The organism is Paracoccus marinaquae (assembly GCF_018860165.1).
GTDB lineage: Bacteria > Pseudomonadota > Alphaproteobacteria > Rhodobacterales > Rhodobacteraceae > Paracoccus > Paracoccus marinaquae.
In genome coordinates this window covers 57,672-111,086 of record NZ_JAHKNG010000010.1, presented here as the reverse complement: position 1 = coordinate 111,086, position 53,415 = coordinate 57,672, and the positions used below count along the sequence as shown (strand labels likewise).

The 53,415-nt window shown below is 67.5% G+C and carries 51 protein-coding genes (1 of these 51 cut by a window edge); 32 read left to right on the top strand and 19 right to left on the bottom strand.

Annotation, left to right across the window (positions count from 1 at the left end):
- Positions 1-258 precede the first annotated feature (258 nt).
- The 11 genes from KNW02_RS08125 to coxB all read right to left on the bottom strand — a co-directional run bounded on the left by KNW02_RS08125 (position 259) and on the right by coxB (position 10,876).
- Entirely contained in the window at positions 259-1,893 is a 1,635-nt protein-coding gene (locus KNW02_RS08125) for an FMN-binding glutamate synthase family protein (protein WP_216032763.1), read from the bottom strand.
- A gap of 74 nt (positions 1,894-1,967) precedes the next feature.
- Positions 1,968-3,371 (bottom strand): FAD-binding oxidoreductase, encoded by a 1,404-nt coding sequence (locus KNW02_RS08120; protein WP_216032762.1) that lies wholly within the window; start codon positions 3,369-3,371, stop codon positions 1,968-1,970.
- Positions 3,372-3,446: 75 nt separating this feature from the next.
- The gene (locus KNW02_RS08115; protein ID WP_216032761.1) at positions 3,447-4,028 is read right to left on the bottom strand and encodes a GNAT family N-acetyltransferase; all 582 of its coding nucleotides are present in this window, start codon (positions 4,026-4,028) and stop codon (positions 3,447-3,449) included.
- Positions 4,028-5,302 carry a M16 family metallopeptidase gene (locus KNW02_RS08110; protein ID WP_256447697.1) on the bottom strand — a complete coding sequence of 425 codons (1,275 nt, stop codon included), beginning with the start codon at positions 5,300-5,302 and terminating at the stop codon, positions 4,028-4,030. Before KNW02_RS08110 ends, KNW02_RS08115 begins: the two co-directional genes overlap by 1 nt.
- Positions 5,299-6,675, bottom strand: a complete 1,377-nt coding sequence (thrC, locus tag KNW02_RS08105; protein WP_216032760.1) for a threonine synthase — start codon at positions 6,673-6,675, stop codon at positions 5,299-5,301. Before thrC ends, KNW02_RS08110 begins: the two co-directional genes overlap by 4 nt.
- A 10-nt stretch (positions 6,676-6,685) precedes the next feature.
- Positions 6,686-7,357 carry an SURF1 family protein gene (locus tag KNW02_RS08100; protein WP_216032759.1) on the bottom strand — a complete coding sequence of 224 codons (672 nt, stop codon included), beginning with the start codon at positions 7,355-7,357 and terminating at the stop codon, positions 6,686-6,688.
- An 87-nt stretch (positions 7,358-7,444) separates the two neighbouring features.
- Positions 7,445-8,245, bottom strand: a complete 801-nt coding sequence (locus KNW02_RS08095; RefSeq protein ID WP_216032758.1) for a cytochrome c oxidase subunit 3 — start codon at positions 8,243-8,245, stop codon at positions 7,445-7,447.
- Between the two features lie 26 nt (positions 8,246-8,271).
- Entirely contained in the window at positions 8,272-8,835 is a 564-nt protein-coding gene (locus KNW02_RS08090; RefSeq protein WP_216032757.1) for a cytochrome c oxidase assembly protein, read from the bottom strand.
- Positions 8,832-9,047 carry a hypothetical protein gene (locus tag KNW02_RS08085; RefSeq protein ID WP_216032756.1) on the bottom strand — a complete coding sequence of 72 codons (216 nt, stop codon included), beginning with the start codon at positions 9,045-9,047 and terminating at the stop codon, positions 8,832-8,834. The genes KNW02_RS08090 and KNW02_RS08085 overlap by 4 nt, the downstream gene beginning before the upstream one ends.
- Entirely contained in the window at positions 9,047-9,964 is a 918-nt protein-coding gene (cyoE, locus tag KNW02_RS08080; protein WP_216032755.1) for a heme o synthase, read from the bottom strand. The genes KNW02_RS08085 and cyoE overlap by 1 nt, the downstream gene beginning before the upstream one ends.
- Before the next feature lie 24 nt (positions 9,965-9,988).
- Positions 9,989-10,876, bottom strand: coding sequence for a cytochrome c oxidase subunit II (gene coxB / locus KNW02_RS08075; protein ID WP_252733548.1), 888 nt, complete (start codon positions 10,874-10,876; stop codon positions 9,989-9,991).
- A 212-nt stretch (positions 10,877-11,088) separates the two neighbouring features.
- Here coxB and tldD point away from each other — a divergent pair, with 212 nt between their 5' ends.
- From tldD to topA, 3 genes are all read left to right on the top strand, one after another.
- Entirely contained in the window at positions 11,089-12,510 is a 1,422-nt protein-coding gene (gene tldD, locus KNW02_RS08070) for a metalloprotease TldD (protein WP_216032753.1), read from the top strand.
- Between the two features lie 93 nt (positions 12,511-12,603).
- Positions 12,604-13,767, top strand: a complete 1,164-nt coding sequence (gene dprA / locus KNW02_RS08065; RefSeq protein ID WP_216032752.1) for a DNA-processing protein DprA — start codon at positions 12,604-12,606, stop codon at positions 13,765-13,767.
- 142 nt (positions 13,768-13,909) lie between these two features.
- On the top strand, positions 13,910-16,567 hold the full coding sequence (gene topA, locus KNW02_RS08060; RefSeq protein WP_216032768.1) for a type I DNA topoisomerase: 2,658 nt from the start codon (positions 13,910-13,912) through the stop codon (positions 16,565-16,567).
- A 1-nt stretch (position 16,568) separates the two neighbouring features.
- Here the strand turns inward: topA and KNW02_RS08055 are convergent, their stop codons facing one another.
- Positions 16,569-17,288 (bottom strand): prephenate dehydrogenase, encoded by a 720-nt coding sequence (locus KNW02_RS08055; protein WP_216032751.1) that lies wholly within the window; start codon positions 17,286-17,288, stop codon positions 16,569-16,571.
- 265 nt (positions 17,289-17,553) lie between these two features.
- Between KNW02_RS08055 and KNW02_RS08050 the strand changes: the two genes are divergently transcribed.
- From KNW02_RS08050 to folD, 16 genes are all read left to right on the top strand, one after another.
- The gene (locus tag KNW02_RS08050; RefSeq protein WP_216032750.1) at positions 17,554-18,258 is read left to right on the top strand and encodes a CoA transferase subunit A; all 705 of its coding nucleotides are present in this window, start codon (positions 17,554-17,556) and stop codon (positions 18,256-18,258) included.
- Positions 18,258-18,545 (top strand): hypothetical protein, encoded by a 288-nt coding sequence (locus KNW02_RS08045; protein ID WP_216032749.1) that lies wholly within the window; start codon positions 18,258-18,260, stop codon positions 18,543-18,545. The genes KNW02_RS08050 and KNW02_RS08045 overlap by 1 nt, the downstream gene beginning before the upstream one ends.
- 1 nt (position 18,546) lies before the next feature.
- Entirely contained in the window at positions 18,547-19,173 is a 627-nt protein-coding gene (locus KNW02_RS08040) for a 3-oxoacid CoA-transferase subunit B (RefSeq protein WP_216032748.1), read from the top strand.
- A gap of 157 nt (positions 19,174-19,330) precedes the next feature.
- Complete coding sequence (locus KNW02_RS08035; protein ID WP_216032747.1) at positions 19,331-20,293, top strand: hypothetical protein; 963 nt, start codon at positions 19,331-19,333, stop codon at positions 20,291-20,293.
- 47 nt (positions 20,294-20,340) lie between these two features.
- Entirely contained in the window at positions 20,341-20,931 is a 591-nt protein-coding gene (locus KNW02_RS08030; protein ID WP_216032746.1) for a hypothetical protein, read from the top strand.
- Between the two features lie 61 nt (positions 20,932-20,992).
- The gene (gene ybgC / locus KNW02_RS08025; RefSeq protein ID WP_216032745.1) at positions 20,993-21,388 is read left to right on the top strand and encodes a tol-pal system-associated acyl-CoA thioesterase; all 396 of its coding nucleotides are present in this window, start codon (positions 20,993-20,995) and stop codon (positions 21,386-21,388) included.
- Positions 21,389-21,507: 119 nt separating this feature from the next.
- A complete protein-coding gene (gene tolQ, locus KNW02_RS08020) occupies positions 21,508-22,203 on the top strand; it encodes a protein TolQ (RefSeq protein ID WP_216032744.1) in 696 nt (231 codons plus the stop codon).
- A 4-nt stretch (positions 22,204-22,207) separates the two neighbouring features.
- On the top strand, positions 22,208-22,660 hold the full coding sequence (locus KNW02_RS08015) for an ExbD/TolR family protein (protein ID WP_216032743.1): 453 nt from the start codon (positions 22,208-22,210) through the stop codon (positions 22,658-22,660).
- 3 nt (positions 22,661-22,663) lie between these two features.
- A complete protein-coding gene (locus KNW02_RS08010; protein ID WP_216032742.1) occupies positions 22,664-24,514 on the top strand; it encodes a protein TolA in 1,851 nt (616 codons plus the stop codon).
- Positions 24,515-24,573: 59 nt separating this feature from the next.
- Positions 24,574-25,893, top strand: coding sequence for a Tol-Pal system beta propeller repeat protein TolB (gene tolB, locus KNW02_RS08005; RefSeq protein ID WP_216032741.1), 1,320 nt, complete (start codon positions 24,574-24,576; stop codon positions 25,891-25,893).
- A 40-nt stretch (positions 25,894-25,933) separates the two neighbouring features.
- On the top strand, positions 25,934-26,464 hold the full coding sequence (gene pal, locus KNW02_RS08000; protein ID WP_216032740.1) for a peptidoglycan-associated lipoprotein Pal: 531 nt from the start codon (positions 25,934-25,936) through the stop codon (positions 26,462-26,464).
- On the top strand, positions 26,464-27,375 hold the full coding sequence (locus KNW02_RS07995; protein WP_216032739.1) for a tetratricopeptide repeat protein: 912 nt from the start codon (positions 26,464-26,466) through the stop codon (positions 27,373-27,375). The genes pal and KNW02_RS07995 overlap by 1 nt, the downstream gene beginning before the upstream one ends.
- Before the next feature lie 10 nt (positions 27,376-27,385).
- Entirely contained in the window at positions 27,386-28,621 is a 1,236-nt protein-coding gene (gene tilS / locus KNW02_RS07990) for a tRNA lysidine(34) synthetase TilS (protein ID WP_216032738.1), read from the top strand.
- Between the two features lie 57 nt (positions 28,622-28,678).
- The gene (gene ftsH / locus KNW02_RS07985; protein WP_216032737.1) at positions 28,679-30,568 is read left to right on the top strand and encodes an ATP-dependent zinc metalloprotease FtsH; all 1,890 of its coding nucleotides are present in this window, start codon (positions 28,679-28,681) and stop codon (positions 30,566-30,568) included.
- A gap of 157 nt (positions 30,569-30,725) precedes the next feature.
- Positions 30,726-31,043, top strand: a complete 318-nt coding sequence (locus tag KNW02_RS07980; protein WP_252733546.1) for a chorismate mutase — start codon at positions 30,726-30,728, stop codon at positions 31,041-31,043.
- Positions 31,024-31,899, top strand: a complete 876-nt coding sequence (folD, locus tag KNW02_RS07975; RefSeq protein WP_216032736.1) for a bifunctional methylenetetrahydrofolate dehydrogenase/methenyltetrahydrofolate cyclohydrolase FolD — start codon at positions 31,024-31,026, stop codon at positions 31,897-31,899. The genes KNW02_RS07980 and folD overlap by 20 nt, the downstream gene beginning before the upstream one ends.
- Before the next feature lie 48 nt (positions 31,900-31,947).
- On the opposite strand, the gene ruvB is transcribed toward folD, so the two are convergent.
- The 4 genes from ruvB to ruvC are packed head-to-tail and all read right to left on the bottom strand — an operon-like array spanning position 31,948 to position 35,021.
- Positions 31,948-32,979 carry a Holliday junction branch migration DNA helicase RuvB gene (gene ruvB, locus KNW02_RS07970; RefSeq protein WP_216032735.1) on the bottom strand — a complete coding sequence of 344 codons (1,032 nt, stop codon included), beginning with the start codon at positions 32,977-32,979 and terminating at the stop codon, positions 31,948-31,950.
- Complete coding sequence (locus KNW02_RS07965) at positions 32,976-33,812, bottom strand: M48 family metalloprotease (RefSeq protein WP_216032734.1); 837 nt, start codon at positions 33,810-33,812, stop codon at positions 32,976-32,978. The genes ruvB and KNW02_RS07965 overlap by 4 nt, the downstream gene beginning before the upstream one ends.
- Before the next feature lie 4 nt (positions 33,813-33,816).
- Entirely contained in the window at positions 33,817-34,518 is a 702-nt protein-coding gene (gene ruvA / locus KNW02_RS07960; RefSeq protein WP_216032733.1) for a Holliday junction branch migration protein RuvA, read from the bottom strand.
- Positions 34,515-35,021: a crossover junction endodeoxyribonuclease RuvC gene (gene ruvC / locus KNW02_RS07955; protein ID WP_216032732.1), complete on the bottom strand. Its 507-nt coding sequence runs from the start codon at positions 35,019-35,021 to the stop codon at positions 34,515-34,517. Before ruvC ends, ruvA begins: the two co-directional genes overlap by 4 nt.
- 152 nt (positions 35,022-35,173) lie before the next feature.
- Here ruvC and KNW02_RS07950 point away from each other — a divergent pair, with 152 nt between their 5' ends.
- From KNW02_RS07950 to KNW02_RS07925, 6 genes are read left to right on the top strand one after another with little or no spacing between them, the layout of a single operon-like run.
- On the top strand, positions 35,174-38,017 hold the full coding sequence (locus tag KNW02_RS07950) for a monovalent cation/H+ antiporter subunit A (protein WP_216032731.1): 2,844 nt from the start codon (positions 35,174-35,176) through the stop codon (positions 38,015-38,017).
- A complete protein-coding gene (locus tag KNW02_RS07945; RefSeq protein ID WP_216032730.1) occupies positions 38,017-38,415 on the top strand; it encodes a Na+/H+ antiporter subunit C in 399 nt (132 codons plus the stop codon). Before KNW02_RS07950 ends, KNW02_RS07945 begins: the two co-directional genes overlap by 1 nt.
- Entirely contained in the window at positions 38,412-40,010 is a 1,599-nt protein-coding gene (locus KNW02_RS07940) for a monovalent cation/H+ antiporter subunit D (RefSeq protein WP_216032729.1), read from the top strand. Before KNW02_RS07945 ends, KNW02_RS07940 begins: the two co-directional genes overlap by 4 nt.
- Positions 40,007-40,498 carry a Na+/H+ antiporter subunit E gene (locus tag KNW02_RS07935; RefSeq protein WP_216032728.1) on the top strand — a complete coding sequence of 164 codons (492 nt, stop codon included), beginning with the start codon at positions 40,007-40,009 and terminating at the stop codon, positions 40,496-40,498. Before KNW02_RS07940 ends, KNW02_RS07935 begins: the two co-directional genes overlap by 4 nt.
- Complete coding sequence (locus KNW02_RS07930; protein ID WP_216032727.1) at positions 40,495-40,764, top strand: K+/H+ antiporter subunit F; 270 nt, start codon at positions 40,495-40,497, stop codon at positions 40,762-40,764. Before KNW02_RS07935 ends, KNW02_RS07930 begins: the two co-directional genes overlap by 4 nt.
- A 12-nt stretch (positions 40,765-40,776) precedes the next feature.
- Positions 40,777-41,187: a Na+/H+ antiporter subunit G gene (locus KNW02_RS07925; protein WP_216032726.1), complete on the top strand. Its 411-nt coding sequence runs from the start codon at positions 40,777-40,779 to the stop codon at positions 41,185-41,187.
- Between the two features lie 51 nt (positions 41,188-41,238).
- On the opposite strand, the gene dnaE is transcribed toward KNW02_RS07925, so the two are convergent.
- Both dnaE and KNW02_RS07915 read right to left on the bottom strand, forming a co-directional pair.
- On the bottom strand, positions 41,239-44,709 hold the full coding sequence (gene dnaE / locus KNW02_RS07920) for a DNA polymerase III subunit alpha (RefSeq protein ID WP_216032725.1): 3,471 nt from the start codon (positions 44,707-44,709) through the stop codon (positions 41,239-41,241).
- A 78-nt stretch (positions 44,710-44,787) separates the two neighbouring features.
- Positions 44,788-46,392 (bottom strand): GMC family oxidoreductase, encoded by a 1,605-nt coding sequence (locus KNW02_RS07915; protein ID WP_216032724.1) that lies wholly within the window; start codon positions 46,390-46,392, stop codon positions 44,788-44,790.
- Between the two features lie 143 nt (positions 46,393-46,535).
- Between KNW02_RS07915 and KNW02_RS07910 the strand changes: the two genes are divergently transcribed.
- The 6 genes from KNW02_RS07910 to KNW02_RS07885 all read left to right on the top strand — a co-directional run bounded on the left by KNW02_RS07910 (position 46,536) and on the right by KNW02_RS07885 (position 51,818).
- On the top strand, positions 46,536-46,700 hold the full coding sequence (locus tag KNW02_RS07910) for a hypothetical protein (RefSeq protein ID WP_216032723.1): 165 nt from the start codon (positions 46,536-46,538) through the stop codon (positions 46,698-46,700).
- Positions 46,700-47,881: a vWA domain-containing protein gene (locus tag KNW02_RS07905; protein WP_216032722.1), complete on the top strand. Its 1,182-nt coding sequence runs from the start codon at positions 46,700-46,702 to the stop codon at positions 47,879-47,881. The genes KNW02_RS07910 and KNW02_RS07905 overlap by 1 nt, the downstream gene beginning before the upstream one ends.
- A complete protein-coding gene (locus KNW02_RS07900) occupies positions 47,878-48,477 on the top strand; it encodes a DedA family protein (protein WP_216032721.1) in 600 nt (199 codons plus the stop codon). Before KNW02_RS07905 ends, KNW02_RS07900 begins: the two co-directional genes overlap by 4 nt.
- 61 nt (positions 48,478-48,538) lie before the next feature.
- Positions 48,539-49,228: a M48 family metallopeptidase gene (locus KNW02_RS07895; RefSeq protein WP_216032720.1), complete on the top strand. Its 690-nt coding sequence runs from the start codon at positions 48,539-48,541 to the stop codon at positions 49,226-49,228.
- Between the two features lie 56 nt (positions 49,229-49,284).
- A complete protein-coding gene (locus KNW02_RS07890; protein WP_216032719.1) occupies positions 49,285-50,472 on the top strand; it encodes a hypothetical protein in 1,188 nt (395 codons plus the stop codon).
- Positions 50,469-51,818 (top strand): cytochrome P450, encoded by a 1,350-nt coding sequence (locus tag KNW02_RS07885; protein WP_216032718.1) that lies wholly within the window; start codon positions 50,469-50,471, stop codon positions 51,816-51,818. Before KNW02_RS07890 ends, KNW02_RS07885 begins: the two co-directional genes overlap by 4 nt.
- Positions 51,819-51,885: 67 nt before the next feature.
- Here KNW02_RS07885 and KNW02_RS07880 read toward each other — a convergent pair whose 3' ends face one another.
- A complete protein-coding gene (locus KNW02_RS07880) occupies positions 51,886-52,347 on the bottom strand; it encodes an Lrp/AsnC family transcriptional regulator (protein WP_216032717.1) in 462 nt (153 codons plus the stop codon).
- A gap of 123 nt (positions 52,348-52,470) precedes the next feature.
- Here KNW02_RS07880 and KNW02_RS07875 point away from each other — a divergent pair, with 123 nt between their 5' ends.
- Positions 52,471-53,415: the 5' portion of a Leu/Phe/Val dehydrogenase gene (locus tag KNW02_RS07875; protein WP_216032716.1), read on the top strand. 114 nt of this gene lie beyond the right edge of the window; the window shows 945 of its 1,059 coding nt (coding positions 1-945); its start codon is at positions 52,471-52,473; its stop codon lies beyond the right edge, outside the window.

The window sequence follows — 53,415 nt, the reverse complement described above, 5'->3', positions numbered from 1 at the left end:
TCCTCTCCCGGATTTGAAGCCATACCGCCTCTGGCGGCTTCAAATCCGGGAGAGGAGATCATCGACAAAAACGCTGAAGCGGACCGGCTGAAAGCCGGTGGTTTGTATCCGATACATGGAAAATCAAAGCCCCGGATTCTCGCCGGATCTCGAACCTTTTGGGAGCCGTCAGAGGGCCAGCCCCCCGCACCCCCCCGGGATATTTTCATGAAGAAGAAGCCGGGTCAGGGAGGAAAGTCGGTTCGCTGCGGCGCGGGCTCAGCCCGCCATGGCGAAGCTGTCGATCTGTGCCCGGTCCCAGTATTTGGCGAAGGCCGGGTGGGCCGAGGCTTCCGAGAGCAGCACCCCGGGCGCCAGCCAGTCATAGAGGCTGGCCGCCGAGCGCACCTCGCGCGGGCTGGTGCGGATCATCAGGTGATGCGGCGTGAACTGGTCGGGATGCTCGAGGCCCGAGCTTTCGCAGGCCTCCTTCAGGGCATGCATGGTGGCGGCGTGAAACCGCGCCGCGCGCTCGGCCTTGTTGGGGACCACCAGCGCACGATAGCGGTCGGGGTCCTGCGTGGTGATCCCGGTCGGGCATTTGCCGGTATGACAGGACTGCGCCTGAATACAGCCGATCGCGAACATGAAGCCGCGCGCCATGTTCACCGAATCCGCCCCGAGCGCCGAGATCCGGCAGATATCGAAAGCCGTGATGATCTTGGCCGAGGCGACCAGCTTGATCCGGTCGCGCAATCCCACCCCGACCAGCGTGTTGTGGACCAGCATCAGCCCATCGCGCAGCGGCGCGCCCTTGTGATCGGCAAATTCGACCGGTGCGGCACCGGTGCCGCCCTCGCCGCCGTCGACGACGATGAAATCGGGGGCAATTCCGGTTGCATGAAAGGCCTTGGCGAGCGCGAACCATTCCCATGGGTGGCCCACGCACATCTTGAGGCCCACCGGCTTGCCACCCGCCAGGTCGCGCAGCCGGGCAATGAAGTCGCACAACTGGCGCGGGGTGGAAAAGGCCGAATGCGAGGACGGGCTGACGCAGGCCACGCCCACGGGCACGCCGCGCGCCTCGGCGATGGCCTCGGTCACCTTCGGACCGGGCAGAATGCCGCCATGGCCGGGCTTGGCGCCCTGGCTCAGCTTGATCTCGATCATCTTCACCGCATCATCGGCGGCGTTTTCGGCAAAGCTGCCGGGATCGAACTTGCCGTTCACGTCACGGCAGCCGAAATAGCCCGAGCCGATCTGCCAGACCAGATCGCCCCCCATCCGGTGATAGCGCGAGATCGAGCCCTCGCCGGTGGTATGGGCAAAGCCGCCCGCCCTGGCGGCCCTGTTCAGCGCCTCGATCGCGTTGGGCGACAGGGCGCCATAGGACATCCCCGAAATGTTCACGACAGAACTGTCATAGGGGCGCGTGCAATCCGGCCCGCCAATCCGGATGCGGAAATCCTGGCTGTCGAGGGATGTCGTGGCCAGGGCATGATTCAGCCATTCATATCCGTCGCTATAGACATCATGCAGCGTGCCGAAGGGGCGAACGCCCTCGATCCCCTTCGAGCGGCGATAGACCACGGCACGCTGTTCGCGCGAGAACGGTGTCTCGGCATGATCGTCCTCGACGAAATACTGCCGGATCTCGGGGCGGAAATGCTCCAGCAGATAACGCATCCGCGAGGACAGCGGATAGTTCCGCATCAATGCGTGCTGGGTCTGGATCAGATCGTAGATCCCGGTCAGCGTACCGGCCAGCCCCAGCAGCGCGACGACGGTCCCAAAGACCGGTGCCGGCCCGGTCAGGGCATATCCCAGCGGCATCATCAGGATGGCGATGACAAAGGGCAGATAACGTTCATAATACCGGGCGCGTTCCGACACGCGGGTGAAGCGCAGGCGCATGATCTCCTCCCGTTCCTTCGACGACCATGCCCCAATATCATCCGAATATTAAGGAAAAATAGCAGCCGGGATGCCTATGGGGCCAACACCGCGCCGGGATTCATGATGCCGGACGGGTCCAGCGCCGCCTTGATCGCGCGCATCGCGGCCAGTTTCGCCGGATCCCCCCAACGCTGCAGGTCGCCGGTCTTCAGGCGCCCGATGCCATGTTCGGCCGAGAACGAGCCTCCGCGCATCACGACCATCTCGTGGATCTTCCGGGACAGATGACGGCGTTGCGCCTCATAGGCCTCGCGCCGCCTGCCACGGGCCGGAAACAGGTTATAGTGCAGGTTGCCGTCGCCCAGGTGACCGAAGCAGTTGATGCGCATGTCGCCCTCGCCGGCCAGCATCTCGCCCGCATCGCGGATGAAATCCGCAAGCTCGGACAGCGGCAGGCTGATATCGTGGCTGGCGATGGCACCGACGGCGCGGTTGGCCAGCGGGATATGCTCGCGCAGCGCCCAGAGGCCGGCGGCCTGCTGACCCGACTGCGCGATCACGCCGTCGCTGATCAGCCCGGCTTCCGAACCGGCCAGATACAGCCCCTCAAGCGCCTCGCCCGCGCCCAGACCGGCCGGCAGGCCGACCTCGACCAGAACCAGCCAGTCCGGCAAAGGATCGAAGGGTTGCCGCATCTGCGGGAAATGTTCGGCCAGAAACTCCAGCCCTTGCCCGGCGATCAGCTCGAACGCCGTCACCCCGCCCGCCATTCGGCCCTGCGCCAGTGCCAGAAGACCCAAGGCGGCCGGGGGGCTTTCCACCACCAGCATGGCCACGCCGGTCTCGGCCGGCAGCGGCGCCAGCGTCAGGGCCGCCGCAGTTATGACGCCCAGGGTTCCTTCGGCCCCGATCAGCAGGTCACGCAGGTCATAGCCGGTATTGTCCTTCCGAAGGCGCCTGAGGTCGCGCATCACCTCGCCCGTGGGCAGCACCGCCTCGATCCCCAGACACAGGGCCCGCGCATTGCCGTGACGCAGCACATTGACCCCGCCGGCATTGGTGGACAGCACGCCGCCGATCTGCGCTGTGCCCTGCGAGGCCAGCGACAGAGGAAACTGCCGCCCCACCCCGCCGGCCGCCTCGCGCACCTGCTGCAGCGTCGCACCGGCCTCGGCGACTAGCACCCCCTCATCGGCAAAGACCTCACGGATCGCGCTCATCCGCTCCAGCGACAGAACCAGGGGCGCGGGCCCCTCGGGCATCACCTGCCCGCCGACCAGCCCGGTGCCGCCGCCGCGCGGCACGATCGCCACCCGCGCCTCGGCACAGGCGCGCACCACCGCAGCGACCTCTTCGACATCGCGCGGGGCGGCCACCAGCCCCGCCTTGCCGAAGAACCGGCCCCGTGGTTCTTCCAGATAGGCCGGTGCGATCTCGCGCAGCACCCCCCCGGGCAGCCTCGCCGCCAGCCGCTCATCCGCCGGATTCAACGCCATGCCCTCGCCCTCTTTCCAAATACCTCGGGGGTCCGGGGGCGGCGCCCCCGGCCGTCGCGGGACGCGAAACCGCCTTCAGCGGGCCTCGCTGCGCCCCCGCCTGTCGCTGCGCAGATTGGCGTAAAGAACGTGGTTGCGCCAGCGCCCGCTGATCTGCAGATAGCTTTGCGCCACGCCCTCATACTTGAAGCCCGAACGTTCCAGCACCCCGCGCGAAGCCGCGTTCTCGGGCAGGCAGGCGGCCTCGACACGCGACAGATCCAGCGTGGAGAAGGCGTGATGCACCAGTGCGCCGATCGCCTCGCGCATATAGCCTTGGCGGGCGAAGGGCTGGCCGATCCAGTAGCCGATGGTGCCGGTCTGGGCCGGGCCGCGGCGGATATTGTCCAGCGTGATCGCGCCCAGCAGGACCCCGTCGCGGCGCAGCAGGAACAGCGGCAGCGCGGTGCCGCCCTTGCTGGCGCGGGCGGCCCAGTAGACGCGGTTGGTAAAGCTCTTGCGGGACAGGTGATCGGGCGCCCAAACCGGCTCCCACGGGGTCAGGAAGTCCCGGCTTTCGACCCGCAGCGCCGTCCAGGCGGAGAAATCCGAATGCGCCGGCAGCCGCAGCACGATCCGCTCGGTCTCCAGCCGGACCGCACGCCGCCGCGAGAACATCAGGCGGCAAGCCTTTCGGCCAGGACCTCGCGCGATGGCGCGGACTTGACCGGGCCATACAGCGCCAGCGCCGGACGGGCGCCACCGACCAGCCGTTCGGCATGGGCGCGCACCTCGGCGAGGCTGACCGAGGCGATGCGTTCGGCCACCTCGGCCGGATCCATCACCCGGCCCCAGATGGCCAGGACGCGCGCGATCCGCTCGGCCTGCGAGGACGGGCTTTCCAGCCCCATCAGCAACCCGGCGCGCAGCTGCGCCTTGGCGCGCGCGATCTCGGCCTCGCTCAGATCATCGGTGGCGCGGCGGATCTCGTCGATGGTCAGATGGGCCAGATCGGCGATGTCCTCGCTACCGGTGCCGGCATAGATGGTCATCATCCCGGTATCGTCGTGAAAGCCCGATTGCGCGAAGATGGTATAGCAGAGCCCGCGTTCCTCGCGGATCTTCTGGAACAGCCGCGAGGACATGCCGCCCCCCAGAGCCGCCGAGAAGATCTGCGCCGGGTAGAAATCGGGCGCCAGATAGCCCGGCCCCTCAAGTGCCAGCGCGAAATGCGCCTGTTCCAGCTTCTTCACCCGCCGCATCTCGCGCCCCTGCCAGACCGCGCCCTCGCGCGGGCGCTGCAGGATCGGCACCAGATGGCCGAAGGCCGCCTCGGCCAGCCGCAGGATCCGGTCGTGATCGACCGCGCCCGCCGCCGCCACGATCATCTGGCCGGGGCCGTAATTCTCGGCCACGAAACCGGCCAGATCGGTGCGCCCGAAACCGCTGACCCGTTCGGCCGGGCCGAGAATGGTGCGGCCGATGGGCTGGTCGGGATAGGCGGCCTCTTGCAGCCAGTCGAAGATGATGTCGTCTGGCGTGTCCAGCGCCTGACCGATCTCCTGCAGGATCACGCCGCGCTCGACCTCGATCTCGCGCTCGTCGAAGACCGGGTTCAGCACGATGTCGGAGATCACGTCGAAGGCCAGATCAACATCGCCCTCCAGCACCCGGACATAATAGGCGGTCGCATCGCGCGAGGTATAGGCGTTGATGAAGCCGCCGACATCCTCGATCGCCTCGGCGATCTGCAGCGCGCTGCGGGTCGCGGTGCCCTTGAAGGCCATGTGTTCAAGGAAATGCGCGATGCCGTTCTGCTCGACCCGCTCATTCCGCCCGCCGGCACTGACCCAGACACCAAGTGCTGCGGAATGCAGCCCCGGCATGTTGCGCGTGGCGACGCGCAGCCCGTTCGGCAGGGTGGTCAGGCGCAGATGGGGATCGGTGGTCAATGGGTTCTCCGTTCGAGGATCAGCGATTTCAGTGCGGCAATGTCGTTCTCGACCCGCGTCACCCGTTCGGGCAGGTCGAACAGCCCGGCCATATGCGGCGGCAGGCCGGGTCGGATCCCGATGGCCTGTTCGACGGCATCGGGGAATTTCGCCGGATGGGCGGTGGCCAGCGTCACCATCGGCACGCCGGGTTCCAGATGCTGCCGGGCCACCGCCACGCCGACGGCGCTGTGCGGGCACAGAGCCTCGCCCGTCTCCTCGCGGATGGTGCGGATCATGGCCAGCGTTTCCGCCTCGGCCACCCGCCCCGAGACGTATTGCTCGCGCAGGGCCTGCAACGCACCCTGACTGATGGTGAAACCGCCCTGTTTCAGCTCGTCCATCAGCTGCGTGATCGCGGCGGCATCGCCGCCATAAGCCCAATAGAGCGCGCGCTCGAAATTCGAGCTGACCTGAATATCCATCGACGGGCTGATCGAGGGCTCGACCGTGCCGATCCGGTATTCGCCGCTGCCAAGCGCGCGATGCAGGATATCGTTCTGGTTGGTGGCAACGATCAGGCGGCGGATCGGCGCGCCCATGGCGCGGGCAATGCTGCCGGCGAAGATGTCGCCGAAATTGCCGGTCGGCACGCAGAAATCCATCTCGCGCATCCCGAGGCTGGCGGCGGCGGTGAAGTAATAGACGATCTGCGCCACTACCCGCGCCCAGTTGATGCTGTTGACGCCGGCCAGGCCGACCTGATCGCGGAAGCCGTGATCGTTGAACAGATCCTTCAGCCGCGCCTGGCAATCGTCGAAATGCCCGCTGACCGCCAGCGCATGGACATTGGCGGCATCCGGCGTGGTCATCTGCCGGCGCTGGACCTCGCTGACCCGGCCATGCGGGAACATGATGAAGACATCTACATTGTCGATGCCGCGGAAGGCCTCGATCGCGGCGCTGCCCGTGTCGCCCGAGGTAGCGCCGACGATGGTGATCCGCTGGCCCGAGCGTTTCAGCGCGATCTCGAACAACTGGGCGATCAGTTGCATGGCGAAATCCTTGAAGGCCAGCGTCGGCCCGTGGAACAGTTCCAGCAGGTGATGGCCGGGGGCCAGTTGCACCAGCGGCGCCTTGGCGGCATGTTCGATCCGGGCATAGGCGCGGTCGATGGCGCCGCGCAGTTCCGCATCGGTAAAACTCTCGCCGGTGAAGGGGCGGATCACGCGGAAGGCGACCTCGGCATAGGGCAGCCCGTCCAGATCATCGAGGCCCGAGAAGGCCGGCACCGTCTCGGGCAGATACAGACCACCGTCGCGCGCCAGCCCCGACAGCATCGCCTGTTCGAAATTCAGCACCGGGGCCTGCCCCCGGGTCGAGACGTAACGCATCGCCGTTCCTTCAGTATTTCCGCTGCCTGATACGCCAGATCAGACCGACTGTCATCCCTGCCCAGGCCACCGCGATCAGGAACCACTGCGCGGCATAGGAAAGGTGGTTGTTGGGTATCCCCTCGATCGCGACCGGGATGGGCTCGACCCCCTGCGCATCGCCCTGCACGAAACTGGCCACGACCAGAATCGGCAGGGTATCCAGCGTCTCGGCCATGGCCGGCACGTCGCGGGCAAACCAGATATTCTCGTCCAGATTGGGCGCAGGGGTCGCCTCGCCCCGCTCCTCGGGCCAGTGCAGGTTGCCCTGGATCAGCAGACGGGTCGGCCCACGTTCGGCATGGCGGTCCTGTTGCGGCACGAAGCCGCGATCCAACAGGATCGCGCGGCCGTCATCGGTGATGAAGCGCGACACGACCTGATAGCCGCCGCCCTGCTCCTTGGTGCCCGACAACACATCGATCTCGTTACCCGTCGTCGTGCCGCTGACGGTGACCGGCATGTATTTCATCGACGGATCGACCTCGGCCGGCAAGGGCACGGCGGGCGCGTCGATGCGCGACTGAATCTCGGCCAGCATGCCCTCCTTCCAGTCCATCCGGCGCAGCTGCCACAGGCCCAGATTGATCAGGATGGCGCAGCCGAGAACGCCGAGGATCAGGGGAAACAGATAGCGACGCATGAGCGAACGGAGCCTAAGGAATGCCGGCGGGGCAGAAACGAAAACGCGCGGGGAAGCCCCGCGCGCCGTGATGGGGAGAAAGGAAGATCAGCTGCCCCAGATATAGACCGCGCCGAACAGGAACAGCCAGACCACGTCGACGAAGTGCCAGTACCAGGCGGCGGCCTCGAAGCCGACATGCTGTTCCTGGCTCATCTGGCCTTTCAGCATCCGGAACAGGCAGACAGCCAGGAAGATGGTGCCGATGATGACGTGGAAGCCGTGGAAGCCGGTCGCCAGATAGAAGGCGCTGGCATAGGCGGTATCGGCAAGGCCGAAGGCCGCGTGGCTGTATTCATAGGCCTGCAGGAAGGTGAAGCAGATGCCGAGGATGACGGCAACGATCAGCCCGTTGATGGTGGTCTTGCGGTCGTTCTCGTGGACCAGCGCGTGGTGCGCCCAGGTCACGGCGACGCCCGACAGCAGCAGGATCAGCGTGTTGATCAGCGGCAGATGCCAGGGATCGAAGGGAACGATCCCTTCGGGCGGCCAGACGCCATCCTTGATCGGGCTGTCCGGCCCCATCGGGTAGAGGACGTTCTTGAACCAGTTCCAGAACCAGGCGACGAAGAACATCACCTCGGAAATGATGAACAGGATGAAGCCGTATTGCAGGCCGATCCGCACCACCGGCGTGTGATCGCCGGTCTCGCCCTCATGGATCACGTCCGCCCACCAGCTGTACATGACATAGAGCACGCCGGTCAGGCCGATCAGGAACATCCACGGGCCATTGTCCTGCATCCACATCACCGCGCCGAACAGCATGATGAAGGCGGAGAGCGCGCCAATGAAGGGCCAGATGGACGGCTTGAGGATGTGATAGTCGTGATTCTTAGCGTGCGCCATATGCGTGTCCCCGTCGGCTGCTGGCTTCAGTTGACATTCTCGGCCGCGGCGGCGTCAAGCGCCGCCTGTTTCGGCTCGGTCCGGTGGAAAGTGTAGGACAGGGTGATATCCCTGACCCAGTTCGCGTCGCGGTCGTCGACCAGTTCGGGATCGACAAAGAAGCTGATCGGCATCTCGACCCGCTCGCCCGGCTCCAGTGTCTGTTCGGTAAAGCAGAAACACTCGATCTTCTGGAAGTAATAGCCCGAAACCTCGGGCGCGACATTATAGCTGGCGCTGCCGGTGATGGTCTCGTCGCTGTTGTTGACCGCCTCGTAAAAGGCCAGCCCGTTCTCGCCGATCTTCATGTCCATCCGGGTCTGCATCGGCCGGAAGGTCCAGTCGAGGCTGGGATCGACATTGGCGTCGAAACGGACACGGATCACCTCGTCCAGCACCACATCGGAGGCCTTTTCGGCCACCTGCGTCGTGCCGGCGAAACCGGTCACCCGGCAGAACCAGTTGTAGAACGGCACCGCCGCCCAGGCCAGCGCGCCCATGGTCACGACGACACCGACCAGCGCCATAACGGTACGGGATTCGCGGCTCATTCCCCGGCCTCCTCTGCTGCGGGCAGGGCGTCCTCGCGCGGCAGTTCCGACACCCGCGGCTGATGGTCATAGGCTTCCATCATGTCGCCCTGCTTCACCTTGACCACGGTCAGGCCGAAGACCAGCACCACGAACCCGGCCAGCACCAGCCCCAGCCCGACATTGCGCGAGCGGCGGCGGCGGTGAAGTTCATGCTCGGTCTGCATCGGCATCACCATGTCCCGACCCAATCCTGCGCCAACAGCGCCAGGAAATGCAGGAACAGATACATCAGCGACAGCCTGAAGACCCGCTTCTCGACCGCATAGCCATCGGCGATGGCCGCATCCTCGTCGCGGCGCAGGATCTGCCAGCCGCCGCGGATGAACAGCGCGTTCAGCACCACCGAGACCGTCAGGTAGAGCGGACCACCGATCGAGGTCAGGCCCAGCCAGATCGCGAAGGGCGCCAGCACCAGCGTATAGGCAAAGATGTGGCGGCGGGTGGTGGCGCGACCATGGGTAACGGTCAGCATCGGCACGCCGGCCTTGTGGTAATCCTCCTTCATGAACAGCGCCAGCGCCCAGAAATGCGGCGGCGTCCAGAAGAAGATCAGCGCGAACATCAACAGCGATTCGATGCTGATGCCGCCGGTCGCGCAGGCCCAGCCGATCATCGGCGGGAAGGCCCCGGCCGCACCGCCGATGACGATGTTCTGCGGCGTCCAGCGTTTCAGCCAGATCGTGTAGACGACGGCGTAGAAGAAGATGGTGAAAGCGAGGAAACCGGCGGCGAACCAGTTCGCGACCAGCCCCAGCATCATCACGGCAAGGCCCGACAGGCCGATGCCGATGGCCAGCGCCTCGTCCCGGGTGACCCGGCCCGAGGGAATCGGCCGGTTGCGGGTGCGCAGCATCACCGCGTCGATATCGGCGTCATACCACATGTTCAGCGCGCCCGAGGCGCCGCCGCCAAGCGCGATGAACAGCACCGCGCAGAAGGCGATGAAAGGATGCACGTCCACCGGGGCAACCAACAGCCCGACCATGGCCGTGAAGACCACCAGCGACATCACCCGGGGCTTCAGCAGCGCGACATAGTCGCCGAACTCGGCCTCGGGGGCGCCTTCATATGCGTGGATATCGGTCATCGCGCGTTCGTTTCGTCAGGCCGGTCAGTTGGCCGCGGCCAGTTCGACCTGAGCGTCCGTCAGGCCAAGGGCGGCCTGCTGGTCTTCGGGCATGGTGCCGCCCTGCTCGGCCACCCAGGCGGCGTATTTCTCGGGGGTGACGGCCTTGACCACGATCGGCATGTAGGCGTGGTTGATGCCGCAGAGTTCGCTGCACTGGCCGAAATAGACGCCTTCCTGTTCGACATTGAACCAGGCCTGGGCGATTCGGCCCGGCACGGCGTCCTGCTTGATCGCGAAGGCCGGCATGGCCCAGGCGTGGATCACGTCATTGGCGGTGATCTGCAGCAGCACGGTCTTGCCGACCGGCACCACGACCGCGGTATCGGTGGCCAGCAGATGCTCGTCCTCGGCATAGCCGTATTCGGGCAGTTCTTCCTTCGTCAGCATGATCGAATCGAAGCTGAGGCCGTTATCGGGATATTCGTAGGACCAGTACCACTGGTTGCCGATGGCCTTGATGACAAGGTCGGGATCGGCAGGCATTTCCTGGCTGCGGAACAGCGCCGGCAGCGAGAAGGCACCGATTACGACCAGGATCAGCACCGGAACCAGGGTCCAGGCAATCTCGATCGGGGTGTTATGGGTAAAGCGGGCCGGAACCGGATTGGACCGGCTGTTATAGCGCAGGATCACGATCAGCAGCAGCAGGCAGACGAAGACGGTGATGACGGCGATGATGATCAGGACGAAGTGATCCAGCCATTGCTGGTCCCGCGCGATCTCGGTCACGGCCGGCTGGAAGCCGATGCCTTTCGCATGGGGTTTGCCGATCACCGGCAGGTCACCCAGAACATCCTGCGCCAGAGCCGTGCCGGCCACCATGCCCGCCATGGCGGACCCCGTAGCTGCCGCGACTGCACGGCGAATCATCGCATTTGCCATCATTCCATCCCGTTGCGTTGGTGAGGCCGAACCGGCCGCAGAGGCTGACCTCGGGCCGCCCCTTTCCCTTTCACATGGCTCGTTCTATGACCATATTACATGCCCCCGGGCAAGTGATAGGTGGGAAATAGGAACGAATTTCGCCCACTGTCCCTGTCGCGACGCCTTGATCGCCGCCCTCAAACCAAGGAGTCCCCGCCATGAGCCGCGACCGTTTCGACCCCTTCGCCCGCTTTCTGGACCGCGATCGGGCGATGGCGATCCTGCGTGATGCGGTCGCCGGCGCAGACGACGGCGAGCTGTTCCTCGAGCGCGCGGTCGCCGAGACGCTGGTCTTCGATGACGGCCGGCTGCGCAACTCGGGCTACACGGCCGAGCAGGGATTCGGTCTGCGCGCGGTGCGGGGCGAGGTGACGGGCTATGCCCATTCGACCGAGATAACCGAGGCGGCTCTGCGCCGCGCCGCCGAGACGGCGCGACTGGCGGTGGGCGCGGGCGGCGGCCGGCTGGCCGGGCCGGCGCCGAAGACATCCGCGCACCTCTACGCCGCCGCCGACCCGGCCGAGGGCATCCCGGTCGCCCGCCGGATCGAACTGCTGCGCCAGATCGACGACTATGCCCGCGGCAGGGATCCGCGCGTCGTTCAGGTCACCGCCTCTATCGCCTCGTCCCTGCAGGAGGTCGCGATCCTGCGCCCCGAGGGCGATCTGGTCACCGATATCCGGCCGATGGCCCGGCTGAATGTCGCGGTCATTGTCGAAAACAACGACCGCCGGGAATCGGGCAGCAATGGCGGCGGCGGCCGTGTATCGCTTGCCGGGCTGATGGAACCCGCCCATTGGCAGGCCGCCGTGGACGAGGCGCTGCGCATCGCGCTGGTCAACCTGCGCTCGGTTCCCGCGCCCGCCGGGGTGATGGACGTGGTCCTGGGCTCCGGCTGGCCCGGCATCCTGCTGCACGAGGCGGTGGGCCACGGGCTGGAGGGCGATTTCAACCGCAAGAAGGCCAGCGCCTTCGCCGGGCTGATGGGCCAGCGCGTCGCCGCGCCCGGCGTCACCGTGGTCGATGACGGCACCATTCCCGACCGGCGCGGCAGCCTCTCGGTCGATGACGAGGGCACGCCCCCGGCCCGCAACGTGCTGATCGAGGACGGAATTCTGGTCGGCTACATGCAGGACCGCCAGAATGCCCGGCTGATGGGCGTCGCGCCGACCGGCAATGGCCGCCGCGAGAGCTTTGCCCATGCGCCGATGCCGCGCATGACCAATACCTACATGCCCGGCGGCGACGCCGATCCGGCGGCGATTCTGGCCGACTTGAAGGATGGAATCTACGCGGTCGGCTTCGGCGGCGGGCAGGTCGACATCACCAACGGCAAGTTCGTCTTTTCCTGCACCGAGGCTTACCGGGTCAGGAACGGCCAGCTTGGCGACCCGATCCGCGGTGCCACGCTGATCGGTGACGGCGCGACCGCCTTGCAGCAGATACGGGCCGTCGGCAACGACATGGCGCTGGATCCGGGCATCGGCAATTGCGGCAAGCAGGGGCAATGGGTGCCGGTCGGGGTCGGTCAGCCGACCCTGATGATCGGCGGGCTGACCGTGGGCGGCTCTGCCACCTGAACCTTCGCCTTTTCCGCATATGGGTCAGCGGCGCTAACCTGGTCTTAACCATTTCCGCGTTATGCCTCGTTTCCGGATGAGACGGAGGCAGGCATGGATACCGGTTACGTTCCTTTTGACACCCCCAACAGTTCCCCCCCTTCAAAGGAAGACGACCTCGGCTTCCTCCGGCTCATCCGATCACGCCGTGTCGGACCGGCGACCTTCCACCGGCTGGTGGCCGAACATGGCAGCGCGGCGGCGGCGCTGGAGGCCCTGCCCGGCATCGCTGCGGAAGCCGGGGTGACCGATTACGAAACCTGCCCCGAAGCCGTCGCCGCGGCCGAGCTGGAGGCAGGGCTAAAGCTTGGCGCACGGCTGATTCGTTGCGATTCGCCGCTCTATCCGCCGACGCTGCGCGACATCGACGGGGCCCCGCCGGTGCTGTGGGTCCGGGGCGACCCGGCCTGGCTGGCGCATAACCCGGTCGCGGTGATCGGGGCGCGCAATTCATCGTCCCTGGGGCTGCGCATGGCACGCGGCATGGCCGCGGGGCTGGGCGAGGCCGGATGCAGCGTCGTCGCGGGGCTTGCGCGCGGCGTCGATACCGCCGCCCATAACGCCGCCCTGCCCACCGGCACCGTGGCGGTGCTGGCCGGCGGGGTGGATGTCATCTACCCGGCCGAAAACGCTGTACTGGCCGCGCAGATCGCCGAACAGGGCGCGCTCGTCTCGGAACAGCCGCCGGGAACCGAGCCTGCGGCACGCCATTTCCCGACCCGGAACCGAATCATCTCGGGGCTGTCGCGGGCGGTGGTGGTGATCGAGGCCGCGCATCGTTCGGGCACATTGATCACGGCCAAAAGCGCGCTGGATCAGGGCCGCGAGGTGATGGCGGTGCCGGGGCATCCGATGGATGCCCGCGCGGCCGGCTGCAATCAGTTGATCCGCGACGGCGCGTTGCTGGTCCGCAGTTCCTGCGACGTGATCGAGGCGCTGGCTCGCCACGGCGCGGCCCTGCCCGCCCCCCGTGCCGGAACGATCTCCCCGACCCATGTTCAGGCCAGCCCGCCCCCGGCACCCCGGCTGCGCGACGAGGGTGGCCCCGTGCAACTGGAAACGCGGATCCTGTCGCGGCTGACGCCCAGCCCGACCGAGGAGAACGACCTGATCCGCGATCTGGGCGTTCCCGCCGCCAGTGCCAGCGCCGCAATCCTGTCGCTGGAGCTGCAGGGACGCCTGACGCGGCTGGCCGGAGGGCGGCTGGCGCTGAGCTGACGCCGCCCAGAGATCCCGCCTCGGGGCCAGTGCGATGGCCGATGAATTGCAACCTTGGCGCGATCCGCGTGATCGCGCCCCGTTGACACGCCCCCGCCTCGCACCCATGTTGCCGCCCCATTGAGCGGTCCCCGAGGTGAATATGCCCGTTGTCGTCGTCGAATCCCCGGCCAAGGCCAAGACCATCGAGAAATATCTCGGCGGCGATTATCGTGTGCTGGCCAGTTTCGGGCATGTTCGCGACCTGCCGCCCAAGGATGGCAGCGTCGATCCAGATCACGATTTCGACATGAAATGGGAGGTCGCGTCCGACAGCAAGAAGCACCTCAAGGCGATCAAGGACGCGCTGAAGGACGACCAGAACCTGATTCTCGCCACCGACCCCGACCGCGAGGGCGAGGCGATCAGCTGGCACCTGCTGGAGGCGCTGGCCCCGGCCCTGAAGAAGGGCAGCGAGGTCAACCGCGTCACCTTCAACGCCATCACCAAATCCGCCGTCAGCGAGGCGATGAAGCAGCCGCGCCAGATCGACCAGGCGCTGGTCGATGCCTATCTGGCCCGCCGCGCGCTGGACTATCTGGTCGGCTTCAACCTGTCGCCGGTCCTGTGGCGCAAGCTGCCGGGCGCGAAATCCGCCGGCCGGGTGCAATCGGTCTGCCTGCGCCTGATCGTCGACCGCGAGATGGAGATCGAGGCCTTCAAGGCCCGCGAATACTGGTCGGTCCATGCCCGTCTGGCGACGCCGGGCGGCGATGAATATGACGCCCAGCTTGTCTCGCTGGCGGGCTCGAAGCTGGAACGCTTCGATCTGCCCGATGCCGGGAAGGCCGCGATGGCGGTCAGCGCCGTCTCCAGCCGCGATCTCAGGGTCACCGGCATTACCGCCAAGCCGGCCAGCCGCAACCCCTGGCCGCCCTTCATGACCTCGACCCTGCAGCAGGAGGCCAGCCGCAAGCTGGGCATGGGCGCCAAGGCCTGCATGTCGGCGGCGCAGCGGCTGTATGAGGCGGGGCTGATCACCTATATGCGGACCGACGGCATCGACATGGCGCCCGAGGCGGTGATGGCGGCCCGCGACGCGATCAAGGCCAAGTTCGGCGAGGAATACCTGCCGAAATCCCCGCGCATGTACAAGAACAAGGCCAAGAACGCGCAGGAAGCGCATGAATGCATCCGCCCGACCGACATGATGCTGTCGCCCGACCGGCTGAAGGTCAGCGCCGATGACCAGCGCAAGCTGTACGATCTGATCTGGAAGCGGACCCTTGCCAGCCAGATGGAAGCCGCGCGGATGGAACGCACCACGGTCGAGATCGCCAGCTCCGACCGGCAGGTGGGCCTGCGCGCCACCGGCCAGGTGATGCTGTTCGACGGTTTCCTGCGCGTCTACGATCAGGGCCGCGACGATGACGAGGGCGAGGACAGCGCCCGCCTGCCGGCCATCACCGAGGGCGAGGCGGCCCGGCTGGTCGGCCGCGCATTCGAACCCGAATTCGCCAGGGCCCGCGACAAGGACGGCAGCGCCCCCGCAGCACCGCAGGACCTGCGCGCCGCACCTGCCCTGCTGATGAACGAGGCGGCCAGCGCGGCCGCGCGCCAGCATTTCACCCAGCCGCCGCCCCGCTATACCGAGGCCACGCTGGTCAAGCGCATGGAGGAGTTGGGTATCGGCCGACCCTCGACCTATGCCAGCATCGTCACCACGATTCAGGACCGCGATTACGTCCGCAAGGACAAGAACCGGCTGATCCCCGAGGACAAGGGCCGGTTGGTGACCATCTTCCTGGTCGAGTATTTTCCCCGCTATGTCAGCTATGATTTCACCGCCGATCTGGAAAACGAACTGGACGAGATCAGCGCCGGCGACCGCATGTGGCGCGACGTTCTGGGCCGGTTCTGGAAGGACTTCTCGAAGGCGCTGGAAGGCACCAGCGACCTGCGCATCGGCGAGGTTCTGGAGGCGATTGACGAGGCGCTGGCCCCGCATCTCTATCCGCCGCGTGCCGATGGCGGCGACCCGCGCGAATGTCCGGTCTGCGGCGCAGGGCGCCTGAACCTGAAGACGGCACGTTCGGGCGGAGCGTTCATCGGCTGCTCGAACTATCCCGAATGCCGCTATACCCGCCCGCTGTCGGCACCCGATGGCGAGGAAGCCGTGGGCGACCGGGTTCTGGGCCGTGACGAGGGCGACGAGATCAGCCTGAAGACCGGCCGTTTCGGCCCCTATGTCCAGCGCGGCGAGGCCAGCGAAGACAATCCCAAGCCACCCCGCGCCTCGATCCCGAAGGGCTGGGACGCGGCCGGCATCGATCTGGACCGGGCCCTGCAACTTCTGTCCCTGCCCCGCCCGGTCGGCCCGCATCCCGATGACGGCCAGTTGATCGAGGCCGGGATCGGGCGCTATGGCCCCTATGTGAAGCACGGGCCGAAATACGCCAATCTGCCGGATGTGGACGAGGTCTTCACCATCGGCATGAACCGCGCCGTCGAGGTTCTGGCCGCCAAGCAGAGCCGCGGCCGCGCCGCCGCCGCAGCGCCCCTGCGCGAGTTGGGCGAACATCCGGACGGGGGTGCAATCCAGGTGATGAATGGCCGCTATGGTCCTTATGTCAAATGGGAAAAGATCAACGCCACCCTGCCCCGCGATGTCTCGCCCGACGAGATCACGCAGGAACAAGCGCTGGCACTGATCGCGGCCAAGGCGGCGAAATCGCCGAAGAAGGCGCCGCGGAAACCCGCCGCCAAGAAACCTGCGGCGAAGAAGGCTTCGACGAAGAAGACGGCCAAGGCCGCCGAATAGGTCAGGCGGCCTCGCCATCGGCGATGCCGGCGGCGGCGGCCAGAAACCGCCGCCGCACCGGGCCGGCATGGGGATTACCGGTCAGGATCGCCTGCAACAGTTCCGGCGAATCGGCTTGCACCATCGCCGCCGCCTCGGCCAGCCGGCGAAAGCTGGCGGTGGTCAGCCGGTCCGGCAGCGGCCCCATTTCGCCAAGCCCGCGCGCGATCAGATGGGTCAGGCCCTGCACCACCGCCATCTCGCGATCGTGCTGGTCGGGCGTCGTGCAGAGGACCCGCAGGCCCAGCCGTCGCAACAGCGCCCCCGCCCGGCGGTGCCCCTCGCCGCGCAGCGGGCACCATGCGATGCGATGCCCGGCGAGGCCATCGCGCGTGCTTTCGGGGCCGAACAGCGGGTGGCTGGCGACAATCTGGACGTGATCCGGCAGGATCTGCTGCATCAGTTCGGCGGGCCGGATCTTGACCGAGGCGACATCGACGACCAGCGCCCCCGGCAGAAGATGCGGGGCGATGGTGCGCAGGACGACCTCGAGACGGGACAGGGGCACCGCCAGCACGATGATCTGGCAGCGTGCCGCCTCGGCCAGACCGACCTGCGGCAGGTCGTTGGCGCGCGTGACCGGATCGCAGACGCAGATCGGCAGGTGATCGCGCAGATGGCGGGCGATCAACTGGCCGAAAGCACCGAAACCGATGATGGCGAGACGGGGTTGGGACGACATGGGACGACCTTTCGGAACTTGCGCAAGGTCGTGGTTCTGTCTGTTGCCAACCGCCGGTCCCCGCGCGGTTGACATGCATCTGCCCCCGCTATGTCAGCGGGCGGTAATAGGCGGCAAAGGCGGCAGGGTTCAGCTTCATAGCGACCAGATGGGCTGTTGCCCCCGGCGAAGTCAAGTCCGCATGCGGCCACCTGTGGCCCGATTGACACGGGGGAACCCGCAGGCCATGACTTGCGCCGATACTGCATTCATGAGGGGAGGACCGATGAAAAAGGTCTATGCGAATGCCGACGAGGCGCTGGACGGCCTCTTGCGCGACGGAATGTTCATCTCGGCCGGGGGATTCGGGCTGTGCGGCATTCCGGAACTGCTGATCGACGCGCTGGTGAAAAGCGGCGTGAAGGATCTGACCATCGCCAGCAACAATTGCGGCGTTGACGGGTTCGGCCTCGGCAAGCTGCTGGATACCCGCCAGATCAGGAAAATGATCTCTTCCTATGTCGGCGAGAACGCCGAATTCATGCGGCAGTATCTGTCGGGCGAGCTTGAGCTGGAATTCAACCCGCAGGGCACGCTGGCCGAGCGGATGCGCGCCGGCGGCTGCGGGATTCCCGGCTTCTACACCAAGACCGGCGTCGGCACCGTCATTGCCGATGGCAAGGAGGTGAAGAATTTCGACGGGCAGGATTACATCCTCGAACGCGGAATCGTCGCCGACCTCAGCATCGTGAAGGCCTGGAAGGCCGACGACACCGGCAACCTCGTGTTCCGCAAGACCGCGCGCAACTTCAACCCGCCCGCCGCCATGTCGGGCAAGATCTGCGTGGCCGAAGTCGAGGAGATCGTCCCGCGGGGCAGCCTCGACCCCGACCTGATCCACCTGCCGGGCATCTATGTGCACCGCATCATCCAGGGGCAGCACGAAAAGCGCATCGAACAGCGCACCACCCGCAAGCGTGAGGAAGCCTGATGTTTCCCGACGATCACGATGAGATGGGCGCGGGCGAGACTGCGATCGCCTATGCGGATGATTTCCTCGACGCCGCCGTCGCCAAGCTGGATGCGACCTTCGGTCAGGATTACGCTCGCGCCAACCCGGCCCTTGTCGCGGGCTACGTTCAAGCCTGCGCAGCCAATTTGAACTCCTTCATGTTGGCGGCCTCGAACCTTCCGGCCGGGATGGAAGACATGCTGTCCGCGATGCTCGATCAGGCCGCCAATGAAGAGCCCGCCCCCAAGCCTAAACGGAGGAAATGACATGCCCTGGGATCGTAACCAGATGGCCGCGCGTGCGGCGCAGGAACTGGAAGACGGGATGTATGTGAACCTCGGCATCGGTATCCCGACGCTGGTGGCCAACTATGTGGGCGACAAGGACATCACCCTGCAATCCGAAAACGGCATGCTGGGCATGGGCCCCTTCCCCTTCGAGGGCGAGGAAGACCCGGATCTGATCAATGCCGGCAAGCAGACCATCACCGAACTGGCCCGGACCAGCTATTTCGACAGCGCCACCAGCTTTGGCATGATCCGTGGCGGCAAGATCGCGGCGGCGATCCTTGGCGCGATGGAAGTGGCCGAGAACGGCGATCTGGCGAACTGGATGATCCCCGGAAAGCTGGTCAAGGGCATGGGCGGCGCCATGGATCTGGTCGCGGGCGTCGGCCGGGTGGTCGTGGTCATGGACCACACCAATAAGCACGGCGAATCGAAGGTGCTGAAGGAATGCACCCTGCCCCTGACCGGCAAGGGCGTGGTGAACCGGATCATCACCAATCTGGGCGTGCTGGACGTGGTGCCGGGCGGCCTGAAGATCGTCGAGACCGCCGATGGCGTGACCGAGGACGAGTTGCGCGCCGCGACCGAGGCGACGATCGTCAACTGAACCGCATGACCGGCACGGGACACGGGCGGGGGCTTCGGCCCCCGCCTTCGTTTTGCCTTCTGAAAGTAAGGTTCAACAAGCCAGGCCCGCTTGCCAAGGCCGCGACAACCGGGCGAGATTGCCAAGGGGAACAGGCAGCCGGCTTACGGAGGACGACATGCGCATGACCATCCTTGCCGCGACGGCGGCGCTGATCGCGCCCGCCCAGCCGGTTTCGGCCACACCGGCCGAACTGTCGCGGTTGATGAGCGATTACGTCCGCGCCTGTATGCTGGCCGGGTCGCACAATGTCGTGCCGACAATGATGCAGGTCATCAACGATCTGGATGGCGACGGCCAGCCGGAATTCCTGCTGGACGCGAACCGCGCCTGCGACGCCCCGACACCGATCTGCGCGGGCGACGAACCCGACGGATGCAGCATCAGCTTCTGGCTGTCCTCGGCGGAACAGCCCAGTTGGCAGGGGACCGGTCTGGCCGCCGGGATCGTCGGCGACGCGCTGGTGGTCAGGCAGGCCGGCCCGGATTGCGAGGGCGGCGGGGAATGCTATCGCCCGGTGTTCCGCATCGTCCCCGCATCGACAGCACCGGGCCGACCGGATCAACCGGGCGAACAGCGGGTTTCGGACGCCGTGCTGCCCTCATCGGCAGCGCCTGCGACCTCCCCGCGTCCTCCGCGTCCCGAAAATGGCCCGCGGGCCGAGGGCGCGCAGCCGCAGGAAACCGCAGTCACCGGAACCGGGCTGCCGCCGGCGCTGCAGGCCTCGACCGACGAGATGATCGCGATCTGCAACGATGTCGGCGGCGGCGGATCGGGCGTGCGGGACGATCCGGCCTATCTTCAGAGTGCCGACCTGAACGGCGACGGCGTCACGGATTATGTCCAGTATGTCGGCGGCATCGAATGTGTCGGCGCCTATTCCTATTGGGGCGGCTCGGCGGGCTTTCCGGCCACGGTCTGGCTGTCGGGGCCGGGTGGTCATGCCGAACACCCGCTGGGCTATTCGCAGGATGTGCCGCAGATCCGGGACGGCGCGGTGCGTACCTTCCTGCATGGCCAGCTGTGCGACCCGCCGCGGATCGGCGCGGACGGCTGCGAGAAGGTGACGCAGTTCCGCTGATCGCCCGGCGGCTGGACGATCCTGAACCCTCGGGATAGGGCTGCGCCATGACCCAAAGCCTCGCCCCCGATCAGATCGCCGCGCTGTTCACCCGCAAGGACGGCTCGTTCCTCTGCGCCCGCTGGGGGCGGCCGGTGGCGCCGGTGATCTTCGGGCTGGCCGATGAAAGCCTCGACATCTTCCGCGCCGCGATCCGGGCGGGTTTCGCCCATGCCGGCCACCCGGTCACCGAAACCGATCCCGAGATGGGCAGCAACCTGATGCTGTTCTTCATGCGCGACTGGACCGAATTGCCGGATATCCCCGATCTGGACCGGCTGACCGGCCTGCCCGACCTGCCGGCGCGGCTGGCCGGATCGGCTGCCGACCAGTACCGGCTGTTCCGCTTTGATCCCGATGGTGGCATCCGGGCATGCCTCTGCTGCCTGCGCATGTCGGGCGCGCTGGCCGAGGCCCATCCCGCCACGCTGGCCGAGACGCTGGTGATGCGCAGCGCGCTGAGCTTTGCGCGCGACATCACCCCTTCGGCCGAGCTGGCGGCGCTGATCCGCGCCGCCTATGACCCGGTCCTGCCGGTGGCGGCGACCGATCCCAGCCACGCCCTGCGGCTGGCGGCGCGCATCGCGGCGGGGTCGTGACCGAAGCCGACCAGGGCCACGGTGATTGCGCAGGCTCATGCCGCTGCCTAGGATGCGCGGCATGAGCCACCGCCATGCCCTTCGCGTCTATTACGAGGACACCGATCTCGCCGGGATCGTCTATTACGCCAATTACCTGAAATTCATCGAGCGCGGCCGTTCGGAATGGCTGCGCGACCTGGGTTTCGATCAGGCGGCGATGAAGGCCGAGACGGGCCAAGTCTTCGCCGTGCGCCGCGTCGAGGCGGATTACCTGCGGCCGGCACATTTCGACGACCTGCTCGAGGTGACCACCGCGCTTGCCGACTGGACGGCGGCGCGGATAATCCTCGATCAGATGGTGCTGCGGGGGGACGATCTGCTGTTCACGGCGCGGGTGACGCTGGCCTGTCTGGACGCGCGCGGACGCCCCAACCGGCTGCCCGCGGCGCTGGCGGCGGTCCTGCAGCCGGGCTGACGGCAACGCCACCGCGCGCGAATATGTGACGGCATTGTGTTGCGGCAGGGGGTGAAACCCCTGCTAGAGAAGGGCTAGAAGGCCCGGCAAAACGGCCCAGTGAAGATGAGGCAGTGACGATGGAACCCATTCAGGCCGCGCAGGCCCTCGATTTTTCGCTGATGGCGCTGTTCGCGCGCGCATCGCTGACCGTCAAGATCGTGATGATCCTGCTGGTCATCGCCTCGTTCTGGGGCTGGGCGATCATCATTCAGAAACACCTGACCTTCGCCAACGCCAAGCGCGAGGCCGGGCGCTTTGACCGCGCCTTCTGGTCGGGCGAGCCGCTGGACGACCTCTATGACCGGCAGGGCGAAAACCCCTCGGGCGCGTCCGAACGCATCTTCGCCGCCGGGATGACCGAATGGCGGCGCAGCCACCGCGACGACGGCAGGCTGATCCCCGGCGGCGTACAGCGGATCGACCGGGCGATGAACGTCGCCATCCAGCGCGAGGAATCGCGGCTGTTCCGGGGCCTGTCCTTCCTGGCCACGGTCGGCTCGACCGCACCCTTCATCGGGCTCTTCGGCACCGTCTGGGGTATCAAGACCGCCTTCGAGGGCATCGCCATGTCGCAAAACACCAGCCTCGCCGTCGTGGCCCCCGGCATCGCCGAGGCGCTGCTGGCCACCGCGCTTGGCCTGCTGGCCGCCATCCCGGCGGTGATCTTCTACAACAAGCTGTCGGGCGATGCCGAACGCGTGGTCGGCAACTGGGAAAGCTTCGCCGACGAATTCTCGACCCTGCTGTCGCGACAGCTGGACGGCGAGGCCTGAGCCGATGGCCGATGTCGTCAAGCGGGTCAGGCGCAAGGGGCGCGGGCACCGGCGCAACGCGCCGATGTCGGAAATCAACGTCACCCCCTTCGTCGATGTGATGCTGGTGCTGCTGGTGATCTTCATGGTCGCGGCGCCGCTGATGACGGCGGGCGTGCCGCTGAACCTGCCAAAGACCGCGGCGACCGCCGTGCCCAGCGACCCCGAGGAGCCGCTGGTCATCTCGATCCCGGCCGAGGGGCAGGTCACCCTGATGAACGAGCCGGTCGCGGATGACGAGGTGGTCGGACGGCTGCGCGCGGTGCTGACCGAGCGGCAGAGCGACCGGATCTTCCTGCGCGCCGACGGCGCCATCCCCTATGCCCGCGTGGTGCAGGTGATGGGGGCGCTGAACGCGGCCGGTTACACCAATATCGTGCTGGTCACCGATACCGGCGGCCCGCGCATGGATGGCTGATCCATGGACGAACGAGAGCGGCGCATCGGCTGGTGGGTTTCGGGGATCGCGCATTTTGCGCTGATCGTCTGGGCCCTTCTGGGCGCCGTGCTGCTGCGCCCGCAGCCGTCGATGCCGGTACGGATGACCGAGGTGGCGACGATGAGCGGGGCCGAGTTCGAGGCCTATGCCGCCGCAGCGCGCGGGGCCGGCCCGGTCGCCCGCGAGGCGACCTCGGTCGCGGCCCTGCCCGAACCGGCCCCGGACGAGACGACCGACGCGGCCCCCGCCGAAGCCAGCGCCCCGGATGCCGAGGATGCCGCGCAGGAGCTTTCGCCGCCCGACGCGCCCGAGCCGCGCCCGGATCTCAGCGATTTTGAGACCCGCCGGCTGGTCGATGTCGCCAGCGACCTGCCGCGCGCGACCGAAACGCCCGAAGTCGGCGAAACCGCCCCGGCCGTCCCGGCGGCGACGGCCCCGCCCGCCCCGGCGGTGCAACCCTCGCGTCCCGCCGCGCCGGCACAGGATCCGACGGCCGAACCGGTCGCGCCCCGCTCGGCCCTCGCCCTCGATCAATCGGCACGACCGCTGGACCGGCCCGACGGGCTGGTGGCGCGCCGCAACGCCCGTATCGCGGCACAGGAGGCCGCAGCCGAGGCCGCGCGGCTGGAAGCCGAACGGCAGGAAGCGGAAGAACAGGCCGCCGCACAGCGTCGCGAAGCCGAAGCCGAAGCGGAGGCCGCGCGTGAGGCGGCCGAGGAACGGGCCGCGGAACAGGCACGCCAGGAGGCCGAACGGCAGGCGGCCGAGGCCCGCGCCGCAGAAGAAGAGCGCCGGGCGGCAGAACAGGCGGCGCGCGAGGCCGATGAGCGGCGCGACGCGGAAGCCAGGGCCGAGGAACAGCGCCGCGAAGCCGCCGAGGCCGCACGCGCAGCGGAAGAACGCAGGGCCGCGGAAGCCCGCGCCGAAGAGGAACGGATCGCCGAGGAAACCCGCCGCGAGGAAGCCCGCCGCGAGGAAGAGCGTCGGGCGGCCGAACGGGCGGAACGGGAAGCCGAGGAACGCCGGGCCGCCGAGGAACGCGCCGAAGCCGAACGCCGTGCCGAGGAAGCCCGCCGCGAGGAAGAACGGCAGGCGGCGGAACGCGAAGCGGAGCGGCGCCGGGCAGCCGAGCAGGCCGCGCGCGAGGAAGAGGAGCGGCGGGCGGCCGCCGAACGCGAGGAAGCCGACCGCCGGGCGCTTGAGGACGCGCTGCGCGAGGCGCGCGAGGCCGAAACCGGAGCGGGCGGCGACAGCACGGCCGCGACCGGCGAGACCGCGGGCGGCAACCGCCAGCAGATCGAGGGCGGCAGCGGCGCCTCGGCGGCGCAGGATCCCCTGGCCGCCGCCTTGTCCGGGGCACTGTCGCAGGGCGCGGCGGAACCCGAGGCCGATATCCCGGCGCCCGCCCCGATGCAGCTGGCACCGACGCCGATCACGCCCAGACCGCTGCCGGATCCCGATCAGCGGTCCGAGGCAGCGACGGAAGACGGGGGGGCTGCGCCGCTTGGCCAGCCCCTTTCGCTGTCCGAACGCGACGGCTTCCGCATGGCCATCCAGCAATGCTGGAATGTCGGCGCGCTGTCGGTCGAGGCGGCGCGGATGGATATCTCGGTCGAGTTCCGCATGGCCCCCGACGGCAGCCCGGATCCGGCCAGCATGCGGCTGGTCGACCAGCGCGGCGGCTCGCAATCCGCAGCGCAGAACGCTTTCGAGGTCGCGCGGCGCGCGATCATCATGTGCGGGCGCGCGGGCTATCCGCTGCCGCCCGCAAAATATGGCCGCTGGCGCGAGGTCATCGTCGATTTCCGCCCCGACGGCATTGGATTCGACTGATGGCGCATAGGCAGCGAAGCCGACTTTTGCCGCGGCGCCAATCCGGCTAGAGAGGACCCATGTTCCGCAACCTGACCATTGCTTTCGTCCTTGGCCTGACCGCCGCCCCGCTGGCCGGCCTGCCCGCGCTGGCGCAGGACGCCCCCTTGCGCATCGAGATCACCGATGGCGTGGTCGAGCCGATGTCGATCGCCCTTCCGGCCTTTTTCGGCGATGCCGAGATCGCCGGGAAGATCCGCGCGGTCGTCGCCGACGATCTGACCGGCACCGGCCTGTTCCGCGAAATTCCGGCCGAGGCACAGATCGCCCGCCCCGACAGTTTCGCCGAGGCCGTCGCCTATGAGGACTGGCGTGCCATCGACGCCCAGGTGCTGGTCACCGCCGAGGTCGCCCGCTCGGGCGAGGGCATCAGCGTCAGGTTCCGTCTCTTCGACGTCTTCGCCGGCCAGCCTCAGGGCGACGGCATGCAGTTCGACGCCCGCGCCGCCGACTGGCGCCGCGCCGCGCACAAGATCGCCGACCAGATCTATACCCGGCTGACCGGAGAGGCCCCCTATTTCGACAGCCGCGTCGCCTTCGTGCAGGAAACCGGCCCCAAGAACGCGCGGATCAAGCGCATCGGCGTGATGGATTACGACGGTGCCAACATCCTGTGGATGACCGACAGCTCGTCGCTGGTGCTGGCGCCGCGGTTTTCGCCCGATGGCAGGTCGCTGCTCTATACCAGCTTCGACAGCGGGTTCCCGCAGATCCGGGTGATGGACGTGGCCACGGTGGCCTCGCGCCCGCTGACCCAGGGCGGCGACAGCATGGCCTTCGCGCCGCGCTATTCGCCCGACGGCCGCTGGGTGGTCTATTCGCTGGAACAGGGCGGCAATACCGACATCTGGCTGATGGACGCGGCCACCGGCGCGCAGCGGCCGCTGACCGATGCCCCGTCGATCGAGACCTCGCCCAGCTTCAGCCCCGACGGTCGGCGGGTGGTGTTCGAATCCGACCGCTCGGGCACGCCGCAGCTCTATATCGTCGGCATCGAGGGCGGCGAGCCCAGCCGGATCAGCTTTGGCGAGGGACGCTATGGCACCCCGGCCTGGTCGCCCAAGGGCGATCTGATCGCCTATACAAGACAGGTCGGCGAACGGTTCCATATCGGTGTCATGCGCACCGACGGTTCGGGTGAGAAAAACTTGACGGAATCTTTTCTTGACGAGGGTCCAAGCTGGGCGCCCAATGGCCGGGTGGTGATGTTCACCCGGGTCACCCCGGGTGGCAGCGGCCAGCCGCGACTGCATTCCGTCGACATCACCGGCCGCAACATGCGGCCGCTGGACCTTGACTTTGCCGCCTCGGACCCGTCTTGGGGTCCGCTGATGCCGTGAAGATGACGCCCGAAGCACGATGTGCCCGAAGGATGCCGCAATGAATGTCTGGACAAAGCTCGTTTCCGCCGCCTGTCTGCTGACCGTAGCCGCCTGCGCCCGGCCCGAACCGCCGCAGCAGGTCTTTGATCCCTATGCCAGTACCGGCACCGGCGCGCTGTATCAGGGCGACCTCGCCGGCGGCACCTTGGGGGGCGAGGCTTCGGCCCAGTATTTCGACACCCAGATCGGCAACACCGTGCTGTTCCCCGCCGGCCAGACGACGCTGACCGCCGAGGCACGGGCGATCCTGGCGCGTCAGGCGGGTTGGCTGGGCCAGCACCCGAATTTCTCGGCCGTGGTCCAGGGCCATGCCGAGGAAACCGGCACCCGCGAATACAATCTTGCGCTCGGCGCGCGCCGGGCCAGCGCGGTGCAGGAATATCTGATCGCCCAGGGCGTCGCCGCACCGCGCATCCGGACGCTGAGCTTTGGCAAGGAACGCCCGGCCGAGACCTGCTCGGACGAGGCCTGCTATGCCCAGAACCGCCGCGTGGTGACCGTCGTCAGCGACAGCGGGGCCGGATCGTGATGCGACGCACCGCCGCCTTCCTGCTGTCGGCGATGCTGGCACTGCCGGTCGCGGCTCAGGAGCCGACCCTGGCCGACCTGCGCGCCCAGCTTTCGGTGCTGAGGGGGGATCTGCAATCGCTGCGGACCGAACTGGTCGCGTCGGGCGCGGTCGGATTTCAGGCCGCGGGCGGCGAACTCGCCATCGACCGCATGAACGCGATGGAAAGCCAGCTGATGCAGCTGACCGACCGGATCGAGCAATTGCAGAACCGCATCAACCGCATCGTCGAGGACGGCACCCGCCGGATCGGCGACCTCGAATTCCGCCTGTGCGAGATGGACGAGACCTGCGATCTGGGCGCGCTGACCTCGCCGGAACTGGGCGGAATGGCCGCAGGCGGTGCCACCGCGCCGCAGGTGCTGCCGTCCTCGCCATCCCGGCTGACGCCGGCGACGGACCCGGCCACCACCGCCGCCGAACAGGCCGATTTCGACCGCGCCAGCGAGGCGCTGGACAATGGCGATTTCCAGCGGGCAGCGCAGCTTTTCGGCGAGGTGGCCAAGAACCATGCCGGCGGGCCGCTGACCGCCGAGGCACTGTATCTGCGCGGCGCCGCGCTGGACAGCGCCGGCGATCCCAAGGGCGCCGCAGCGGCCTGGCTGGAAGGATTTGCCGCCTCGCCCGATGGGCCGCGCGCCGCCGACAGCCTGCTGGGCATCGCCCAGGTGATCGCTGCGGACGGCGATGCGATGGCCTCCTGCCTCTACCTGGCCGAGATTCCGGCCCGGTTTCCCGGCAGCACGCCCGCCGCCGAGGCCGAGCGGCGCATGACCGTGCTGAATTGCGGCGGCTTCGATCTCGGGGGCGCGGGCGGGGATCTTGGTGATCTGGACCCCGAGGCAGAATCCGACCTGGCCGAATACGAGTGACCGGGCGGCCATGACCGCGCCGCAGACCAATCCCGCCGCCCGCATCCGTGCAGCACTGGATCGGTTGGCGGGTGATCGGCCCGCGCTCGGGATCGCGGTTTCGGGCGGCGGTGATTCGGTCGCCCTGATGCACATCGCGGCCGGCTGGGCCCGCGCACGCAGGGTGATGGTGGCGACCGTCGATCACGGGTTGCGCGCCGAAAGCGCGGAGGAGGCGTGGGCGGTCGCCCGCGAGGCCGCAAGGCTGGGGCTGCCGCATGAGACGCTGCACTGGCAACGCGCGGACGAAACCGGCAACCTGATGGCCGCTGCCCGCGACGCGCGGCTGCGGCTGCTGTCGGACTGGGCGCGACGCCAGCAGCTGCCGGCGGTGGCGCTTGGCCATACGGCCGACGATCAGGCCGAGACGCTGATGATGCGGCTGGCGCGCGGATCGGGACTGGACGGGCTGGCCGCCATGGCCGAGCAGCGGGAGGCCCATGACATGCTGTGGCTGCGGCCGATGCTGGGCGTCGGCCGGGCCGAGTTGCGCGACTGGCTTTGCGGGCGTGGCATCGGCTGGATCGACGATCCCAGCAACGAGAACGAGGATTTCGAACGCATCCGCATCCGCAAGGCGATCGCGGCCTGTGGTCTGGATCCCGCCGCACTGGCCCGGGCGGCAATCCATATCGGTGAGGCGCGTGACGCCCTGACCCATTACGCCGCCGCCATCGCCGACAAGGCCGCGGTCGCGCGGGGCAGCATCGCCCTGCCATTGCAGCCCTTCCGCGACGCCCCGGCCGAGATTCGCCGCCGCCTGCTGATCGCCGCCTGCCGCTGGATCACCGGCGCCGCCTATCCCCCCCGCCGGGCGACGGTCATGAACGCGCTGAGCGCAGTCGAGGCCGGCAGCCGGGTCACGCTGGACGGCGCATTGATCGAGGCGTCAGACGGGCAATTGCGCGTCATCCGCGAGCCTGCGGCGGCATTACGCGCGAATGCAGGTGCCGGGCCTGTCTGGGACAATCGCTGGCAGATCCGCGGGTTAGAACCCGGACAACGTGTTTCTGCCCTGGGTTATGATGCGTTGACGGAACTTCCTTGGCGCGGCACGGCGCTGAGCCGCGACGAGGCGGCGGCGAGTCCGGCAATCCGCGACGGCGGCCGGCTGATCGCCGCCCCGCTGCTGCACCGACCCGACTCGCACGAGGTCTGGCCGATCCGCGGCGCGGCAGATTTCCGCAGACTGGTCGTGGTGCATTGAACCTGCGGCGATAATCCCTATTTTCATGCCAAACTGCTTTCCGCCGGAGGACCCGTTTTGGGCAACGCACGCAATCTGGCCTTCTGGGTCGTCCTGTTCCTGATGATCCTGGCGCTGTTCAACCTGTTCAGCGACGGGACCGCGACCATGAACAGCCGCCAGATCAGCTATTCGGATTTCATCGAGCGGGTGGACAATGATCAGGTCTCGGCCGTGACCATCGATGGCGAGGATCTGATGATCACCGGCACCGATGGCCAGCAATATGCGACCGTGCGTCCGATGGGCGAGGAAATCACCGACCGGCTGATCGACAAGAGCGTCAACGTGAAGGTCGTCAAGCAGCAGCAGTCGGGCATCATGTCGCTGCTGGGCGTCTGGCTGCCCTTCATCCTGCTGATCGGGGTGTGGATCTTCTTCATGAATCGCATGCAGGGCGGCGGCAAGGGCGGCGCCATGGGCTTTGGCAAGTCGCGCGCCAAGCTGCTGACCGAGAAGCACGGCCGGGTGACCTTCGACGACGTGGCCGGCATCGACGAGGCCAAGGAAGAGCTTGAGGAGATCGTCGAATTCCTGCGCAACCCGCAGAAATTCAGCCGCCTGGGCGGCAAGATCCCGAAAGGCGCGCTGCTGGTCGGCCCTCCGGGCACCGGTAAGACGCTGCTGGCCCGCGCGATCGCAGGCGAGGCCGGCGTGCCCTTCTTCACCATCTCGGGTTCGGATTTCGTCGAGATGTTCGTGGGCGTCGGCGCCTCGCGCGTCCGCGACATGTTCGAGCAGGCCAAGAAATCGGCCCCCTGCATCGTCTTCATCGACGAGATAGACGCCGTGGGCCGGTCGCGCGGCGTCGGCATCGGCGGCGGCAATGACGAGCGCGAGCAGACCCTGAACCAGCTTCTGGTCGAGATGGACGGCTTCGAGGCGAATGAGGGCATCATCATCATCGCCGCCACCAACCGCAAGGACGTGCTGGACCCGGCGCTGCTGCGCCCCGGCCGCTTTGACCGCCAGATCCATGTGCCCAATCCCGACATCAAGGGCCGCGAGAAGATCCTTGGCGTCCATGCCCGCAAGGTGCCGGTCGGCCCCGATGTCGACCTGCGCATCATCGCCCGCGGCACGCCCGGCTTCTCGGGCGCGGATCTGATGAACCTCGTCAACGAGGCGGCGCTGATGGCGGCGCGGATCGGACGGCGTTTTGTCAGCATGGAAGATTTCGAGAACGCCAAGGACAAGGTGATGCTGGGGGTCGAGCGCCGCTCGATGGTGCTGACGCCCGAGCAGAAGGAAAAGACCGCCTATCACGAGGCCGGCCACGCCATCGTCGGCCTCAGCCTGCCGAAATGCGACCCGGTCTACAAGGCGACGATCATCCCGCGCGGCGGCGCGCTTGGCATGGTGGTCAGCCTGCCCGAGATGGACCGGCTGAACTACCACAAGGACGAGGCCAAGGAAAAGCTGGCGATGACCATGGCCGGCAAGGCGGCCGAGATCATCAAATACGGTGAAGAGGGTGTCTCGAACGGCCCTGCCGGCGACATCCAGCAGGCCAGCCAGCTGGCCCGCGCCATGGTGATGCGGTGGGGCATGTCCGACAAGGTCGGCAATATCGACTATGCCGAGGCGCATGAGGGTTACAACGGCAATACCGGCGGCTTCTCGATCTCGGCGGCGACCAAGGAACTGATCGAGCAGGAGGTCCACGACCTGATCGAACAAGGCTATCAGGAAGCCCGCCGCATCCTGATCGAGAAGAACGAGGAATTCGAACGGCTGGCCCAGGGCCTGCTGGAATACGAGACCCTGACCGGCGAGGAGATCGGCAAGATCATCCGCGGCGAGGCTCTGGGCGGCGATGACGACACGCCGGGCAGCGCCATCCCCTCGGTCACCGCCGTTCCCAAGGCCGGCAAGCCGGCCCCCGGCGGCGACCCCGCGCCGGCCTGAACTCGGCCCGAAATCGGGCTGACCTTTCGGAAAACCCGGCCCCCGTGGCCGGGTTTTTTCGTGTCCGGCCTCGCCGTCCCGCCCGGCTCGGCGGGTGCCGCGCCGCGCCGGCGGCAAGCCCCTTGCACCCGCGCCGGCCTCGGTGCATGCCCTGCCCATGACCGAGATAGACGATATTCCCGACATGACGGCCCTGCGCGCCGAGATCGACGCGCTGGACCGGCAGCTGATCGCGCTTCTGGCCCGCCGGCACGCGCTGATCGACCGCGCCGGCCGGATCAAGGCGGCCGAAAACCTGCCCGCCCGCATCGGCTGGCGGGTCGAGCAGGTGGTCGCAAATGCGCGCCACAACGCCGCTGCCGCAGGGCTGGAACCCGATCTGATCGAGACAATCTGGCGCCAGCTGGTCGAGGCCGCGATCGCGCAGGAAGACCGTCAACTGAAGGGAAGACAAGATGACCGCCACGCTGATTGACGGCAAGGCCTTTGCGGCCGGCCTGCGCGCCCGGATCGCAACCGAGGTCGCGGCGCTGAAGGCCCGCGGCATCACGCCGGGCCTGGCGGTGGTTCTGGTGGGCGCGGATCCGGCCAGCCAGGTCTATGTGCGCTCGAAGGGCAAGCAGACCCTCGAGGTCGGCATGAATTCCTTCGAGCATCGCCTGCCCGCCGAAACGCCCGAGGCCGAACTTCTGGCGCTGATCGAAAGGCTGAACGCCGACCCCGCGGTGAACGGCATCCTGGTACAGCTGCCCCTGCCCGGCCATATGAACGAGGCGGCGGTGATCAACGCCATCGCCCCCGAGAAGGATGTGGACGGCTTTCATATCCTCAATGTCGGGCGGCTGGCGACCGGGCAGAAGGCGATGGTGCCCTGCACGCCTCTGGGGTGCCTGATGCTGTTGCGCGACCGGCTGGGCAGCCTGTCGGGCAAGCGCGCGGTGGTGATCGGGCGCAGCAATATCGTCGGCAAGCCGATGGCGCAGCTTCTGCTGCGCGACAGCGCCACCGTCACCATCGCCCATTCGCGCACCGCGGATCTGCCCGCGCTCTGCCGCGAGGCCGATATTCTCGTCGCCGCCGTCGGCCGCCCGCTTTTCGTCGGAGGCGACTGGATCAGGCCCGGCGCCACGGTCGTCGATGTCGGCATCAACCGCACCGATGACGGGCTGGTGGGCGATGTCGATTTCGAAGCCGCGCGCAAGGTCGCCGGCGCCATCACCCCGGTCCCGGGCGGCGTCGGCCCGATGACCATCGCCTGCCTGCTGGCCAATACCCTGACCGCCACCGCGCGCGCCAACGGCCTGCCCGATCCCGACGGCCTTACCCCATAAGGCGACCGCCAAGAGATCAAGCCCGCCCCAATCGGCCTCCGGTCCCGCCTAATCCTCGAACAGTCTGGTCTGTCCCTGAGGAACCGGCGCCGCCAATCCCAGATGCCGCCACGCCCGGGCGGCAAGCTGGCGGCCCCGGGGCGTGCGCGCGATCAGGCCCTGCTGCAGCAGATAGGGCTCGATCACCTCCTCGATGGCATCGCGGCTTTCCGACAGGGCCGCCGACAGCGTCTCGACCCCGACCGGGCCGCCACCGTAATGCTCGGCCATCAGCGTCAGATAGCGGCGATCGGCGCCGTCCAGCCCCAGATCGTCGACGCCCAGCCGGGTCAGGGCCGTATCGGCGATCTGCCGGGTCAGGCGGCCATCGCCCTCGACCAGCGCGAAATCGATCACCCGGCGCAGCAGCCGGCCGGCGATGCGCGGCGTGCCGCGGGCACGGCGCGCGATCTCGCGCGTGCCGTCGGGATCGGCCTCGATCCCCATCATCCGCGCCCCGCGCTGGACGATCAGGTCAAGCTCGGCGATCTCGTAGAACTGCAGCCGGGTCGGAATGCCGAAGCGGTCACGCAGCGGCGTCGTCAGCAGGCCCAGCCGTGTCGTCGCCCCGACCAGCGTGAAGGGCTGCAACTCGATCCGGACGGTGCGGGCGGCGGGGCCTTCGCCGATCACCAGATCCAGTTCGAAATCCTCCATCGCCGGGTAAAGCACCTCTTCCACCGCCGGGTTCATGCGGTGGATCTCGTCGATGAACAGCACGTCGCGGGCTTCCAGATTGGTCAGGATCGCGGCCAGATCGCCGGCCCGCGCCAGAACCGGACCGCTGGTCATGCGGAAGTTCACCCCCAGTTCGCGCGCCATGATCTGCGCCAGCGTGGTCTTGCCAAGGCCGGGCGGGCCGAAAAACAGCGTGTGATCCATGGCCTTGCCACGCATCTTCGCACTTTCGATGAAGACCCGCAGATTGGCGCGCGCCTCGGCCTGACCCACGAAATCGCTGAGCGCCTGCGGGCGCAGGGCACGGTCCTCGGTCTCGTCCTCAAGCCGTTCGGGGCGAAGGGTCGGGTCGGGCTGGGTCATGGCTTGGCCATCCGCTGCAATCGCGCGATCCGTTCCTCGGTCGGCGGGTGGGTGGCGAACAGGTTGTCCATGCGCAACCCGTGCAGCGGGTTGATGATGAACAGCGCCGCCGAGGCCGGGTTACGCTCGGCCGGGATGTTCAGGCTGCGCCCCGCCAGCTGCGCGATCCGGTTCAGGGCCGAAGCCAGCGCCAGCGGCTGGCCGCAGATCCCGGCCCCCCCGCGATCCGCCTCGTATTCCCGGCTGCGCGAGATCGCCATCTGCACCATCATGGCGGCGACGGGGGCAAAGATCATCGCCAGGATCGCGCCAAGGCCGCCGCCGCGATCCTCGCGACCGCCGGAAAACAGCAGCATGTTGCCCATCATCGCAATGGCCCCGGCCATGGTCGCGGTGACGGTCATGGTCAGCGTGTCGCGATGGCGGATATGGGCCAGTTCGTGGGCGATGACGCCGGCAAGCTCATCGCGGTTCAGGCCGCGCAGCAGCCCCTGCGTGACGGCCACGGCCGAGTTCGAGGGGTTGCGGCCGGTGGCGAAGGCGTTGGGCTGTTCGGTCGGCAGCAGATAGACCCGCGGCATCGGCAGGTCCGCGCGTCGGGCAAGTCCGGCCACCAGCGCATGCAGCTCGGCCCCCTGCTGCGGGGTCAGTTCCACCGCGCCCTGCTGGCGCAACACCATCCTGTCGCTGTTCCACCAGGCGAAGACATTGCCGGCACCGGCAAGGATCAGTGCGAGGACGGCCCCGCCCCGGCCACCCAGCATCCAGCCCAGCCCCATGAGCAGCGCGGTCATGGCGGCCATCAGGATGAAGGTGCGCATGTGTCCGGCCATGCGCCTACCCCTTCGGCGCCAGCGACTTCAGTGCCGCGCGGATCAGCGCCGCGGTATCGGCCCCGGGTTCCCGCGCCTGCGCCTCGGCGACCGCCGTTACCGCCTCGGATTGGGCGTAACCGAGATTGCCAAGCGCCGACAGGGCATCGGCCGCCGCCCTTGCCGTCTGCGCCACGTCGGCGATGGGGCGCGCCCCGGGGCCGGCCGTCGAGGCCGGCGCCGGGGCGGCGGACGGGCCGGGCTCGATGCCCGGCCCGTCCGCACCGCCCGCATCGACCGTCAGATCGCCGCCAAGCGCCATGATCGCCGGCGCCTTGTCCTTCAGTTCCAGCACCACGCGCTGCGCCAGCTTCGGCCCCACGCCCTGCGCCTTGCGGACCGAGGACCAGTCGCCAAGCGCAATCGCCCGGCCCAGCCCCTCGGCCCCCAGGGTGCCCAGAATGGCCAGCGAGACCTTCGAGCCGACCCCCTGCACCGAGGTCAGCAGCCGGTGCCATTCCTTCTCCAGCAGCGTCGGAAAGCCGAACAGCTGCAGCAGATCCTCGCGCACCAGAAGATCGGTATAGAGCGCCACCGCCTGCCCCGCCGGGGGCAGGCCGGCCGCCGTGCGTTCGCTGACATGGACGATATAGCCGACGCCGCGCACATCGATCAGCACATGGTCGCGCGCCCGGTGCAGGATCACCCCGGCAATGCGGCCGATCATGCCACACCCCGCGCGGGCCGGATCGCGCGGCCCTGCAGGTGATGGGCATGGCAGATGGCGATGGCCAGCGCATCGGCGGCATCCGGCCCTTCGAACTGCACGCCGGGCAGCTGCACCCGCACCATGTGCTGGATCTGTTCCTTGCCGGCATGGCCGACGCCGACCACGGTCTTCTTGACCGCGTTCGGGGCGTATTCGCCGACCTCGATCCCGGCCTCGGCCGGGGCCAGCACCGCGATCCCGCGCGCCTGACCCAGCTTCAGCGTTCCGACCGCATCGCGATTGACGAAGGTCTGCTCGACCGCCGCCGCGTCCGGGGCATGTTCCGCGATCACCGCGCAGAGCCCGCGAAACAGCACCGACAGCCGCGCCCCCAGTGCCGCATCGCCGCCCCCTCCGCTGCGGATCACCCCGTTCGCCACATGGCGCAGCCGCGGCCCGTCCATGTCGATGATGCCCCAGCCCATGTTCCTCAACCCGGGATCGATCCCCAGAACCCGCATGCCTGCCCCTTTCCGGTTTTTCCCTGAACTAGCACGAAAGGCGAACATCGCCTAGAGGGAACGGTTTGTCCGGGGCATTTGCTTGACTTCAAGCGCCCGATTGGAAACACAAGGTCAATTACAACAATAATCCGCCACAGGAACGAGGACCCATGTCGCCAGCCCTCATCGCCCTGCTGCCTTTCATCGGGGCGCTGCTTCCCGGCCTTCTGATCCGCTCGGGGCGCACGGTGGCGGCCGCGGCCTGCGGGACGACGACGCTGGTCGCATTGCTGGGCTTGCTGCTGCATATCCCCGCGATCCTGCGCGGCGAGGTGATCACGGCGCGGATCGCCTGGCTGCCACAGATCCAGCTGAACGCCAATTTCCGCATCGACGGGTTGTCGCTGCTGTTCGGGATCCTGATTCTGGGCATTGGCCTGCTGATCATCCTCTATGCGCGCTTCTACCTGTCGCGGAAGGATTCGGTCGGCAAGTTCTATACCTACCTGATGCTGTTCCAGGGCGCGATGGTCGGCATCGTGCTGAGCGACAACATCCTGTTGCTGCTGGTGTTCTGGGAACTCACCTCGCTGTCGTCCTTCCTGCTGATCGGCTATTGGCGGCACCTGCCCGAGGGGCGCCAGGGCGCGCGCATGTCGCTGGCGGTGACCGGCCTCGGCGGGCTGGCGATGATCGCCGGCCTGCTGATCCTGGGGCAGATCGCCGGCAGCTATGACATCAGCGATATCCTGACGGCCCGGGAGGCGGTTCAGTCCAGCCCCTGGTACACGCCGGCCCTGATCCTGATCCTGATCGGTGCCTTCACCAAGTCGGCGCAATTCCCGTTCCATTTCTGGTTGCCGCATGCGATGGCCGCGCCGACCCCGGTTTCCGCCTATCTGCACAGCGCCACCATGGTGAAGGCCGGGCTGTTCCTGATGGCGCGGCTGTGGCCGGTTCTGTCGGGAACCGAGCAGTGGTTCTGGATCGTCGCCACGACCGGGCTGGTCACCATGCTGCTGGGGGCGTTGATCGCCACCTTCAAGGACGATCTCAAGGCGCTGCTGGCCTTTTCCACGGTCAGCCATCTGGGCCTGATCACCATGCTGCTGGGCTTCGGCACCGAAGAGGCCGCCATCGCCGCCGTGTTCCACATCATCAACCATGCCACCTTCAAGGCCGCGCTGTTCATGACCGCCGGGATCATCGACCACGAGACCGGGACACGCTCGATCGCGCGGCTCGGGGGCCTGCGTCGGCTGATGCCGGTGACATTCGTCATCGGCACCGTCGCGGCGCTGTCCATGGCCGGGATCGCGCCCCTGAACGGCTTCCTGTCGAAGGAGATGATGCTCTACGAGGTCAGCCATCTGGAGGTGGCGAAACAGGGCTTCATGCTGTTCGCCACGCTCGCCGCGCTGTTCTCGGTCTGCTATTCGCTGCGCTTCTTCGTCCAGGTCTTCCTTGGCCCGGAACGGCACGACTACCCGCATCACCCGCATGACCCGAATTTCGGCATGTGGGCCGGGCCGGCCTTCCTGGTGGTGCTGGTGGTGCTGATCGGGCTGTTCCCCAATACCATGGCGGGCTGGCTGATCGATGCCTCGGCCGGCGCCGTGACCGGCGCAGAGGTCGAGACGCATATTTCGTTGTGGCACGGGGTGAATGCGGCGCTGATCATGTCGCTGATCGCGATTGCCGGCGGCGCGACGCTGCTGTCGATGCACAAGCCGCTGCTGGCCGCATGGGAGGCCGCGCCGCGGCCCGAGGCCAAGACCATCTATGACTGGGTGGTGCTGCGCTGCGTTCTGGTCGGGCGGGCACTGACCGACGCCATGACCAACGGCTCGATGCCGCGCGCCCTGTCGGCCTTCACCCTGGCGACGCTGTTTGCCGGAAGCTTCGCCTGGTATACCGGCTCGGCCGGTCCGGTGACGCGGCCCATGCTGCCGGTCACGCCGGTGCCGCTGATCGGCTGGATCATGGCCATGGTCGCAACCGCCTGCATGGTCTTCTTCCATCGCATCCGCGTGCTGGCGCTGGTGCTGGTCGGCATCGTCGGGCTGATCGTCTCGGTCTTCTTCGCCTATTTCTCGGCCCCCGATCTGGCGCTGACGCAGATCTCGGTCGAGGTGGTGACGGTGATTCTGCTGCTGCTGGCGCTGAACTTCCTGCCGAAGCGGACGCTGACCGAGACGCCCGCGATCCATCGCGGCTTCGACGCATTCATCGCCACCCTGGCCGGCCTCGGCTTCGGCGGGCTGACCTATGCGATGCTGCGCCGCGACTTCGCCTTCCCCACGATCTCCAGCTACATGCTGGACAACAGCTACAAGCTGGGCGGCGGCGACAATGTGGTGAACGTCATCCTGGTGGACTTCCGCGGCTATGATACATTCGGCGAGATCACCGTGCTGGGCATTGCCGCGCTGGCGATCTTTGCCCTGACCCAGACACTGCTGCAGGGCCGTTCGGCCAAGCGACTGATCAACTGGACCCATGACCAGCGGCGCGCGGGCGACCGCCACCCGCTGATGCTGGTCATCGCCACCCGGGTGCTGCTGCCGATCTCGCTGGTCGTGGGCCTGTTCATCTTCCTGCGCGGCCATAACGACCCCGGCGGCGGCTTCATCGCCGGCCTCGTCGTCGCCATCGCCCTGCTGATGCAATACATGGCCTCGGGCTATGGCTGGGCGCAGGAGCGTCAGGCCCTTCCCTATCACGCGCTGATCGGCGCGGGCGTGGTCGCGGCGGGCGTCACCGGCCTCGGGGCCTGGTTCAACGGCCGGCCATTCCTGACCTCGGCCTACGGCTATTTCAAGCTGCCCTTCATCGAGGAATTCGAACTGGCCACGGCCATGGGCTTCGATCTCGGCGTGTTCCTCTGCGTGGTCGGCGCGGTGATGCTGGCGCTGAACTCGCTCAGCCGGATCGCCCGCAAGGCCGGCGAGGTCGTGAACAAGACGCCGATGGACATCGACCTCAGCGACGAACATCCGGAGGGGGCAAGCTGATGGAGTTCCTTGTCGCTTCTGCCGTTGGCGCGATCACTGCGGCCGGCATCTATCTGATCCTGCGCCTGCGGACCTTCGCGGTGGTGCTGGGCATGACCATGCTGACCTATGCGATCAACGCCTTCCTCTTCGCGACCGGCCGGCTGGTGGTGAACAAACCCCCGATCCTGCTGGGCCACAGCAACATCAACCCCGCCGATTATACCGATCCGCTGCCGCAGGCGCTGGTGCTGACGGCCATCGTCATTTCCTTCGGCATGACCGCCGTGGTGGTGATGATGGCGCTTGGCGCCTTCATCGAGGGCGGCGACGACCATATCAACATGCCCGACGACGATCGCATCATGCCGACGCTGAAGACACTCGACGACCAGAAGCCCGAGGACGAGACCGCATGACCCACTGGCTGATCGCTCCGGTCCTTGTTCCCGCGCTTCTGGGCTCGCTGATGGTGCTGTGGATGCGCCACGACCTGCTGCAGCAGCGGGTCTTCGGCCTTATCGGCAGCCTGCTGACCCTGGCGGTGGCGCTTGTCCTGACCGGCATGGCGGCGGGCGGCGAGGTTCATGTCTATCGCCTTGGGAACTGGCCCGCGCCCTTCGGCATCGTGCTGATGCTGGACCGGCTGTCGGCCCTGATGCTGCTGCTGACGGCGATCCTCGCCGTGGTGGTGCAGCTTTACGGCGTCGGCTCGGGCTGGGACCGCAAGGGCTGGCATTTCCATTCGCTGTGGCAGTTTCAGCTGATGGGGCTGAACGGCGCCTTCCTGACCGGCGACGCCTTCAACCTGTTCGTGTTCTTCGAGGTGCTGCTGATCGCCAGCTACGGGCTGATGATCCATGGCGGCGGCCCGATGCGTCTGCGTGCGGGCGTGCAGTACATCTCGTTCAACCTCGCCGGCTCGACCCTGTTCCTGGCCGCACTGGGCACGCTCTATACCGTCACCGGCACGCTGAACATGGCCGACATGGCCGAGCGCGTGGCGATGATGCCCGTTGAGGACACGGCACTTCTGCGCACCGGTGCCGTGCTGTTGCTGCTGGTCTTCGCGATCAAGGCGGCGCTGGTGCCGCTGCATTTCTGGCTGCCCTCGACCTATGCCAACGCGCCGGGTCCGGTGGCGGCGCTGTTCGCGATCATGACCAAGGTCGGCGTCTATGCGATCATCCGTTTCTTCACGCTGATCTTCCCGCAGGATTCGGTGACCGAGAACATCGCCACCGACCTGATCCTGCCCGCCGCGCTGATCACGCTGACATTGGGGCAGATCGGGGTTCTGGGCACCCGCAGCCTGACGCGGCTGGCGGCCTATGCGGTCGTCGCCTCGGTCGGGATGCTGATGATCTCGGTGGCGCGTTTCGATGCGCAGGGGCTGACGGCGGGGCTTTATTACCTGATCCATTCGACGCTGGTCGGGGCGGCGCTGTTTCTGGTGGTGGATCTGGTCGCGGCCCGGCGCGGCGGCGATTTCTGGCTGCGGCTGCGGCCCGCGATCGCGAATACCGGGCTGATCTCGGCCCTGTTCTTCCTGACCGCCATCGCCGTGGTCGGCCTGCCGCCGCTGTCGGGTTTTCTGGGCAAGCTGATGATCCTGAACGCGACCATGGACGATCCCTGGATGGCAGGGATCTGGTCCACGATCCTGATCACCTCGCTGGTCGCGCTTGTCGCCTTTTCCCGCGCCGGCTCGATCCTGTTCTGGAAGGCGCATGAGATGGATCCCGAGCCCGGCAACGACACCGACGAGGGCGAGGCGCCGAAGCGCGGCCCGATCCCGACCAAGCTGGAAACCGACGAGCCGATCCAGGATGTCGCCGATTCCGCCGCCCCCTGGCTTGCCTTCCTGTCGACCGGAACGCTGCTGGCGGGCAGTGTCGCCCTGACGCTGTTCGCAGGCCCGCTGACGCGCTATCTTCAAGGCACCGCCGATCAGCTGACCAGCCCGCAGATCTACTATGAATCCGTGCTGCGCCAGCAGGAGGGTTCGCGATGATCCGCCGCCTGTTTCCCCATCCCTATCTGTCGGCGCTGCTGGTGGTGATCTGGATGCTGCTGGTGAACCGCTTTACCTGGGGCTCGCTGGTGTTCGCCGTCATCCTCGGCACGGTTATTCCGCTGCTGACCGAACCCTACTGGCCCGATCGCGCGCGGCTGCGCCATCCGGGCAAGATCGTGTTCTATGTGCTGCTGGTCCTGCATGACATCATCAAGGCCAATGTCCAGGTCGCGCTGATCGTCCTGTTCAAGCCGAACCGCAAGCTGCAGCCCGCCTGGATCACCATCCCGCTGGACCTGCATACCCCCGAGGCGATCACCGTGCTGGCCGGCACGATCACCCTGACCCCGGGCACGGTCAGCGCCGATCTGTCGCAGAACGGCCATGCGCTGCTGGTCCATTGCCTGCACGCCCCCGAACCCGAGGCGGTGATCGACGAGATCAAGACCCGCTACGAGGCCCGGCTGAAGGAGATCTTCGAATGATCGAATATGCGCTCTGGTTCGCCTTCACCTGTTTCGGGATCGGCCAGCTGTTCTGCCTCTTCCGCTTGGTCTTCGCGCCCGGCGTCGGCGACCGGGTGCTGGCGCTGGACACGATGGCCATCAACATGATCGCGCTGATCGCGTTGTTCGGCATCCTGCATGACACGACGATGTATTTCGAGATCATGATGCTGTTCGCCATGGTCGGCTTCGTCTCGACCGTGGCCTATGCCAAGTTCCTGCTGCGCGGCGACGTGATCGAATAGAAAGGACCGGGAATGGAACAGATCGGCGAAATCCTGATCTCGGCGCTGCTGGTGCTGGGCGGCCTGTTCGGGCTGGTCGGCTCATACGGGCTGGTCAAGCTGCCCGACCAGATGACCCGCCTGCATGCACCGACCAAGGCCGCCACGCTGGGCGTCGGCGGCGTCCTGATCGCCTCGCTCATGTGGTTCGCCTTCTTCGGCGAGGCGCCCAGCTGGCACGAATTGCTGATCACCCTGTTCCTGTTCCTGACCGCCCCGATCACCGGGATGATGATCTCGAAGGCCAACATGCACCTGACCTGGGAGCCTGATGAGCTGCCGCATTGCGGCCCGGACATGCAGTGGGCGACCTATGGCGATTCTGCCGAACGCAGCCTGATGGATGGCGAGACCAGCCAAGACCAGCGCGACCACCGGGAATAGCCCGGTCCCGCCGTTCTTCCAAGCTTCCCCGGGCAAGGCACGCGGCCGCGCCTATTCCTCAATGACCTCCAGCACACCCGGCACCGCGCGCAGCGCCTGCCGCGCGGGCGTGGTCAGCGGCATGTCGTTGGCAACCTCGATCTCGATCATCTCGTCGCCCTCGCGGAGGCGCAGCAGCACCGGCCCGCGCGAGCGCGGCGACGCCGCGATATCGGTCCGGATGCGGCCCAGGACCTCGGCCAGCCGCGGGATGGTGTCGGCCCCCTGGATCTGGACCGCCAGAGAGCCGGCACCGGCATCGGCCACCGCTTCCTCCAGCCGCGCGACCGAATTCGCCAGCATCTTCACCTGATCGCCCGAGGGTTCGACCTTCACCTGCAAGACCACGTTCTCGCCCGGCTCCAGCCGGTCGCGGGCCGCGTTCAGCAGGTCGGAAAACACCGTGACCTCGTAAAGCCCGGTCGGGTCGGACAGGCTGACAAAGGCATATTGCGTGCCCTTGGCCGATTTGCGCTCCTGCCGCGCGGCCACGGTGCCGGCGATGCTGGCCACAAGGGGACCGCCCGTCGCATCCGCGCTGATCTCGGCCAGCGTCTGCACCTTCTTGCGCCGCAGGGCGGGCAGGTAGTCATCCAGCGGATGCCCCGACAGGTAGAAGCCCACGGCCTTGTGTTCCTCGCCCAGCTTCTCGGTCGGCAGCCAGACCTGCGCCAGGGCGGCGCGGGGCGGCGGCAGATCCTCGCCGCCGCCGAACAGGCTGGTCTGCGAGGACGCGGCCTGTTCCTGCACCGCCGCCGACCATGCGACCAGCCCGTCCAGCGATTTCATCACCCGCGCGCGGTTGTCGTCCAGCGCGTCGAAGGCCCCGGCCCGGGCCAGCATCTCCAGCGGCCGCTTGCCCACCCGCTTCATGTCCACGCGGCGGGCGAAATCATGCATGCCGGCGAAGGGCCGATCGCCGCGCGCCTCCTCGATCAGCCGCATGGCGTCGACCCCGACCCCCTTCAACGCACCCAGGGCATAGTGGATGCGCCCGTCCCTCACGGTGAATTTCGGGGCCGAGCGGTTGACGCAGGGCGCGACGATCTCGATCCCCATCCGGTCGCATTCGCGTTTATAGACGGCCAGCTTGTCGGTCAGGTGGATATCGCAGTTCATCACCGCGGCCATGAACTCGACCGGGTGATTGGCCTTCAGCCAGGCGGTCTGATAGCTGACCACGGCATAGGCCGCCGCATGCGACTTGTTGAAGCCGTAATTGGCGAATTTCTCCAGCAGGTCGAAGACCTCGCCGGCCTTCTTCTCGGGGACGCCGTTCCCGACGCTGCCGGTGATGAATTTCGGCCGCTCCTTGGCCATCTCGGCGGCGATCTTCTTCCCCATGGCGCGGCGCAGCAGGTCGGCGCCGCCAAGGCTGTATCCCGCCATGACCTGCGCGATCTGCATCACCTGTTCCTGATAGACGATGATGCCCTGGGTTTCGGCCAGGATATGGTCGATGCTGGGATGGATCGATTCCAGATCGCGCAGCCCGTTCTTAACCTCGCAATAGGTCGGGATGTTCTCCATCGGGCCGGGACGATAGAGCGCGACCAGCGCCACGATATCCTCGATGCAGGTCGGCTTCATGCGCCGCAGCGCATCCATCATGCCCGAGCTTTCGACCTGGAACACCGCCACGGTGCGGGCACTGGCGAACAGGTCGTAACTCGCCTTGTCGTCCAGCGGGATGGCGTTGATCTGATTCTCGGCCCCCTCGGGCGGATCATAGAGCCGCCGCCCGTCCGCCGCGACATGCAGGGGCCGGCCGCCGCCATTGATCAGATCGACCGCGTTCTGGATCACCGTCAGGGTCTTCAGGCCCAGAAAGTCGAACTTCACCAGCCCCGCCTGCTCGACCCATTTCATGTTGAACTGGGTGGCCGGCATCTCGGATCCCGGATCGCGGTACAGCGGCACCAGCCTGTCCAGCGGCCGGTCCCCGATCACCACACCGGCGGCATGGGTCGAGGCATTGCGATAGAGGCCCTCGATCTTCTCGGCATAGTCCAGCAGGCGCGCCACCACCTCTTCGCGGGCGGCCTCGCGCAGGCGGGGTTCCTCGGCGCGGGCCTTGGTCACGCTGACCGGCTTTACCCCCTCGACCGGGATCATCTTCGACAGCCGGTCCACCTGCCCGAAGGGCATCTGCAGTACGCGGCCGACATCGCGGACGGCGGCCTTCGACAGCAGCGCGCCGAAAGTGATGATCTGGCCGACCTTGTCCTCGCCGTATTTCTCCTGAACGTAGCGGATCACCTCTTCGCGGCGGTCCATGCAGAAATCGATGTCGAAATCCGGCATCGAGACCCGTTCCGGGTTCAGGAAGCGCTCGAACAGCAGGGAATAGCGCAGCGGGTCGAGGTCGGTGATGGTCAGCGCATAGGCGACAAGACTGCCCGCGCCCGAGCCCCGCCCCGGCCCGACCGGGATATCGTGATCCTTGGCCCATTTGATGAAATCGGCAACGATCAGGAAATAGCCGGGAAAGCCCATCTGCTCGATGATGCCCAGCTCGAAATCCAGCCGCTGGTGATACTCCTCGACCGGCACCGAATGGGGGATGACCTTCAGCCGCGCCTCCAGCCCCTCGCGGGCCTGACGGCGCAGTTCCTCGACCTCGTTCTCGGCGAATTTCGGCAGGATCGGCTTGTGCCTGGTCACCGCGAAGGCGCAGCGGCGGGCGATTTCCACCGTATTCTCCAGCGCCTCGGGCAGGTCGGCGAACAGCACCGCCATTTCCTCGGCCGACTTGAAGTAATGCTGCGGGGTCAGGCGGCGGCGCGGCTGCGACTGGTCCACATAGGCTTTCTCGCTGATGCAGATCAGCGCGTCATGCGCCTCGTACATCTCGGGCCTGGGGAAATGGACATCATTGGTGGCAACCAGCGGCAGGCCCCTGGCATAGGCCAGTTCGATCAGCCCGGCCTCGGAGGCCGCCTCGGCCTCCATCAGCCCGCCATTCTCGCCCGGATGGCGCTGCAATTCGACATAGAGCCGGGTCGGGAAGGCCGCGGCCAGCCGCCCGGCGAGGGCCGCCGCCTTGTCGGCCTGCCCCTGCGCGATCAGTTGGCCCAATGGCCCGCCCGGCCCGCCGGTGAGACAGATCAGCCCGTCGGAGCGGTCGCAGAGTTCGTCCAGCGTCACATGCGGCAGGCTGCCGTCGCGGCGCAGATAGAGACAGGAATTCAGCGCCATCAGGTTCAGCCAGCCGGCCTGATCCTGCGCCAGCAGCACGACCGGGCCGGTCACCTCGGCGGCAAGCGTCACCTGACAGCCGACGATCGGCTGCACCCCCTTGTCGAGCGCCTTCACACTGAATTCCAGCGCCGCGAACATGGCGTTCGTATCGGTCAGCGCGACCGCCGGCATCCCGGCCTCGGCGGCCAGTGCGGGCAGCTTGCCGACGGGCACGGCCCCTTCCAGCAGCGAATGTTCGGAATGGGTGCGGAGGTGAATGAAACGGGGGGATTTCGGGCTCATGGCGGCACATTATCCCGGCCAGCCCGGACAGCGCAATCGGCGAAGCCGCAGCCGGACAGGCGAAACGGCTGGCCCGCCTTACCGGGCCGCGGCGAGGATCATCCCGGCCGCCTTCTCGGCGATCATCGTGACCGGGGCATGGGTGTTACCCGAGACGATCGAGGGCATGATCCCGGCATCCGCGATCCGCAGCCGTTCGATCCCGATGACCCGCAGTTCCGGGTCGACCACCGCCATCGGATCGGTGCCCATCTTCGTGGTGCCGACCGGGTGGAAGATCGTCGTGCCGACATCGCCCGCCGCCTGCGCCAGATCCGCGTCGCTTTGCAGATGTGCGCCGGGCTTCATCTCCTGCGGCGCGAATGCGGCCATCCGCCGCGTCTCCATCAGCCGCCGCGCATGACGCAGGCTGTCGATGGCCACCTGCCGGTCGCTGGGCGTTGACAGGTAGTTCAGCGCGATCGCGGGCGCGGCCTTCGGGTCGGGCGCGGTGACATGGCTGTGGCCGCGGCTTTCGGGCCGCAGATTGCAGACCGAGACCGTCAGCCCGGGAAAATCATGCAGCGGCTCGCCGAATTTCTCCAGCGACAGCGGCTGGACGTGATATTCGATATTCGCCGTCTCATAGGCCTCCGAGGATTTGGCGAAGATGCCCAGCTGGCTGGGTGCCATCGCCATCGGCCCCGAGCGGCGCAGCGCATATTCCAGCCCGATCCCGGCCTTGCCCCACAGCGTGCGCGCCCGGTCGTTCAGCGTCTTCGCGCCGCTGATGCGGAACACCGTGCGCAGTTGCAGGTGATCCTGCAGGTTCTCGCCCACGCCCGGCGCGTCCAGCAGCGTGTCGATACCCAACGCCGCCAGCCGGGCGCCCTGCCCGATGCCGCTCAGTTCCAGCAGCGCCGGGGAATTGATCGCGCCGGCCGCCAGCACCACCTCGCCGCGCGCCCGGGCCTGCATCCGGCGGCCGTTCTGGATGAAGACCGCACCGGTCGCGCGGCGGCCCTCAAGGCTCAGCCGCTCGACCTGGGCATGGGTTTCGATGCGCAGGTTCGGGCGGCCGCGGGCCGGGTTCAGGAAGGCCTTGCGCGCGTTCCAGCGGATGCCGCCGCGCTGGTTGACCGGGAAATAGCCGACGCCCTCGTTGTCGCCGCTGTTGAAATCCTCGCAGACCGGCAGGCCCATTTCCTGCGCGGCCTCGGCCACCGCATCGAGGATCGGCCAGCGCAGCCGCTGCTGCTCGACCCGCAATTCGCCCTCGGTCCCATGCGCGTCATTGGCCGGTCCGTAGTGACGTTCCGAACGGCGGAACAGCGGCAGCACGTCGTCCCAGCCCCAGCCGGGATTGCCGGCCTGCCGCCAGCGGTCGTAATCTGCCGCCTGCCCGCGCATGTAGATCATGCCGTTGATCGACGAGCAGCCGCCCAGCACACGCCCGCGCGGATAGTTCAGCCGCCGCCCGTTCAGCCCGGGATCGGCCTCGGTCTGATAGCACCAGTCCACCGCCGGGTTGCCCATCGCGAAGAGATAGCCCACCGGGACGTGAAGCCAGAACCGGTTGTCGCTGCCGCCGGCTTCCAGCAGCAGCACCCGATGGCGCGGATCGGCCGACAGCCGGTTGGCCAGCACGCAGCCGGCCGAGCCCGCACCGATCACGATGAAGTCATACTCGCCGATATCCTGCATGGCCGCCCCTCCCCGGATGAGGGGCAAAGCTAGTCTGCTTGCACCGATGCGACAAGACGGGCCGCCTTCGGCCCGGCGTCCCGCGGTTGCGCCCAAGGCTGCGGCGGTCTATCTGCGAGGGGTATCCACCGACCGAGGCAGCCATGATCGTGATCGCAACCATCGTCCTGGGCGCCCTTGTGGGCTGGCGCCGGGCCGCGCAACTGGGCGGCAACGGCCGCGACCGGGCGCAATACGCGGCAGGCTATGCCCTGGCCTTCGCGGTCCTCGGACTGTTCGTCACGATCGTCATCGACCGGATGGCCTGATGTTCATCCCCTTCCTCGACGCATTGCGCCGGCAGGGGGTTCCGGTCTCGCTGAGGGAATGGCTGGACCTGATGACCGGGATGCAGGCCGGCATCGCCGGCTGGACGGTGGATGGCTTCTATCACTTCGCCCGGCTCGCGCTGGTCAAGGACGAGCGGCATCTGGACCGCTTTGACCGCGCCTTCGCCGAAAGCTTCGCGGGGCTGGAACAGATCCCGGTCGAGGCCTTGGTGACCGAACAGGCGATCCCGAAGGAATGGCTGGAGAAGCTGGCCGAGAAATTGCTGACCGACGAGGAAAAGGCCGCGATCGAGGGCAGCGGCAGCTTTGAGGAACTGATGAAGAAGCTGCGCGAGCGTCTGGCCGAGCAGCAGGGCCGGCATCAGGGCGGCAACAAGTGGATCGGCACGGCCGGCACCTCGCCCTTCGGGGCCTATGGCTACAACCCCGAGGGCGTGCGGATCGGACAGCATGAAAGCCGCCACCGCCGCGCCGTGAAGGTCTGGGACAAGCGCGAGTTCCGCGATTTCGACGACTCGGTCGAACTGGGCACCCGCAACATCAAGGTCGCGCTGAAACGCCTGCGGCAATGGGCGCGTCACGGTGCCGCCGAGGAACTGGACCTGCCCGCGACCATCCGCGCCACCGCCGATCACGGTTATATCGACGTGCAGACCCGGCCCGAGCGTCACAACGCCGTCAAGGTGCTGCTGTTTCTGGATGTCGGCGGCTCGATGGACGACCATACGCGGCTGGTCGACGAACTGTTCAGCGCCGCCCGCGCCGAGTTCAAGCATATGGAGCATTTCTACTTCCATAACTGCCTCTACGAGGGGGTCTGGAAGGACAATCACCGCCGCTGGACCGAGCAGACTCCGACCTGGGACATCCTGCACCGCTTCGGGCGCGACTATAAATGCCTCTTTGTCGGCGATGCCTCGATGTCGCCCTATGAGATCGCGGTGCCGGGCGGGGCGAACGAACACTGGAACGAGGAGGCGGGCGAGTTGTGGCTGCGCCGCGCCTGCGAGACCTGGCCCGATCATGTCTGGCTGAACCCGGTGCCGGAACGGCACTGGCAATATACCCAGTCGATCCGTATGATCGGCCAGATCTTCGAAAGCCGGATGATGCCGCTGACACTGGAGGGGCTGACGCAGGCGATGCGGGTGCTGGGGTGAAACAGGAACTGCTGGCGCTGCTGCCGCAATGGGGGCCCTGGCTGATCGGGGTTTCGGCCTTCCTCTCATGCCTGATGCTGCCATTTCCGACCTCGTTTCTGCTGCTGACTGCGGGGGCGCTGTCCGGAACCGGCCATCTCTATCTGCCCGAACTGGTCGTCGCGGCCTTCGTCGGCGCGACGCTGGGCGATCTGGCGGCCTTCCTGCTGGCCCGGCGGATCGGGCCATGGCTGGACAGCCCCGGCAGCCGCAGCGCCGCGGTCCTGGCCAAGGCACATGACTTCATCGCGCGGCGCGGGGCGATGGCCGTCTTCCTGTCGCGCTGGCTGCTGACGCCGCTTGGTCCGGCGACCAACTACGTCTCGGGCATGGCCGGGCTTCCCCTGCCCCGGTTTCTGGCCGCCTCGGCTGCCGGCGAATTCCTGTGGGCAGCGCTGCACCTGACGCTGGGCCACCTCTTCGGTCGCCAGTTCCGAGATGCGGAAGGCGCTGCGGTGAAGGCACTGGCGGTCGGGGCCGTCCTTGCCCTGCTGGTCTGGCTGGGTCGCCATGCCTGGCGACGCTTTGGGTCAGGGCGGGACTCCGACCCCGTCTGAAGGCACCGGGTTCCGCCAGCCGTCTCTGGCGCAGGCCCGTCTGCGACCCTATCTGAGAATCATGCTGAAGCTGACGCCTCTTCTGTTGCTGCTCGTCTGGATGGCCGTCATGTGGTTCTTTTCCGCATGGCGCCTGAAGCAGGACCTGCGCGAGAAATCGACGCCGCTGAACCATCCCCGCCTGACGCCGGTGCTGAAGCGTCTGGGCGAGGCGATGGATCTGCCGCCGATCCGCGCGCATATCTACGAGGTCGAGCCGATCAACGGCCTTGCCGCCCCCGATGGCCGCATCTTCCTGACCCGCGGCTTCATCCGCAAGCTGGATGCCTGCGAGGTCACGCCCGAAGAACTGGCCAGTGTCATCGCGCATGAGCTGGGCCATGTCTCGCATGGCCATGCCCGCCGGCGGATGATCGATTTCGCCGGCCAGAACGCGATCCGGCTGGCGCTGACCGGGGTGCTCGGCCGCTTTCTGCCCGGAATCGGCGCCTGGATCGCCAATCTGGTCGCCAGCGCCGTCGCGGCGCGGCTGTCGCGGCAGGACGAGTTCGAGGCCGACCGCTTTGCCAGCGCGCTGATGATCCGCGCCGGTCTGGGAACCGGCCCGCAGAAATCCCTGTTTCGCAAGCTGGACAGCCTTGCCGGCGGCCGGGTGGCGGCGGGCGCGCCGGCCTGGCTGCTGTCGCACCCGCCGACCGCGCAACGCATCGCCGCCATCGAAGCCCAGGAGGCGCGCTGGTCGCAGGGCTGACGGCTTGCCGCCCGCCCGATTTCTCCTATTCTGGCGCGCAACGACAAGGCTTTTCGATGACGCGCCCGTTCCGCCGCCGCATTCTCTATATCCCCGGCTTCGACCCGATCCCGCCCCGCCGCTATCGCGAGATGTTTCGCCGTGAATCGGCCCGGCAGGCCGGGATTTCCGGTTACCGGATCGCGCCGAGCCCGCGCCAGCGCGGCACCGGCTTCGGCTGGTGCAGCATCGGACATTTCTCCGACGGCGAGGCCGAGGCAAGGTTCGAGGTGCTGATCTGGGACGATCTGGTGCAGGCATCGATGCGTCACGGCATTCCCGCCACCTATGCCCAGCTGGTCACGACAGCATGGATCTATATCGGCACGGGCACGCTGTTCCGGCTTATGCGCTTGCGGCGCGGGCCTGTGCTTGCCGCCCTCTACCCCGTCGCCATGCTGCTGCTGCAGGGCCTTCTGGCGCTCGCGCTCGGCGCGGTGGCGGGCTGGGCGGGGGCGCGGCTTGGCGGCTGGTGGCTGGGCCTGCCTTTGGCCGCGCTGGTCGCCTGTGCCCTGCTGATCTGGTTTCGTCGTCTCGACGGCAGGCTTTATGCCCATTACCTGATGCACGACTATGCCTTCACCGCCCGCGATCGCGGCGCCTATCCCGAGGCGCTGGAGGCCCGGCTTGCCCGATTCTCGGACCAGCTGGCCGGGGCGCTGAACGAGGAGGTGGACGAGGTGCTGGTGGTCGGCCATTCCTCGGGCGCCTATCTGGCGGTGTCGCTGCTGGCCGATGTGATCCGTTCCGGCCGGGTTCCCCCGCAGGGACCGGCGCTGGCCCTGATGACGCTTGGGCAGGTCGTGCCGATGGCCTCGTTCCTGCCGAGGGCGGACCGGCTGCGCGCCGATCTGGCCTTCCTGTCCGAGCAGCCCGGCATCTTCTGGCTGGATGTCTCGGCACCGGGTGACGCCTGCTGCTTTGGCCTCTGCGATCCGGTCGCGGTCAGCGGTGTGGCGGGGCCGGGGCAACGCTGGCCGCTGGTCGTCTCGGCCGCCTTCACCCGGACGCTGTCGCCGCAGATGCAGCGCAGCCTGCGCCACCGCTGGTTCCGGCTGCATTTCCAGTACCTGCACGCCTTCGACCGGCCCGGCGATTACGACTATTTCGCCATCACCGCCGGCCCCCGGCCGCTGGCGTCGCGCTTTGCCGCCCGCAGCCATTCGCCCGGCCGCATCACCCGCCCTGTGGGCAGGCGCCCATGATCCCGCCCAAGCCCGACAGCGCCGAGGGGCGCGGCTCGGTCCTGCGGCTGGCCCGCGCCTTTCGCCGCGACCTGCTGTCGGCCCTGCCCGCCCGATTGTACCGCGCCTGGATGGCCGAGTTCCGCAGCCCGCTGATCCACAGCTTCGTCTGCAACGACCCGGCGCTGGTCCGGCTGATCCTGCAGGAGCGGCCCGGCGACTTCCCGAAATCGAACCGGCTGCGCGAGGGACTGGCTCCCTTGCTGGGCAATTCGGTTTTCGTCACCAATGGCGAGGAATGGGCGCATCAGCGCCGCATCATCGACCCCGCCTTCGAGGGCGGCCGGCTGCGCGAGGTCTTTCCCGCCATCTGGTCGGCGACCGAAGCCGCGGTCGCGCGCCTGCGCCCCGGCGAGATCGACATCGAACCCGAGGCCAGCCACGCCGCCGCCGACGTGATCTTCCGGGCGCTGTTCTCGCTGCCGATCGAGCATGAGATCGCGGCCCGTGTCTTTCGCGCCTTCCGCGCCCATCAGGACGCCCAGCCCATCGTGAACCTTGCAGCGCTTGTGCCGCTGCCGCGCTGGCTGCCGCGCCTGCATTCGCGGCGCACGCGGCAGACCGCGGCCGAGATCCGCGGGCTGATCGAGGATCTGGTGAGCCAGCGGCTGGCAGCGATCGCGGCGGGCACCGCCCCCGACGATCTGGCAACCAAGATCATGACCACGCCGGACCCGGAAACCGGACGCTGCTTTGACGGCGCGGAAATGGTCGATCAGGTGGCGATCTTCTTTCTGGCCGGGCACGAGACCAGCGCCTCGGCGCTGGCCTGGGCGCTGTGGCTGCTGGCGACCCATCCCGACTGGCAGGATCGCGTGGCGGCCGAGGGCGCGGCGATGGCCCCCGATTTCTGCGCGGTCGCGGGCCTCAGGGCCAGCCGGGCGGTGTTTCGCGAGGCGCTGCGACTTTATCCGCCGGTGCCGATGATGGTGCGCGAGGCGACCCGGCCCGAAAACTTCCGCGACCGCGAGGTGCCGCCCGGCGCGCAACTGGTGCTGTCTCCCTGGCATCTGCACCGGCACGAAAGGCTGTGGGACCGCCCCGACGAATTCGACCCGGCCCGCTGGGAGACAGCCGAGGGCAAGGCCAGCGCGCGCCTGGCCTATATCCCCTTCTCTGCCGGGCAGCGCGTCTGCCCCGGCGCGGGATTTGCGATGGTCGAAGGCGTGCTGATGCTGGCGCGGATCGCCGCCGCCTTCCGGCTGTCACCGGGCGTGGTCCCTCCGATACCGACGGCGCGGCTGACGGTACGCGGCCGCAGCGGCATCCCGATCCGGCTGGAGAGGCGGAGGCCGGACGCCCCGTAAGATCGCCCGCCCCTGCCTTTTCAACGATGATGCGGGGAACGGACGGGATTTGCGGTGCCCCCCGGCATCAGGGGATCCTGGCCCGGTCGATGAACTTGCGCAGGGCAAAGCGCGATCTGACGGCGCGGATCCCCTCGACCTTCAGCAGGCGGGTCTGCAGGAAACGCTCGTATTCCTCGAGGCTTTCGACCGCCACTTCCAGCAGGAAATCCTGGCTGCCGGTCATCAGCGTGCCAGTCACCACCTCGTCGAAACCGGCGACCGCCTGCTGAAACCGGCTCAACTCGGCAACCTGCTGCCGTTCCAGTTCGACCGAGACGAAAACGGTGATGCCGAAGCCGCTGGCCACCGGGTCGATCCGGGCCTGATAGCCGGCGATCACACCGCTGTCCTCCAGCCGCGCCAGACGGCGCTTGCAGGGTGTCGCCGACAGGCCGACCTGCTCGGCCAGATCGGTCAGGCTGATGCGCCCGTCTTTCTGCACTGCAGCTAATATCCTGCGATCCGCGTGATCGATAGCGATTTTCATCTGATTATCCTTGCGTCATGGTGAATATCACCAAAATCTCTGCCGAAGCCAAGATCTGACCGACTGTTTTCACTCTCAGACAGGGTATAGACTGGGCAAAACCCGCCATCTGGATTGGACACCATGCCCCTGAACCTGACCGATGAAACCCCGCCCCAAGGTTTTGAGCGCCTCGTCCGCATCGAGGATCCCGAAAGCGGGCTGCGGGCGCTGATCTGCATCCATTCGACCGTGCTTGGCCCCGCCGCCGGCGGCTGCCGGATGTGGGACTATGCCGGCTGGGACGAGGCGCGCCGCGACGTGCAGCGGCTGGCCGAGGGCATGACCTACAAGAACGCGATGGCCGATCTGGGCCTCGGCGGCGGCAAGTCGGTCATTCTGGGCGATGCCCGGCGCGACAAGACGCCCCAGATGTTCCGCGCCTTCGGGCGCGCGGTGAACGCGCTGGAGGGCGCCTATTACACCGCCGAGGATGTCGGCATCTCGCCCGAGGACATGGCGCAGGTGGCGACCGAGACCGCCTATGCGGTCGGGCTTGAAGGCGGACAGTATGGCAGCGGCGACCCCTCGCCCTTCACCGCCGAGGGCGTGTTCCAGTGCCTGCGCGTCGGGGTAATGCATGTGTTCGGCAGCGATGATCTGACCGGCCGTCAGGTTCTTATTCAGGGGCTTGGCCATGTCGGCATGTCGCTGGCCGAAAAGCTGCACGCGGCCGGGGCCAGCCTGATCGTGACCGATATCGACAAGGCCGCGCTGGCGCGGGCCGAGCGCGACCTTGGCGCCCGCGTGATCGCGCCCGATCAGGTCTTCGCGACGCAGATGGATATCTTCGCGCCCTGCGCGCTCGGGGCGATCCTCGATGAGACCACGGTGCCGCAACTGACCGCGAAACTGGTCTGCGGCGCCGCCAACAACCAGCTTGCCCAGCCCGGCATCGCCGAGGAACTGCGCGCGCGCGGCATCCGTTACCTTCCCGACTATGTCGTGAACGCGGGCGGCATCATCAGCGTCGCGGGCGAGATCCACAAGGCCGGCCCCGGCTATCGGCGCGACCGGCTGTCGGGCATC

Excerpts from the sequence above, each read along its gene's own strand:
- KNW02_RS08125 (WP_216032763.1), bottom strand. The coding sequence starts at position 1,893 with ATGCGCCTGCGCTTCACCCGCGTGTCGGAACGCGCCCGGTATTATGAA.
- KNW02_RS08120 (WP_216032762.1), bottom strand. The coding sequence starts at position 3,371 with ATGGCGTTGAATCCGGCGGATGAGCGGCTGGCGGCGAGGCTGCCCGGG.
- KNW02_RS08115 (WP_216032761.1), bottom strand. The coding sequence starts at position 4,028 with ATGTTCTCGCGGCGGCGTGCGGTCCGGCTGGAGACCGAGCGGATCGTG.
- thrC (WP_216032760.1), bottom strand. The coding sequence starts at position 6,675 with ATGCGTTACGTCTCGACCCGGGGGCAGGCCCCGGTGCTGAATTTCGAA.
- KNW02_RS08100 (WP_216032759.1), bottom strand. The coding sequence starts at position 7,357 with ATGCGTCGCTATCTGTTTCCCCTGATCCTCGGCGTTCTCGGCTGCGCC.
- KNW02_RS08095 (WP_216032758.1), bottom strand. The coding sequence starts at position 8,245 with ATGGCGCACGCTAAGAATCACGACTATCACATCCTCAAGCCGTCCATC.
- KNW02_RS08090 (WP_216032757.1), bottom strand. The coding sequence starts at position 8,835 with ATGAGCCGCGAATCCCGTACCGTTATGGCGCTGGTCGGTGTCGTCGTG.
- KNW02_RS08085 (WP_216032756.1), bottom strand. The coding sequence starts at position 9,047 with ATGCCGATGCAGACCGAGCATGAACTTCACCGCCGCCGCCGCTCGCGC.
- cyoE (WP_216032755.1), bottom strand. The coding sequence starts at position 9,964 with ATGACCGATATCCACGCATATGAAGGCGCCCCCGAGGCCGAGTTCGGC.
- coxB (WP_252733548.1), bottom strand. The coding sequence starts at position 10,876 with ATGATTCGCCGTGCAGTCGCGGCAGCTACGGGGTCCGCCATGGCGGGC.
- tldD (WP_216032753.1), top strand. The coding sequence starts at position 11,089 with ATGAGCCGCGACCGTTTCGACCCCTTCGCCCGCTTTCTGGACCGCGAT.
- dprA (WP_216032752.1), top strand. The coding sequence starts at position 12,604 with ATGGATACCGGTTACGTTCCTTTTGACACCCCCAACAGTTCCCCCCCT.
- topA (WP_216032768.1), top strand. The coding sequence starts at position 13,910 with ATGCCCGTTGTCGTCGTCGAATCCCCGGCCAAGGCCAAGACCATCGAG.
- KNW02_RS08055 (WP_216032751.1), bottom strand. The coding sequence starts at position 17,288 with ATGTCGTCCCAACCCCGTCTCGCCATCATCGGTTTCGGTGCTTTCGGC.
- KNW02_RS08050 (WP_216032750.1), top strand. The coding sequence starts at position 17,554 with ATGAAAAAGGTCTATGCGAATGCCGACGAGGCGCTGGACGGCCTCTTG.
- KNW02_RS08045 (WP_216032749.1), top strand. The coding sequence starts at position 18,258 with ATGTTTCCCGACGATCACGATGAGATGGGCGCGGGCGAGACTGCGATC.
- KNW02_RS08040 (WP_216032748.1), top strand. The coding sequence starts at position 18,547 with ATGCCCTGGGATCGTAACCAGATGGCCGCGCGTGCGGCGCAGGAACTG.
- KNW02_RS08035 (WP_216032747.1), top strand. The coding sequence starts at position 19,331 with ATGCGCATGACCATCCTTGCCGCGACGGCGGCGCTGATCGCGCCCGCC.
- KNW02_RS08030 (WP_216032746.1), top strand. The coding sequence starts at position 20,341 with ATGACCCAAAGCCTCGCCCCCGATCAGATCGCCGCGCTGTTCACCCGC.
- ybgC (WP_216032745.1), top strand. The coding sequence starts at position 20,993 with ATGAGCCACCGCCATGCCCTTCGCGTCTATTACGAGGACACCGATCTC.
- tolQ (WP_216032744.1), top strand. The coding sequence starts at position 21,508 with ATGGAACCCATTCAGGCCGCGCAGGCCCTCGATTTTTCGCTGATGGCG.
- KNW02_RS08015 (WP_216032743.1), top strand. The coding sequence starts at position 22,208 with ATGGCCGATGTCGTCAAGCGGGTCAGGCGCAAGGGGCGCGGGCACCGG.
- KNW02_RS08010 (WP_216032742.1), top strand. The coding sequence starts at position 22,664 with ATGGACGAACGAGAGCGGCGCATCGGCTGGTGGGTTTCGGGGATCGCG.
- tolB (WP_216032741.1), top strand. The coding sequence starts at position 24,574 with ATGTTCCGCAACCTGACCATTGCTTTCGTCCTTGGCCTGACCGCCGCC.
- pal (WP_216032740.1), top strand. The coding sequence starts at position 25,934 with ATGAATGTCTGGACAAAGCTCGTTTCCGCCGCCTGTCTGCTGACCGTA.
- KNW02_RS07995 (WP_216032739.1), top strand. The coding sequence starts at position 26,464 with ATGCGACGCACCGCCGCCTTCCTGCTGTCGGCGATGCTGGCACTGCCG.
- tilS (WP_216032738.1), top strand. The coding sequence starts at position 27,386 with ATGACCGCGCCGCAGACCAATCCCGCCGCCCGCATCCGTGCAGCACTG.
- KNW02_RS07980 (WP_252733546.1), top strand. The coding sequence starts at position 30,726 with ATGACCGAGATAGACGATATTCCCGACATGACGGCCCTGCGCGCCGAG.
- folD (WP_216032736.1), top strand. The coding sequence starts at position 31,024 with ATGACCGCCACGCTGATTGACGGCAAGGCCTTTGCGGCCGGCCTGCGC.
- ruvB (WP_216032735.1), bottom strand. The coding sequence starts at position 32,979 with ATGACCCAGCCCGACCCGACCCTTCGCCCCGAACGGCTTGAGGACGAG.
- KNW02_RS07965 (WP_216032734.1), bottom strand. The coding sequence starts at position 33,812 with ATGGCCGGACACATGCGCACCTTCATCCTGATGGCCGCCATGACCGCG.
- ruvA (WP_216032733.1), bottom strand. The coding sequence starts at position 34,518 with ATGATCGGCCGCATTGCCGGGGTGATCCTGCACCGGGCGCGCGACCAT.
- ruvC (WP_216032732.1), bottom strand. The coding sequence starts at position 35,021 with ATGCGGGTTCTGGGGATCGATCCCGGGTTGAGGAACATGGGCTGGGGC.
- KNW02_RS07950 (WP_216032731.1), top strand. The coding sequence starts at position 35,174 with ATGTCGCCAGCCCTCATCGCCCTGCTGCCTTTCATCGGGGCGCTGCTT.
- KNW02_RS07945 (WP_216032730.1), top strand. The coding sequence starts at position 38,017 with ATGGAGTTCCTTGTCGCTTCTGCCGTTGGCGCGATCACTGCGGCCGGC.
- KNW02_RS07940 (WP_216032729.1), top strand. The coding sequence starts at position 38,412 with ATGACCCACTGGCTGATCGCTCCGGTCCTTGTTCCCGCGCTTCTGGGC.
- KNW02_RS07935 (WP_216032728.1), top strand. The coding sequence starts at position 40,007 with ATGATCCGCCGCCTGTTTCCCCATCCCTATCTGTCGGCGCTGCTGGTG.
- KNW02_RS07930 (WP_216032727.1), top strand. The coding sequence starts at position 40,495 with ATGATCGAATATGCGCTCTGGTTCGCCTTCACCTGTTTCGGGATCGGC.
- KNW02_RS07925 (WP_216032726.1), top strand. The coding sequence starts at position 40,777 with ATGGAACAGATCGGCGAAATCCTGATCTCGGCGCTGCTGGTGCTGGGC.
- dnaE (WP_216032725.1), bottom strand. The coding sequence starts at position 44,709 with ATGAGCCCGAAATCCCCCCGTTTCATTCACCTCCGCACCCATTCCGAA.
- KNW02_RS07915 (WP_216032724.1), bottom strand. The coding sequence starts at position 46,392 with ATGCAGGATATCGGCGAGTATGACTTCATCGTGATCGGTGCGGGCTCG.
- KNW02_RS07910 (WP_216032723.1), top strand. The coding sequence starts at position 46,536 with ATGATCGTGATCGCAACCATCGTCCTGGGCGCCCTTGTGGGCTGGCGC.
- KNW02_RS07905 (WP_216032722.1), top strand. The coding sequence starts at position 46,700 with ATGTTCATCCCCTTCCTCGACGCATTGCGCCGGCAGGGGGTTCCGGTC.
- KNW02_RS07895 (WP_216032720.1), top strand. The coding sequence starts at position 48,539 with ATGCTGAAGCTGACGCCTCTTCTGTTGCTGCTCGTCTGGATGGCCGTC.
- KNW02_RS07890 (WP_216032719.1), top strand. The coding sequence starts at position 49,285 with ATGACGCGCCCGTTCCGCCGCCGCATTCTCTATATCCCCGGCTTCGAC.
- KNW02_RS07885 (WP_216032718.1), top strand. The coding sequence starts at position 50,469 with ATGATCCCGCCCAAGCCCGACAGCGCCGAGGGGCGCGGCTCGGTCCTG.
- KNW02_RS07880 (WP_216032717.1), bottom strand. The coding sequence starts at position 52,347 with ATGAAAATCGCTATCGATCACGCGGATCGCAGGATATTAGCTGCAGTG.